Source organism: Collinsella aerofaciens ATCC 25986, assembly GCF_964239575.1.
Taxonomy (GTDB): domain Bacteria; phylum Actinomycetota; class Coriobacteriia; order Coriobacteriales; family Coriobacteriaceae; genus Collinsella; species Collinsella aerofaciens_BQ.
The window spans coordinates 335,655-385,429 of sequence record NZ_CAXSQQ010000001.1 but is presented as its reverse complement, the minus strand read 5'-3'; the positions used below and the strand labels follow the sequence as shown (position 1 = coordinate 385,429).

The following is a 49,775-nucleotide window of genomic DNA, read 5'->3' as shown; positions in this document are numbered from 1 at the left end:
CAACCGTGTTCCAGATTCTAGGACGCCGGGCCGACTCGCTTCGGATGGGGCTCTACACCAACTTTCTCGACACTACCAATGAGTCGGTGGACGGTGGAGTTTTTCGGTGAGCGGCGTATCCTTCCAACGGTTTATCTAGTGTGTCAGTTGAAAGGAAGAGGGCGCTCGTCGTTGTTTGAATGTGAACTGCCGTTTGACCACAAGACGCTGCATCTGGAGCTCGAGGATAAAAACTTCGCCGGTGTGATGGAGGATCATCAAAACGAGTTTAAGACTACAAAATCGCAGGAAGAGCTGGTAGAGGAGTCGCTTGCCAACCCTTATGGCTCGCCTTCGCTCGAGGAGCTTTGCGCTGGCAAGAAGGATATTGTCATCATTAGCTCCGACCATACGCGCCCCGTTCCCTCGCGTGTGACGATGCCTATTCTGCTGCATCACATCCATTCCGCTGCGCCCGAGGCTCGCGTGCGTATTTTGGTTGCTACGGGTATGCATCGTCCGTCGACGCACGAGGAGCTCGTCAACAAGTACGGCGAGGAAATTGTTGCCAACGAGGAAATCGTTATGCACGTCGCGACTGACGACAGCATGATGAAAAAGATCGGCACCCTGCCTTCTGGTGGCGAGTGCATCATCAATAAGATTGCCGTCGATTGCGATCTGCTGCTTGCCGAGGGCTTTATTGAGCCGCACTTCTTTGCCGGTTTCTCTGGCAGCCGCAAGTCCGTCCTTCCCGGTATCGCCAGCTACAAGACCATCATGTACAACCACAACGGCCAGTTTGTGAACGATTCCCACTCGCGTGCCGGCAATCTGTGCCACAACCACGTGAGCGAGGACATGTTCGCCGCTGCCGAGATGGCTCACCTTGCCTTTGTGCTTAACGTGGTGCTCAACGGCAAGCACGAGGTCATCGGCTCCTTTGCCGGCGACATCCACAAGGCGCACGAGGCTGGCTGCGAGTTCGTGAAGAGCCTTGCCGGCGTTGAGCCCGTCGAGTGCGAGATTGCCGTCACCACCAACGGCGGCTACCCGCTCGACCAGAACATCTACCAGGCCGTGAAGGGCATGTGCTCTGCCGAGGCCACGCTTCCCGAGGGCGGTGTGATTATCGACGTCGCCGGTTGTGCCGACGGTCACGGCGGCGAGGGCTTCTATCACAACATCGCCGACAACGATCCGGCAGAGTTTGAGCGCGCCTGCATCGACCGTCCTAAGGACGAGACCCTGCCCGACCAGTGGACGAGCCAGATTTTCGCCCGCATCCTGGCACATCACCCTGTGATCATGGTTACCGACCTGTGCGATCACCAGATGATTAAGGATATGCACATGACGCCGGTCAACACCCTCGAGGAGGCGCTCAAGCTCGCCTTTGAGATGAAGGGTGCCGATGCCAAGGTGGCCGTCATTCCCGATGGCCTGGGCGTTGTCGTCGCGCAGCACTAGTGCGTGGCCTAAACGAATCGTTTTTAACCGACAAGAAAGATAAGGTTTTATGCTTACCAAACTCCTCTGCGAATTCGGCGCAACGGCCCTCATGATCATCTTTGGCGTGGGCGTACACTGCGATACCGTGCTTAAGGGCACCAAGCATCAGGGCTCCGGCCACATGTTTGCCATCACCACCTGGTCTTTTGGCATCTCGGTCGCTCTGTTTATCTTTGGCGGCGCCGTGTGCATGAACCCCGCCATGGTGCTTGCCCAGTGCATCGTAGGCCTGGTGCCGTGGAGCAGCTGCATTCCCTTCATGATTGCCGATATGCTCGGCGGCTTTGCGGGCGCCGTGATCGCGTGGTTGATGTATGCCGATGAGTTCAAGGCTTCCGATGGCGTCGTCGACCCCATTGCCCAGCGCAACATCTTCTCGACCAACCCCACCACCGAGGGTACGAACTACGCCCGTAACTTCTTCTGCGAGGCTATCTGCACCTTTGTGTTCATCAGCGCCATCCTCGCTGCCGCTAACCGCGCCGGCGAGAACGTTCTGATGCTCGCCATCTGCGTCGGCCTGATCGTTTGGGCCGTTGGCATGGGCATGGGCGGCATCACCGGCTTCGCCATGAACCAAGCCCGTGACCTTGGTCCTCGCATGGCCTATCAGGTGCTGCCGATCAAGAACAAGGCTGACAACAACTGGAAGTACGGCCTGCTCGTTCCTGGCATCGCTCCGTTTGTCGGCGCTGCTCTGGCTGCACTGTTTGTGCATGGTTTCTTGGGCATGTTCTAGTCAAAGGACGGCTCTATAAGGTCCGGGCTCGGTAGGGGTTAACTTTCCAACGCGTCCTCGGACATGCAAAAAAGGCTCGCTGCGCACTTCGTGTGGCGAGCTTTTTTGCGTCCTGCGGAATGCGTTGGAAAGTTAACCCCTACCGAGCCCTGGGCACTCTTGGCTGTGTTCGAACAAGCAACCCAACATATATATCTGAATTTGGATGGGAGGGGCTTGTTGCTGTTGGGGGCGTTGGGCTTTTGCAGACACTTTGGGATGCGCAGTGTCTTAAGTCGGAGCGGGATTTTGGAATGGGATTCGCACTTTGGGAAGGGATAGTTACTTAGTTGAAGAGGGGCTTGATGGCTGATAGGTAGTCTTTGGCTACGTCCTCTTTTGGGGCTTCGAAATTGTGCCAGGCCCACCATTGGACCATTCCTACGAAGCTTGAGGCTATGTGGTGTAGTAGGAAGCTTCGGTCCATGGTGGCGGCGGGGCCGTTTGGGTCGGTAGGGACGGTTTCGGCTGCTCGTAACAAGATGGTCTTGCGTAAGCAGTCGGCGAAGACGCGTGAGCCGGCGCCGGCTACCAGTGCCCGTACACCCTGCCGACGATTCCAGAGGTTGTTGAGGATATGCTCGACCTGTACGAGTGGGTCATCGAGGGGCGTACCGTCATCGTCGAGGGCATGGGTGCAGATATCGCGCACGAGCTCAGCGAGCAGGTCATCTTTGCTCTTGAAGAGCCCGTAGAACGTGGCCCGACCTACGTGGGCACGAGCGATGATGTCGCCGACGGTGATCTTGCCGTAGTCTTTCTCGCACAGGAGCTCGGAGAACGCCGTAACGATGGCAGCGCGGCTTTTTGCCTTGCGGGCATCCATGGCTATGCGTCCGCGTGAACGAGCAGGCAGCGGAGCGTACCGGAGCAACCTTCGTAGGGGCGTTTGCCGGCGCCGTAGCCGACGGCTTCGATGCGGTAGCGTGAGGGCAGTTGGTCGGACGTGCGCAGCGCGGTGACGATGGCGGCGCCCGTCGGCGTCACGAGCTCGCCGGCGACCGGTGCAGGCGTGAGGGCGATATTGCCCGTCTGGCACAGGTTGACGACAGCGGGGACGGGAATGGGCATGAGGCCGTGGGCACAGTGGATGGTGCCGTGACCCTCGGAGAGCGACTCGACCACGATGTCCTCAATACCAAGGTCGTCGAGGCAGATGGCGACAGAGCAGACGTCGACGATGGAGTCGACGGCGCCCACCTCGTGAAACAGGACGGTGTCGGGCGTTTTGCCGTGAGCCTTTGCCTCGGCATCGGCGAGTACGGAAAAAATGGCGAGGGCACGACGCTTGGCACCATCGCTTAGCCGTGAGCCATCGATGATGGCGGTGACATCCGCCAAAGAACGGTGGTGATGGTGGTGGGCGTGATGGTGACCCTCATGGTCATGCTCGTGGCAGTGCTCGTGTTCGTGCTCGCCATGGTCATGATGGTGGTGCTCATGCTCGTGCGTGTGCTCGGCAGCTGCTTCGTTGCCGTAGAGCCATGCCATGTCGTGGTCGTGGTTCTCGAGCTCTTCTGCCAGCTGAACGTCGAAATCGCAGGCGTCGATGCCATGCTTGTTTACGCGCGTGACGGCGATCGTAAAGCCGTCGACCGGCAGTGTGGCGAGCTGTTCGCGCAGGTGCTCCTCGCTGGCGCCCAGGTCGAGCAGGGCCGCGACGGTCATATCGCCGCTGATGCCCGAGGTGCCGTCGATGATAAGCGTGTGCTGATGATTGGACATGGAATGCTCCTTAGCGGGCGCGGGGTGTGCCGGCGCTCAGATGATTGATAAGACTTGCCTGGTAGGCGGCGCCAAAGCCGTTGTCGATATTGACGACCGAAACGCCGCTGGCACAGGAGTTGAGCATGGCGAGCAGTGCAGCTACGCCACCAAAACTTGCGCCGTAGCCAACGCTGGTGGGAACGGCGATGACCGGACAGCTCACCAGACCGCCGATAACGCTCGCCAGCGCGCCCTCCATGCCGGCGATGGCGATGACCACCTGCGCCTGGGCAAGTTCCTCGGCATGCGCGAGCAGGCGGTGCAGGCCGGCGACACCTACGTCGTAGAGGCGGTCGACCTCGTTGCCATAGAACTCGGCCGTCAACGCGGCTTCTTCGGCGACGGGTAAGTCGCTCGTGCCGGCGCAGGCGACGACGATGCGTCCGTTGCCGGTAGGGGAGGGCTTGCCGCCCACGAGGGCGAGCTGTGCGTCCGGGACATATCCCAGGTCGATGCCGTTGTCGAGGAGCTCCGAGGTACGGGCTGCTTTTTCGGCATCCAGGCGCGTGACCAGGATGCGCTCCTGGCCGGCATCGCGCAGCGCTTCGATAATGGCGGCAATTTGCTTGGCGGTTTTACCGGCACCGTAGACAACCTCGCCGGCTCCCTGGCGCACTCCGCGCGAAAGATCGAGCTGTGTAAAACCCAGATCGGCGGTTGGCGCCGTTTGGATGCGCGTGAGGGCGACTGCCGGGGTGACTGTTCCGCCGGCAACATCGCTCAGCAATTGCTCAAGATCTTGCTTATCCATATATGTTCCCTTCGACGGCGCAAAGTCTAGCACTCAAAGGGTATGTTTCCGAACACTAAGACAAAATTGTTCGGAAACTATAGGACAGACTGATTCAATTGTTAGACGGATCGGCTAGTCACGCAGGATGATGTCCATGGCGAGCATCAGGTTGCGCTCGTCGATGGCAAACGGGGCGGCTTCGCGCGTCTTGGGCTTGGCGCAAAACGCGATGCCCGTGCCCGCAGCCTGAATCATGGGGATGTCGTTGGCGCCGTCGCCGATCGCGACGGTGTGGGCCATGTCGACACCGCACTCAACTGCCCAATCCAGCAGCTGGATGAGCTTGGATTCCTTGGTCACAATGTTTGCCGCCAGCTTGCCGGTGAGCTTGCCGTCCACGACCTCCAGGCGGTTAGCGAGGCAAAAGTCGATGCCCGCGGCGGCCACGATCTTGTCGGCGACCTCGTGAAAGCCGCCGCTTACCACGCCAACCTTCCAGCCCTTGCTGTGTGCCGAGCGCACAAGCTCCAGCGCGCCGGGGGTAAATGTCACGCGCTCAAAGGTGCGCTCGAATACGCTCTCGTCCAGGTCGGCGAGCAGCCCCACGCGCTCCTCGAGCGCCTGCTTAAAGTCGAGCTCGCCGCGCATGGCGCGTTCGGTGATCTGTGCAACTTGCTCGCCCACGCCGGCCTCCTCGCCCAACAGGTCGATGACTTCCTGGTTGATGAGCGTGGAGTCGATATCCATAACGATGAGGCGTGCGGTCATGACGGGCCTTTCCGAGTGCGGTTGTATTGGGGCACATTGTCGCACGCGGCGCGCCTTGGCGACGGCCAGGCCGCGTCAATTGTTTCGTCTCCGTCAAGTCTTTGGGCAAGAGCTACTTTTTCGCGGCACATCGACGCGGGTGCGATAAGATAGAACGCCATGTCTGGCTGCGCGGTTTACGCAGGCTGGGCAAATCTGTACGACGCCGCCCGGAACGACACGGGGCGGCACAGATCCATAAAGGAGGATCACTGGTATGAGCCAGACCCGTCCCATCGATGAGCATTCCATGCACACCCGTACCTGCGGCGAGCTTCGCTTCGAGAACGTGGGCGAAGAGGTCACCCTCACCGGTTGGGTGAGCCGTCGTCGCGATCACGGCGGCCTTATCTTCTGCGACCTTCGCGACCGCGAGGGCATCACGCAGCTCACCTTCGACCCCGAGCACTCCGACGGCGATGCCTTTAAGATCGCCGAGACCATGCGTCCCGAGTGGCCCATCAAGATCCACGGCGTCGTGCGCGCCCGTGGCGAGGAGACCACCAACACCAAGCTCGCGACCGGCGAGATCGAGGTCCTGACCGACCACGCCGAAGTGCTCAACACGTCCGTCACCCCGCCGTTCCAGATCGAGGACGGCATCGAGACCAGCGAGGACACCCGCCTGCGCTATCGCTATCTGGACCTCCGCCGTCCCGAGATGATGGCCAACCTCAAGCTGCGCTCCGACTTCACCTTTGCCATTCGCGAGGCGCTGCACAACCGTGAGTTCATGGAGGTCGAGACGCCCTCCCTGTTTAAGTCCACGCCCGAGGGCGCTCGAGACTTCATCGTTCCCAGCCGTATCCAGCCGGGTAACTTCTACGCCCTGCCGCAGTCCCCGCAGCTCCTGAAGCAGCTGCTCATGGTCGGTGGCGTCGAGCGCTACTACCAGGTCGCCAAGTGCTTCCGCGACGAGGACCTGCGTGCCGACCGTCAGCCCGAGTTCACCCAGGTCGATATCGAGATGTCCTTCGTGGACCAGAACGACGTTATGAGTGTGCTCGAAGAGGTCCTGGCCGATGCCTTCGGCCGCATGGGCGTCGAGATGCCCACGCCGCTGCGTCGCATGAACTACTGGGAGGCCATGGACACCTATGGCTCCGACAAGCCCGATACCCGCTATGGCATGCACCTGGTCGACCTGACCGACATCTTTGCCAACTCCAAGTTCAAGGTCTTTGCGACTGCCGCGAACGAGGAGGGCTCTGTCGTCAAGGCCATCAACGCCAAGGGCGCCGGCGCCTGGGCACGTGCCAAGATCGATAAGCTCGCCGGCGTGGCCTCCACGTTTGGCGCCAAGGGCCTGGCCTGGATCGCCTTCCGTGAGGACGGCTCCATCAACAGCCCCATCGTCAAGTTCTTCTCGGACGAGGAGATGGCGGCTCTGCGTGAGCGCATGGACGTCGAGCCTGGCGACCTCGTGATGTTCGCCGCCGGCCCGCGCCTGCTCTCTGACGAGATCCTGGGCGGCATGCGTTCCCACATGGCCAATGCGCTCGAGATCAAGCGCGAGGGCCACGACTTCCTGTGGGTCGTCAACTTCCCGCTGTTCCACTGGGATGAGGACCGCAAGGCCTATGCGGCCGAGCATCAGCCCTTCACCCTGCCGACCGAGACCGACATCGCCAAGATAGAGGCCGACCCGTTGGCGGCCGGTTCTTGCACCTACGACTTTGTCATGGACGGCTTTGAGGCCGGCGGCGGCGGTATGCGTATCCACAACGCCGAGATGCAGATGTCCATGCTCAAGCTCCTGGGCTTTACCGAGGAGCGCGCCGAGTCTCAGTTCGGCTTCCTCATGGAGGCCCTCAAGTTTGGTGCGCCCCCGATGGGCGGTTTCGCTCTGGGCCTGGACCGCGTGTGCATGCTGCTCACCGGTTCCGACTCCATCCGCGACGTCATGGCGTTCCCCAAGACGGCCAGCGGCTCCGACCTCATGTCGGGCGCTCCGAGTGCCGTTTCCGGCGCCCAGCTCAAGGACGTCAGCCTGCGCCTGATGTAGGGAAGCGGCTACATATTGCCTGTAACGAGGGAAGGACGCGTGCCTTCCCTCGTTTTTTATGCGCCGAGGTTGAGAGGGCTTGGGATGACCGGGCGTCGCGGAAACTGCGTCTCGGAATTTGCGTCCAGAACGGGTCGCGCTTTCCCAAAGGGGGGTCCTCTGGGAAAGCGCGTCCCAGAATTCGGCAAAATAATGGGGCACAGTTTCCGGTTGAGCTGTCTAACGGAAACTGTGCCCCAGAATGAGCGCTCAAAACGGGGCAGGCTTTCCGCAACAACTGTCTGGCGGAAAGCCTGCCCCAATTTCTTATAGCGAGTCTCTCTGGATCAGCTGCATGTGCATCACGGAGGTGGTGGGCTCGGCACCCTTGATCATGTCGAGCGCAATGTTGGCAGCCATGTGGCCTTCTTCGCGCAGGGGCTGGCGGACGGTCGTGAGCGCGGGGACGCAGCGCGTCGCAATCTCGTGATCGTCGAAGCTGACGACAGAAACGTCCGCCGGAACGGATAGGCCTGCCTCGTTGAGTGCGGTGATGACGCCAGCCGCGATACGGTCCGATCCGCAGAGCACGCCATCGAAAGCGATCTCGCGCGCGAGAATCTGGTGCATGGCCTGATAGCCGTCTCCGCTGTTCCAGCCGGTATAGATAACGTTTGCGTCTGGGAGGTCTTCGCCCAAGACGGCGCGGTAGCCGCGCAGGCGGTCGGCAACAGCGGGGTTGTCTTGCGGTCCCAACACAGCGACGATATCTTTGCGCCCGCGATCCTTCATGGCGAGTGCCGCAAAATGTCCGCCCTCTTCATCGTCAGAGTAGACCGTCGAGAACACATCGCGATAGGGGTGGCCCTCGAGCTGGCCGCACAACACGGTGGGTACGCCCAGCTCGCGCAGCACCTCGAGCAGCTCGCTGCCTTTGTAGGGAGAGACGTCGATCACGGCGTCGAACGAGCGGCGCTCAAAGTGCTCGCGTGCGCGGTTGCGCTCATGCGTAGAAGACGCCTGCAAGATAACGGGCAGATAGGACGACTCCGAAAGTTCCTCGGTAATGCCGCTCAAAAACTCGCTATAGGTGGGGTCGCTGAAGAGTTCACTCAGAGGCTCGGTCACGAGCACGGCGATGATTTCCGTGCGCCCGACAGCGAGCGCTCGGCCACGAGCGTTGGGGACAAAATTGACTTCCTTGGCCGCCGCGCGGACGCGCTTTTTGGTTTCCTCGCTAATGCGGGGCGAATCGTTGAGGGCGCGCGATGCCGTGGAGCGCGACACGCCGGCAGCTGCGGCAACCTCGGCAAGCGTAGGTGCGGTGCGAACTGGTTGGGTCATGGCGTCTCCTGGAAAATGCGGTCGATGTTGTCACTGATACGGGCTAGTGCGGATACAGCTTACTATAGTGCGCCTGAACAGCGTTCATGATATCCGGTGACCGGTGTCGTTTTGCAACCAAGCCGGAATCGAATACGTCTCGTGTGGGTGAGATATCAGCGGGCGTGGAGGTTGCCTACGAGCTTAAGAACGATGTCTTGCGCTGAGTTTCGATACTCAGGGTGACATAAGTGTTGCGATTGTACAACCGGTTGCACCGTTAACCCGGCCAAATCGACCGTTCAGCGGACAACCGGTTGCACAGTTTTTTACATCGCCCGTAAGATAAGGACAACCGGTTGCACAAGAATCACTACGATGACGAAGGAGCATCACCATGGACGCCATTAACGATTGGGAAAACCAAGCGCTCACCCACAGGAACCGCCTGGCACCCCATGCGTACTTTATGGGTTACGAGACCGCCGATCTCGCTGCAACGTACAGCCGCGAGCTGTCGCGCGGGTTTGTCCAGCTGTCCGGCTCGTGGCAGTTCCGCCTCTTTGAGGGCCCCGCTGCCGTCTCCAACGAGGAACTCTCCACGTACAAGCCCGAGTGGGATCACGTGGAGGTTCCGCACCTGTGGCAGGTGGACGGCTATGGCAATCTTGCCTATACCGACGAGGGTTTCCCGTTCCCGGTGGACCAGCCGTTCGTTCCCTCCGACGACCCCACGGGCGTCTACCAGCGCATCGTCAATCTTCCCGCTGTTCCCGCCGGCGCTCGCGAGATCATTCGCTTCGACGGCATCGAGAGCTATGGCGAGCTGTACGTCAACGGCCAGTTTATCGGCATGACCAAGGGCTCGCGCCTGTCTGCCGAGTTCGACGTGACCGACGCGCTCGTCGAGGGCGACAACCTGTTTGCGGTCAAGGTCCTGCAGTACAGCGATGGCAGCTATATCGAGGACCAGGATATGTGGTGGGCCTCGGGCATTTTCCGCGATGTGTACCTTGTGCAGCGTCCCGCCGCGCACCTGGTCGACTTTAGGTTCCGCACGCACCGCGAGGGCGATACCGCTCTGATTACGCTCGATACGGTGGCCGAGGGCGCTACCCGCGTTGTGTATACGCTCAGCGATGGCGAGAACGTGGTGGCTACGGGTGAGTGCGTCGACGGCCATGCCGAGTGCAGCGTGACCGATGCCCACTTCTGGAATCCCGAGGACCCCTTCCTCTACGACCTTACGTTTGAGGTCTACGACGGCGACAAGGTGAGCGAGTACGTCCCGCATCGCCAGGGTCTTGCCGAGGTGACGGTCGAGGGCAATCATATCTACCTCAACGGCACTTACTTTAAGATGCATGGCGTCAACCGCCACGATCACGACGATCACAAGGGCCGCGCCGTGGGCCTCGATCGCATGTGCCGCGACCTGGAGCTCATGAAGCAGCACAACATCAACGCGGTGCGCACGTCCCACTACGCCAACGACCCGCGCTTCTACGAGCTGTGCGACGAGTACGGCATCATGCTGGTCGCCGAGACCGATATGGAGAGCCACGGCTTCGAGAATATCGGCAATATCGCCCTGGTCACCGACGACCCGGCATGGGAGCCGGCCTACGTCGACCGCATTGAGCGCCTGGTGATGCAGGAGCGCAACCACGCCTGCATCATTATGTGGTCGATGGGCAACGAGAGCGGCTATGGCTGCAACATCCGTGCAATGTATGCCAAGGCTCACGAGCTCGATGGTCGTCCGGTCCACTACGAGGAGGACCGCAACGCTGATACCGTCGACGTCATTTCCACGATGTACTCCCGTGTGTCGCAGATGAACGACTTTGGTGAACATCCGTTCCCCAAGCCGCGCATCAACTGCGAGTACGGTCACTCCATGGGCAATGGCCCCGGAGGCCTGTCCGAGTACCAGGAGGTCTTCGATCGCTGGGATTGCATCCAGGGCCAGTTCATTTGGGAATGGTGCGACCACGGCTTGGCTGCTGTGACCGAGGACGGCGTTGCCTACGACATGTATGGCGGCGACAACGGCGACTACCCCAACAACAGCAACTTCTGCATCGACGGCATGGTGTTCCCCTGGCAGCAGCCGAGCCCGGGCCTCACTGAGTATGGTCAGGTCATCTGCCCGGTTCGCATGGCCTACGATGCCGAGGCGGGCGAGCTGACCGTCACCAACAAGCGTTGGTTCACCACTCTCGAGGATGTCTGCCTGTCGGCCGAGACCCTGGTGGACGGCGACGTGGTCTGCCGCAAGACGCTCATGCCCGGCGCGGTTGCCCCCGGCGCGTCCGTCAAGCTTCCGCTGGTGATTCGCGAGGCCGCGGTAGGCGAGACCCTGCTGACCGTGCGCGCCTACACCATGGCCGCTCACGTCTGGTGCGAGCCGATGTTCCAACTGGGCGCAAGCCAGTTTGCCATCGCAAACCATCCGGCGCCGGCCATCGCGGCTCCCACTCGTCCTGAGCTTACGGTCGAGGAGACTGAGCAGGAGATTCGCATTCACTCCCTCAACGGCGAGCTGACCTTCAGCAAGGTAAACGGCACCGTGAGCAAGTGGAAGGCATCCGGCCGTGACGTCATGGCCTCTGGTCCCCAGGTTGGTTTTTGGCATCCGCTCGTCGACAACCACGCCCAGGAGTACGACTCCCTGTGGAAGGACAACTTCATTGATGTAATGCAGACATCCACCCGCAAGGTTTCTTGGAAGCAGGACGGCAATGCGGTCGTCGTTACCGTGAGCCAACGTATTGCTCCTCCCGTCCGCGCGTTCGGCATGCGCGTCGAGCTTGTCTACACCGTGCTTCCGAGCGGTCGCGTCGACCTCAAGGTTTCCGGCGAGCCCTACGGCGATTACTCGGATATCATCCCGCGCATCGGCATCTCCTTTGAGGTTCCCGGTTGTGATCGTGCCGTCGAGTGGTATGGCCACGGCCCGGGCGAGAACTATCCGGACTCGCTGCGCGCCAACCCGGTCGGTCATTACCGCACTACGGTCGACGACATGTTCACGCCCTACGTTATGCCCCAGGACTGCGCCAACCGCGAGGGTACCCGCTGGGTCGCCCTGCGCTCCAGCCACGGTGACGGTCTGGTCGTGACGCGTCCGAGCGGCGCCGCTTCCAATCCGTTCTCGTTCTCCGCATGGCCCTATAGCTGCGAGGCTATCGATAACGCCAAGCATGTCTACGATCTTGTCCCGGGCGACACGGTTACGGTCAACATCAACGACCAGCTGCTCGGCCTTGGCTCGAACTCTTGGGGTTCCGAGGTGCTCGATTCCTATCGCACCCGTTTTGAGAGCTTCAGCTTTGAGGTGTCCCTGCGACCGCTGACGTCTGCCGATCTGGCTCAGGCGCTGGCACCCATTAAGGAGGCATAAGTCATGCATATCTTTAACTCGCGTGCCGATTTCGACGCCCAGATGAAGTCCGTCAAGAAGTGGATGCGTACCGGTCAGGCACTCGACGGCGTTTCTGAACTGCAGCACGATGTGGCGTACTCTATCGGCGACTCGCTGGTGTATTGGTGGGTGAACGCCCACGAGGCGGCTACTGCCGATCTGGTCGGTCACCGTCGCTACCATGCCGTGCTCGCCCCGCTCGACGGCAATCTGACCGTTGAGGTGGCTTCCAAGGCCGATCTTACCTGTACGCGCGCCTACAGCGATATCGATGATCGCGAGCGCTTTGAGGGTACGGGGGAGACCGTGACGATTCCCACCGGCGGCGTTGCCGTCGTCGAAATTGACGAGGCCTACCGTGTCGTGGCCGATGCCGCGGATCCCCGCGTCGTGGTACTGCACGTGACGGTCGAAGGTTATTCCTTCCCCAACAAGTAGTATTCGTCCGCTTGGACGTTTGCTTCGCGCCGTTAAGGGGGATGGCTTTGTTGACTCCCTTTTCCCCATTCCCCTTAGCAGGTGCGCCGTCCGTGTTTGCACTTGCAGCTCGGACGGGTTTAGATGACATTTAATAGATGATTGGGAGGGCTTATGAGCTCTGAAAAACGAGGAACGATTGGTTCGTTCGCTCTGCTGGGCATGACGGTCGCCGCCGTGTTCGGTATCAAGAACATCATCAACAACAACGCGGCCATCGGCTTAGCAGCCGCGCCGTCGTTCTTCTTCGCCACGCTTTTGTACTTTGTCCCCTATACCCTGGTTACCGCCGAGTTCGTCGGCCTTAACAAGGACTCCGAGTCGGGCGTGTACGCATGGGTTAAGACCTCGATGGGTGGTCGCTGGGCGTTCCTGACGGCATTTAGCTACTGGTTCGTTAACCTGTTCTTCTTTGCGTCCGTCCTGCCCAACGTCATCATCTACGCGAGCTACGTGTTCTTTGGTGCCAACGCCGAGCTTTCGCAGCTGTGGATCACCATTATCGAGATCGTTGTCTTTGCTATCGCCACGTGGGTTTCGACCAAGGGCGCTAAGTGGATCGGCTCCATTTCCTCCTTCGGTTCGACCGCGGCTCTCGGCCTGACCGCCGTGTTCATCCTGCTGTCCCTGGCTGCTGCCTTTGGCGGCGTTGAGTTCGCTACGGCTCCTACTCCCGCTAACATGGCTCCCGACATGAGCAACTTCGCAACTGCGTGGGGCTTCTTCGGTACGCTTGCCTGGATCATCCAGGGCGTTGGCGGCGCTGAGTCTGTCGGCGTGTTCCTTAACGACCTTAAGGGTGGCGTCAAGGCCTTCGTGCGCACCGTCGTTATCGCCGGTCTGACCATCGGCCTTCTGTATGCAGGCGCTTCGCTGCTGGTTAACCTGTTCATCCCCGAGGGCGGCGTTGCCATCTCCACCGGTATCTTCGACGTATTCGGCGCTGTCTTTGCCCACTTTGGCATTCCCATGGAAGTGTCTACGCGCGCCATCGGCTTGATCCTTCTCGCCGCCACGCTGGGCTCCCTCATGATGTGGACCTCTGCTCCCATCAAGGTTTTCTTCACCGAGATCCCCAAGGGTGTCTTTGGTAGCAAGATCGTCGAGCTCAACGAGCACGGCATTCCCGCCCGCGCTGCCTGGCTGCAGTTCGCCATCGTCGTCCCCATCCTGATCATCCCGGCCCTGGGCTCCGGTAACCTCGACGACCTGCTCATGATCGTCACCAACATGACGGCTGCCACCGCTCTGCTCCCGCCGCTGCTGATCCTGCTTGCCTACTTTATGTTGCGCAAGAACTTCGACGCTGCTCCCCGTGGCTTCCGCATGGGTTCGCGCACCTTTGGCCTGGTCATTGCTGCATTCCTGCTTGTGGTCTTCTGCTTCGTGCTTATCTGCGGCACCATTCCGCTCGATCAGCCGCTGTGGCTGACGCTGGTCTACAACGTCGGCGGCGTGGTTGTCTTCCTGGGCCTTGCCGTGATGTGGTACAACCGCTACATCAACCGCCTGCGCGAAACCGATCCCGAGGCTGCTGAGAACGAGCTTCGCCCCTCCGTCCTCGACATGATGGAGTAGCGGCTAGGATTAATCTACGGCTGTGGAATAAATCGATTCCCTTTCCTAAGGAGGGGCCTTACGAGGCCCCTCCTTTTGTGTTTTGGAGCATGGTTTTGGACCCTGTGGGCAAAAAATGCCAAATATGAGTACTGTTGCAAAAGAGGTGTCATATTTTTCGGCCTGTTCTGAGCGAAAATGGGCTCAAAATCAATTTACCTAACCCCCTATAGACGCGATTCGATGGCTTCCAAAACATTAAAATCGGCCAAATCGGCCAAATCGGCCAATTTGCTCTCAATTCTGCTGCTACTAAATTTGTGACAGTACTCATATTTGCCACTTTTTGTCCACGGGGTGTCCGAAAGGGTCCTCGACAAGCATCTAACGCTACAATAACTACCACATGGCTGGGTTTGCCAGCCGAATGTACGATGTCGTGGGAGGGGACATGGTCGAGTTTACAAAGACGATTAAAGATCCGTTGGGATTACATGCCCGCCCGGTTGCGCTGCTCTATGACATCATTGCCAAGCATCGTTGCGACGTGTCAGTCAGTATCGGCGATCGCCACACGAATGGCCGCGATGTCATGGGACTCATGGCTCTCTACGGCGAGTGCGGCGAGGACATCATCTTCCGCGTTTCGGGCGTAGACGAGGCTTCCTGCGTTACGTCGATCAGAAATCTCTCACTCTAAGCATGATAGGGCGTGGTAAAGGATGGTCCTTTGCCGTGCCCTTTTGTTTCGTATAGGAAACTTTTTCGAAATCTGAATGGGGACCCTTTCCAAAAAGTTAACCACGTGTTAGTTTACTAAAGCGAACATAGGCGTGGTTAACTTTTACCGCGTCGATGTTGAGGACGAACTGACGTTAGGAGCCACTCATGTCTTGCGGACCGCAGATGCCGGCAATGCCGCTTTCGATGGTAAAAGCGGGCGAAACCGTGCGCGTGTCTCGCGTAAAGGGCAATGAGGATATGAAGCACCACCTCAAGGACCTCGGCTTTGTCGAGGGCAACGAAATCCACGTGGTGAGCTCGAGTGGCGCCAATATCATCGTCACGGTGCTGGGCGCACGCTTTGGCATCGATTCCAAGGTTGCCATGCACATCATGACCGTCGGTTAGTCGACGGTATTTCTGTACGCACTGAAAGGGGGACAAGTAAATGAAGACGTTGGGTGACGTTAAGGTGGGCGAGAGCTCCACCATCGTCAAGCTTCACGGTGAGGGTGCGCTTCGCCGCCACCTTATGGACCTGGGGCTCATCAAGGGCACTTCGTTCAAGGTCGTGAAGGTTGCACCGCTCGGTGATCCGGTCGAGATCAACGTGCGCGGCTACGAGCTTTCCATCCGCAAGGAGGAGGCCGCCGTCGTCGAGGTTCAGTAAGGACTCGCGGCGCATATTTCTGCAGATAAAGTTAGGTTTTTCTAACTTAATGCAGCATCTTTGAAGCACATTATCCAGCCTGCGCGGAGAAAGCAGCGCGGGCACACAAGGAAGAAGGATTGAATGGCGGATTCTCAGATCCATGTCGCGCTGGCGGGTAACCCCAACTGCGGCAAGACCACGCTTTTCAACCTGATCACCGGCGCCAACGGCTACGTTGGCAACTGGCCCGGCGTCACGGTTGAGAAAAAGGAGGCCAAGCTCCTAAGCGACAAGAACGTTACCATCACGGACCTCCCTGGCATCTACTCGCTTTCCCCCTACAGCCCCGAGGAGCAGTGCTCGCGCGATTACCTCATGAGCGGCGAGCCCGATGTTGTCGTCCAAGTCGTCGATGCCACCAACCTCGAGCGTAACCTGTACCTAGCGCTTCAGGTTATCGAGACCGGCCTGCCCGTGGTCGTTGCCCTCAACATGGCCGACCTGGTCGAGAAGAACGGCGATAAGATCGACACGGACAAGCTCTCCAAGAAGCTCGGTTGCCCGGTCATGATGATCTCGGCTCTTAAGAACAAGGGCATCACGGAGCTGTTCGAGCAGGTCAAGAAGTCCGCTGCTTCCAAGGGCCAGGTGCCGGAGCACAAGTTCGATTCCTCCATCGAGGACGTTCTGTCCCACATCGAGAACAACCTTCCGGCGAGCGTTCCCGCCAACAAGCGCCGCTACTACGCCGTCAAGCTGTTCGAGCGCGATGCGGACGCCTGCAAGCTCATCAACCTCAGCAAGGAGAAGGCCGCTCGCGTAGAGCAGCTGGTCGCCCAGTGCGAGCAGGATTGCGACGACGACGCCGAGTCCATCATCACCGGCGAGCGCTACGGCGTCATCGCCCACATCATCGACGAGTGCATGACCAAGGCTCCTGCCAAGATGAGCACCTCCGAGAAGATCGACCGCGTGGTTACCAACCGTATCCTGGGTCTGCCGATCTTTGTGGTCATCATGTTCTGCGTGTACTACATCGCCGTCTCCACCCTGGGCGGCACGGTGACCGACTTCACCAACGACCAGCTCTTTGGTACCGATGGCTGGTACGTGCTCGGTCAGGGTCGCGACGCCTATGACGCAGCTGTTGAGGCTGCGGGCGACGATGCCGACTCGGTTGACCCGGCGCAGTACGGCCCCTATGTCCCGGGTATCACCACCGTGGTGCACGATGCCCTCGTGGCGGGCGGCACTGAGGACGGCGGTCTGGTCGATTCGCTGGTCTGCGACGGCATCGTCGGCGGTCTGGGTGCCATCTTCGGCTTTGTGCCGCAGATGTTCTTGCTCTTTGTGATGCTGTCCTTCCTGGAGGACTGCGGCTACATGGCCCGCGTCGCCTTCATCATGGACCGCGTGTTCCGCCGCTTTGGCCTGTCCGGTAAGTCCTTCATCCCCATGCTCGTGTCCTCGGGCTGCGGCGTCCCCGGCGTCATGGCTACCAAGACCATCGAGAACGAGAAGGACCGCCGCATGACGGTCATGACCACCACGTTCATCCCCTGTGGCGCTAAGCTGCCGATCATCGCCCTGCTCATGGGCTCCATCATCGGTGACTCTTCCACCACCGCCGCGTGGATCAGCCCGCTGTTCTACTTCCTGGGCGTCTTTGCCGTCATCGCTTCGGGCCTCATGCTCAAGAAGACCAAGCTCTTCGCCGGCCGCCCGACCCCGTTTGTCATGGAGCTCCCGGCTTATCACTTCCCGGCGATCCGCTCTTGGGCGCTGCACGTGTGGGAGCGCTGCTGGGCCTTTATCAAGAAGGCCGGCACGGTCATCTTCGCGTCCACCGTCGTGGTTTGGTTCCTGTCCAACTTTGGTAGCTACAACGGTTCCTTTGGCTTCCTGCCTGCGATGGACGGCATCCCCGAGGAGTTCATGGACTACTCTGTGCTTGCCATGCTCGGCAACCTGGTCGCTTGGATCTTCGCCCCGCTCGGCTTTAGCACCTGGCAGGCCACCGCGCTGACCGTCTCGGGTCTCGTCGCCAAGGAGAACGTCGTCGCCACCGCCGGCTCGCTGCTGTCCGTTGCCGACGCCGCCGAGACCGACCCGAGCCTGTGGACCGCGTTTGCCGGCATGTTCCCGACTATGGGCGCTTGCGTTGCCTTTGGCGCTTTCAACCTGCTGTGCGCCCCGTGCTTTGCCGCCATGGGCACTATCCGCAACCAGATGGACTCCGGCAAGTGGACCGCGATTGCCATCGGCTACGAGTGCGCCTTCGCTTGGGTAATCGGCCTGTTCATCAACCAGTTCTACAACCTGCTTGTTCTGGGTCAGTTTGGCTTCTGGACGGTTGTGGCTATCGTGCTGCTGGTCGCGATGCTCTTCCAGATTTTCCGTCCCATGCCCAAGCATGCATGGACGGACGAGGACGAGACCAACACTGCTTCCGCCGCAGTTTCCGCCTAAGTCCGAATAAGGATTAACCCCTTTCCACGAGCCCGGGTGTCCCAGCGACCCCGGGCTTTTTGTGCATGGGAGACAGATTACTTTGCCCCAGAAGTTAAGATGTGGCGTTTCCGCAGATAAAACCGACCAAAATAAACCTGTCCCTTTTTGGTAGGTGGAGAATGGGGTAAAGTAAGTGGTGGTTAACTAGAGGAGGCTTGCTATGGCACCTATCGATATTGTTGTACTGGCTGTTATCGGCGTTGCGTTTGTCGCCGTGTGCGTGCGCATCTACCGCAAGGGCACCTGCGCCGACTGCGCTCAGGGTGGCGTTTGCACGGGGCATTGCTCCAACAAAAAGACGTGCGCTGCACTTAAGGGCGTAGACAAAATCGCCGAAGACTTGGGTCGCGGTATCAAATAAGGTCCGGACATCCAAGCGCTCCGCGGGCATCCGTTCGCGGGGCGCTTTGTGCATTTGAGGGAGAGCACGGCGAGTCGAAGAGTATTTTTGGGGTATCGTTAACTGGACTATTAATTGGCAACTTATCTATAACGGAGTAACCGCATGAGCGCTCGCGTAACCATGAAGGACATAGCCGCCGAGCTTGGCGTTTCCATCAATACCGTGCACAAGGCTCTGACGGGAAAGGCCGGCGTGAGCGAATCCGTGCGCGCCAAGGTGAACGCTAAGGCCGAGGCCATGGGCTATCACCGCAACACAAGTGCCTCAAGCCTGCGCCGCAAGGATATCAATCTGGTGTTTTGCCTGCCCCGCGCATCGCGCGAGGGAGCGTACTTTTTCCGTTACCTGTGGGAAGGCTGCAATCGCTTTGAACAGGAGGTCATCGACCGGGGCATTACGGTTGAGCGCGTTGAATTTGGCGTGGGCGGCTACGCTGATGCACTCGAGCAAATCGACGAGCGTCTGCAGGTGGGCGAGAAGATTGATGGCTTGCTCGCCTATGCGCCGGGCGACGATCGTGCGACTGAGCTTTTGGGGCAGATCGCCGAGGCGGGCGTGACGATTGAGCTTGTCGACGGCGACCGTCCGCATTTGAATCGTTTGGGTGCGAGCTTGGCCGATTATTCGACGGCAGGCAGCCTTATGGCCGAGCAGGCGGCAAACCTGGTCCATGCTTCTGGGGCCGACGCCCGCGTGCTCCTTTTGACAGGCGACCCATATACCGATTCGCACTATCTAACCGCCCGCGCCTTCCACAATTACCTGCGCGAACGTGATATTCCATGGCAGGTTGAGGATCTTGCAGGTGCCCATGCGCAAGTCAAACAACTCGAGCATGAGCTCGAAAAGCGCTTGAGTGCGCCGGACGCCCCCGAACTTATCTGTAGCGTTTTTGCCGTTGGTTCCGAAGTGGTTGCCGACGCGCTCGTCTCGACCGGCAAGGCCGGTCGGGTCATGGTGATCGGCAACGACCTGTTTCCCGAAAGCGCCCTGGCCTTGCGCCGCGGTATCTTTACCAATATTGTCTATAAGGACCCGACGAGCCTGGCGTATCGCGGCGCCAAGACACTGGGCGATTATTTGCTGTGGGGAAGGACCCCGACGGAGCCCGTCCAGAAGGGCGCCGTCGAGATGGTATTTGCCAGCAATGTCGACCGCTACTGCGAACTTGCGGGTATTTAGCCGATTGAGCAGGTACCCCCTCTTGCGACGTGCATTTTTGGGAGTATTCAGCATTGGCATGCCCTGAATGAGGTGCAGAACGACTGTTTTAAGTGCCCCCGATGGCGTAATTTGCCATCGGGGGCACTTTTTATGCCGATCGGGCGCTATCTGCGTTCCAAATAGGACGCTGAGGATGGCGCACGGCGCGCTCCAATGCTGAATACTCCCAAAAATGTACGTCGGGACATGACCCACCTGAGCAAAAGCGCTCAAGTTCGGTGTTCGGGGACGCCAACCGGTCCGCAATGCATGCAAGTCACAGCTCCGGCAACCGTTGAACGGGCAAAACCTACCGTTCACCCCATGGTTGTTAGGTGAACGTTCACCTTTTGAGTCGTAATGGATTAGTATGGTGAACGTTCACCTAGAGGATGACGAGCGTATTGTGCGCCCGCTCCGCAAACAAAGGGGTTGTTTGATGAAAAACTTCATGGACGATCAGGATTTCCTGCTGAGCACCAAGACCGGCGAGGAGCTGTTCCACAACTTTGCCGAGGGCATGCCCATCGTCGACTACCACTGCCACATTTCTCCCAAGGAGATTTGGGAGGACAAGCGTTTCGAGAACATCACCGAGGTTTGGCTGGGCGGCGACCACTACAAGTGGCGCCTGATGCGTGCCAACGGCGTCGACGAGCGCTTTATCACTGGCGACGCCCCTGCTCGCGAGAAGTTCCAAAAGTGGGCCGAGACCCTGGGTCGCTGCGTCGGCAACCCCGTCTTTGAGTGGAGCCACCTGGAGCTTAAGCGCTACTTTGGCTACGAGGGCGTCCTCAACGGCAAGACTGCCCAGGAGGTTTGGGACCTTGCCAACGCCAAGCTCGCCGAGGCCAGTTTCACCTGCCGCAACCTGATCAAGCAGTCCAACGTCCGCATGATCTGCACTACTGACGACCCCGCCGACAGCTTTGAGTGGCACAAGAAGATTGCCGCCGACAGCTTTGACGTTCAGGTCGTTCCCGCCATGCGCCCCGATGCCGCTTTGCGCATCGAGCGCGGCCAGGAGTTTGCCGACTACTGCAAGCACCTCTCCGAGGTTGCCGGCGTTGAGGTCAGCGACTTTGAGGGCATGAAGGCTGCCATTTCCAAGCGCTACGACGTTGCTCACGAGCTGGGCTGCCGCGCATCCGACCACGCACTCGACTACGTTATGTACGTCCCGGCTACCGCCGACGAGATCGAGGCTATCTTTGCCAAGGGTCTGGCTGCCGAGCCGCTTACCGAGGAAGAGGTCCTCAAGTACAAGACTGCCTTTATGCAGTTTGTCGCTGGCGAGTATGTCCGTCTGGGCTGGGCCATGCAGCTGCACTTTGGCTGCAAGCGCGACAACAATCGCGCCATGTTTGCCAAGCTCGGTCCCGATACCGGCTACGACTGCATCTCCAACTACACGCCGTCCGACCAGCTCGCCGATTTCCTCAACTCCATTCAGGAGACTTGCGGCCTGCCCAAGACCATCCTGTACAGTCTGAACCCCATCGACAACACCATGATCGATACCGTGATGGGCTGTTTCCAGGAGGCTCCGACTGCCGGTAAGATCCAGAACGGTTCCGCCTGGTGGTTCAACGACAACGAGGTCGGTATGCGCGAGCAGCTCACGGCTCTGGCCAACGAGGGCGTCCTGGGCAACTTTGTCGGCATGCTCACCGACTCCCGCTCCTTCCTGTCCTATCCGCGCCACGAGTATTTCCGTCGCGTGCTGTGCAGCGTGATCGGCGAGTGGGTTGAGCAGGGCAAGTATCCGGCCGACATGGAGCTGCTGGGCGAGGTTGTACGCGACATCAGCTACAACAATGCGGTCCGCTACTTTGGCTTTGACCTGGACACCGTCGAGGCCTAAGCCCGCATCAAATCACATCGAACTCGGGAGCGCCGTTGCCACACGCGGCGCCCCTGTTTTGCTTGCACGCTAACAGCTATCTAAGGAGAGACACAGATGGAGAACATCAGCTACGATGCGCTCGAGAAGATCGGCTACAAGGGCTATTTGCTGCCCAAGGATGCTCCCGAGAAGGTTCTGCAGTTTGGCGAGGGCAATTTCCTGCGCGCCTTCGTCGACCGTTTCTTTGACATGGGCAACGAGGCCACCGGCTGGAACGGCAAGGTCGTCATGGTGCAGCCCATCAGCGGTGCCTTTGGCTTTGCCGACGGTATCAATGCCCAGGACGACCTGTACACCGTGCTGGTGCGCGGCAAGGAGAACGGCAACACGGTTGACGAGTCCCGCGTGATCAGCGCCTGCAGCCGCTGCCTTAACCCGTATCGTGAGGACGACTATCGCGCCATGATGGAGGTCGCCGTCTCCGACGACCTAGAGATCATCGTCTCCAACACCACCGAGGCCGGTATCGCCTATGACCCGTCCTGCAAGGTCGACGACATGCCACCTGCGAGCTTCCCCGCCAAGCTTGCCCAGGTGCTCCACACCCGCTGGGCTGCCGGTAAGCCGGGCGTCATCGTCCTCGCCTGCGAGCTCATCGATCACAACGGCGAGGAGTTGCTGCGCATCATGAACCAGTATGTGAGCGACTGGGGCTGGGAGGACGAGTTTGCGCAGTGGATGGCTAACGACTGCACCGTCTGCACCACGCTCGTCGACACCATCGTCCCCGGCCGCATCCGCGATCCTAAGGAGGCCGCGGCGGTTGCCGAGCGTCTGGGCTACGAGGATCCCTTCCTGGCCGTGCGCGAGCCCTTCCAGATGTGGGGCATCCAGGGCGACGAGTCGCTTGCCGAGAAGCTTCCCTTTGTGAAGGCTGGTCTTCCGGGTGTCTTTGTGACTCCCGACGTCACCCCGTACAAAAAGCGCAAGGTCCGCATCCTCAACGGTGCCCATACCGCCTTCGTTCCGGGTTCCTGGGTTGCCGGCTTTGATATCGTGCGCGACTGCATGCATGACGAGACCATTCGCGGCTTCATGAACACCATGCTCTACGACGAGGTCATTCCGACGCTTGCCGCCGACTTGGATGTCGAGGACTGCAAGGCCTTTGCCGCCGCCGTCGAAAACCGCTTCGACAACCCGTTTATTGATCATGTGCTGCTCTCCATCTGCCTCAACTCCACGGCTAAGTGGCGCGCTCGCGACCTGCCCACGCTCAAGGACTACGTTGCCGAGACCGGCAACCTGCCCAAGTGCCTGGCGACGAGCCTCGCTACGCTCATCTCCTTCTACACGCAGGAGCTCGTGTCCCGCGAGGGCGACGGCCTGCACCTGCGTCGCTCCGACGGCACCGAGTACACCGCTCAGGACGACGCCTTCGTACTCGATTTCTACGCCGCCCACGCCGGTGCCGACGATGCCCAGCTGGTGCACGACGTGCTCACCAACGAGCAGATGTGGGGCGAGGACCTTACGCAGATCGCCGGTCTTGAGGAGTTTGTCGTCAGTGCGCTCGCCGTCGTGCGCACCGAGGGTGCCAAGCAGGCCTTCGCCAACGCTCAGGCGTAAATTTCCGCGCAGACGCGGGCGTGGGACGGCGTGCCCGCGTCTCGACTTCTGCTCAACCTGTAGGGTTAGGACCATTTGCAATGAACACTATCCAGATCAATCCGGCCGACAACGTGATCGTCGCGCTGTCGCCGCTTGCCAAGGGCACCGCCGTCGCGGTTCCCGGGGTGGGCGAGGTCGTGGCCGCGGAGGATATTCCGCAGGGCCATAAGATGGCGGTGCGCTCGATTGCCGCCGGCGAGGACGTCATTAAGTACGGCCTTCCTATCGGACACGTGACGGGCGATGTCCAGCCCGGTCAGTGGCTCCACACGCACAATGTGAAGACCAACCTTTCGGGCGAGGTCGAGTACACCTACAACCCCACGCATCCGGTCGTTGAGTCGGTTGAGCCCGAGACCTTTATGGGGTTCCGCCGCGCCGACGGTCGTGCCGCGACGCGCAACGAGCTGTGGATCATCCCCACGGTCGGCTGTGTCAACGAAGTCGCCCGTGCCATGTGCGAGCAGGCCCAGGATCTGGTCGATGGCTCGCTGGAGGGCGTCTACTACTTCCCGCATCCGTTCGGTTGCTCGCAGACCGGCGCCGACCATGTCCAGACGCGTCGTCTGCTGGTGGCGCTCTCGCGTCACCCTAATGCGGCCGGCGTGCTGTTCCTGTCGCTCGGTTGCGAGAACTGCACACACCAGCAGGTGCTCGACGAGCTCGGTGACTTCGATCACGAGCGCGTTCGCTTTCTCACCTGCCAGGATGTAGCCGACGAGCAAATCGAGGGCCACAAGATTCTGGCCGAGCTGGCAGACCTGGCAAAGCAGTCCAAGCGCGAGCCCATTCCGGCCTCCGAGCTGGTCATTGGTCTTAAGTGTGGCGGCTCCGACGGTCTTTCGGGCATTACCGCCAACCCCACGATCGGTCGCGTGAGCGATATGGTCGTCGCCCGTGGCGGCACGTCGGTGCTCACCGAAGTGCCCGAGATGTTTGGCGCGGAGAGCATCCTGCTCGACCGATGTGAGGACGAGCAGGTCTTTAACGCTGCCTCTGACATGCTTAACGGTTTTAAGGATTACTTTATTAGCCATGGTGAGGTGGTCTACGAGAACCCGAGTCCCGGTAACAAGGACGGTGGCATCACCACGCTCGAGGACAAGAGTTGCGGCTGCGTGCAGAAGGGCGGCTCCGCACCCATTGTCGACGTGCTGCCGTATGCCGGTCAGGTCACCAAGCATGGCCTGAACATGCTGTGCGGCCCGGGCAACGACATGGTATCCACCACGGCGTTGACGGCTGCTGGCTGTCACGTGATTCTGTTCTCGACTGGACGCGGCACGCCGTTTGGTGCACCGGCGCCCACCCTCAAGGTGTTCACCAATCAGCGTCTGTGCGACCACAAGGCCAACTGGATGGACTTTAACGCCGGCGTGATTGCCACAGGCGAACGCACACTCGACGAGGCTGCCCGCGACCTGTATCAGCTGGTACTGGATACAGCGAGCGGTAAGCTAACGAGTGCCGAGCGCCGCGGCTGCCACGAGATCAGTATCTGGAAGGACGGCGTCTGCCTGTAGTGGCAAACAAGTCCGTATAGGGCGCTATTGACCATGGCTCCGTCGGGAGTGTTCCCGGCGGGGCCATTTTGTTCTGTCTGTTATGGCGCGTCTTTATAGGGGCACGAGGGGCGAAATAATAAACGTTCACCTAATTGCTCAAAAAGCATAACCCAGTTAATGCCCCTGTAATCGAGATTGTTTCGAGTTATATATCCGTTCAGCGATAAAAAACGACCGTTCAAGGATATTATTCAAGTGAACGTTCACCTATCATAAGTAATCGCGCATAATCTAGCTAAACGTTCACCTTACCAGTGGACGACATACAGACAGACGTCGGTATGGACTCCAGTGTCTTGTTACAAGACAATCGAGAAAAGAGAGGGAGCTCGATGACTAATAAGATCGGAAAAAAGCGTAAGATCACATTCTGGACGCGCTTGGGCTTTGGTATGGGCGGTATGCTCAATTCCGGTGCCCTGACCTTTACGCACAGCTACATGGTGCTGTTCCTGTCCACGGAGTGTGGCCTGTCCGCAGGCGAGGCTGCACTGATCAGCTCGTTTGCCATCTATGTCAACGCCATTCTTTGCCCGCTGATGGGTTTTGTGGCCGATAACTTCTATGCCACCAAGATTGGCCGCATCTTTGGTCGTCGTCGTTTCTGGATCTTGCTGGCCATCCCGATGATGATCGCCGAGCCGCTCATCTTCGTGGCTACGCCGTTTGGCTTCCCGTACTACTTTGTGCTGTACCTGATCTACAACGTCGCGTACACGTTCTGCACCGCCAACCTGTCGCCGCTTACCATCGAGATGACCGACGACTTTAAGGAGCGTACGTACCTCACCGGCTACAAGCATCTCTTAGGTAACGCCGCCGGCTTCCTGATGGCTGCACTCGTCGGCTTTGGCTTTGGCACCTTCGGCGAGACCAACCCGTTCAGCTACTTCATCATTGCTACGGTCAACGCTTCGGTCATGGCAATCTCGCTGCTCTGCGTATACCTGTCCACGTGGGAGCACACCCCCGAGGAGGTCGCTCAGGAGAAGATCGAGAGCGTCGGCGAGGGCATCAAGAAGTTCTTTATCGACGTTATCTCCACCTTCCGCAACAAGTCCTTCCGCAAGGTCCTGTATGCACAGGTCTCCACGAAGCTCGCTGCTGCCTGCTGGTCTGCGTGCCTGTCCTTCTTCATCGTCTACTGCCTGCAGATTCCTAAGTCCTACGAGTCCGTGATGGAGATGCCTGGCAAGGTCGTCGCTATCGTCTGCACCGCCATCTGGGTCGCCCTCATGGCCAAGAAGGGCTTCCACAAGTCTTGGTACCTGGCAAATGTCGGTTGCGCTGCGTGCATCATCGCCTTCAACTACTTCGCCTTTGGTCAGATCAACGGCACCTCCACGGTCGCCATCGCCATGATCGCCTACCCCATCATCTTCGCCATCTGGAAGTTCTTCTACGTCGGCTTCCAGTACCTGCCCGATGTTCTGCTCAACTACATCCCCGATGTCGATGAGCTCATCACCCTGCGTCGTCGCGAGGGTATCTACAGCTCCGCTCAGCAGCTCTGCCAGCAGATCGCCCAGGCTATCGTCGTCAACGTATGGGCTATCGTCCTTGCTGCCTCCGGCTTCATTCAGACCGCCGGCAATAGCGACGCCGTGACCCAGCCCGCTACCGTACCTCTGTATATCTGCGGCTACATGATCATCGGCTGCGCCGGCTTCTTCCTGCTTGCAGCCGTCCTTGCCCGCGGCATCAAGATCGACAAGGAGCAGTGCGACGTCCTTTGCGACGAGATTCACCGAGTCAAGGAGGGTGGCAAGATGGCCGACGTCAAGCCCGAGGTCAAGGCGCTTTGCGAGGAGCTCTCCGGCTTTAAGTACGAGGACTGCTTTGCCCACAACAACGTTGGCTTCCAGGACGGTAGCGTAACTCCCGCCGAGTAAGGCCGACATATCGTCCAAATCACAGGGCCGTGCCACCGGAATTCCGCCGGCAGGCACGGCCCTTTTTCAACAGCGTACAATTTGCCTTTAGAGCATCTTTTTGAGGGAGAAACCCATGGAGACGAACGTTATCTGGCGCAACGCCCGCGCGGCCGTGATCGAGCTTGACGACGGCGGTTACTTTACCTGCGCCGATACGTGGGAGATCTTTGTCAACGACGAGCCCGCCGGTACCACGAATACGGTCGAGACCTATGTCGACGGCCTGACCCCCGGCAAGCGCAACCTGGTTCGTTTTGTTTGTGGCGAGCGTGAGCTGAGCGTAGGTGTCACCACGCCGGCTGAGCCCTTTACCATCAACGTTCGCGACTGTGGCGCCAAGGGCGATGCCGAGCATGATGACACCACCAACATCCAGGCTGCCATCATGGCCTGTCCCAAGGACGGGCGCGTGCTGATTCCCGCCGGTAGCTATCGTATCAAGTCCCTCTTCCTTAAGAGCAATATCAACATCGAGCTCGCCGACGGGGCAGTGCTGCTGGCCCGCCACGATCGTGCCGCGCTTGCCTACATTCCGGGTACGGTCACGGGCAACGAGGGTGCCGGTTATGCCGGTACCGATATGCTGCCCCTGGGCCGCTGGGAGGGGGAGAGCTTCTCGACATACTGTTCTACCTTTACGGGTCTGGGCGTGCACGACGTGTGCATCTATGGTCGCGGCGCGATTGACGGTCAGACCGATTTTGCCGAGGACAACTGGTGGAACAAGGACTTTAAGAACATCTTCCGTCCCGAGGAGGGCCGCGAGGTCGCCCGTCCGCGCATGATCTTCCTGTCCGAGTGCCAAAACGTGAGCCTTGCCGGCTTTACCGTGCGCAACAGCCCGGCGTGGAATATCCATCCCGTCCTGTGCGAGCATGTCGACGCGCTTTGCCTGTCGATCGAGGGTCCCAAGAACTCCCACAACACTGACGGTTTCGATCCCGAGAGCTGCGGCTTTGTCCGCATCCTTGGCTGTCAGTTCTCGGTGGGCGATGACTGCATCGCCATCAAGAGCGGCAAGCTGGGCATTGAGCCCGAGCTTCGTCCCGCTACGCACGACGTGCTGATCTCTCACTGCTACATGCACGATGGTCACGGCGCCGTGGTCCTGGGTTCAGAGGCCGCCGGCGGCATCAAGGACCTTACCGTGAGCAAGTGCCTCTTTGAGCGCACCGACCGCGGCCTGCGCGTCAAGACCCGCCGCGGGCGCGGCAAGGATGCCGTCAACGAGGGCATTACCTTTGAGCACATTCGCATGGACGAGGTGCTCACGCCCTTCGTGGTCAACTCCTTCTACTTCTGTGACAAGGACGGCAAGACCGATTACGTGCAGTCTCGCGAGGCGCTGCCTGTCGACGACCGCACGCCCGGCTTTGGTGCCACGACGTTTTGCGATATCGAGGCCACCAACTGCCATGCTGCCGCGGCCTATATCACGGGTCTGCCCGAGAGCAAAGTAACGCGTCTGACGTTCCAGGATGTCCACGTGACCTTCGCGCCGGATGCCGAGCCCTTTGTTCCGGCCATGGCCTGTGGCGTTGAGCCCATGGTGCGTCAGGGCATCATCGCGCAAAACGTCAAGGTACTCGACCTGCAAAATGTGGTGATCGAGGGCCAGGACGGCGAGGAACTGCAGCTCCAGAACGTCGACAAGGTTATCCGTGCGTAGGCGTTTGCTCCTAAACAATTACATTCGGTATGTCGCGGCGCGCGATGGGCAGGGCCTTCCCGACCCATTGCGCGAACTTTTTATATGCCGAAACTGCAACGTAGACGGTCTACGACGAAAGGACGCGGTGACTGATGATGAGTGAGAGACGATTTTTTGAGGTTTCGCTCGAGCGTGCGGGGACATATCACAGTATCTCTAAGGTCTTGGAGGCAATTGACGAATCCTGTCCGAATGACGGACGGCCGGTGACAATCCATATCGAGCCGGGTGAGTACCGCGAACGGGTCGAGATTCGTCGCTCGCATGTGACGATTGAGGGAGAGACGGCCGACAGCGTGCGTATCGTGGGCAGCCTGGGTGCCAAGATGCCTTCGGAGGACGGCTCGGGCGTCGACGGCACGCTCGGCACGTTTAGGACCTATACCGTTTTGGTCGATGCCGACGACGTACGGCTCGAGAACCTCACGATCGAAAACGATGCGGGCGATGGGCGCGAGGTCGGTCAGGCGATTGCCCTGTATGCTGATGGCGACCGTCTGGTTGTCGATGCCTGCTGCATTAAGGGACACCAAGACACGCTGTTTTTGGGTCCGCTGCCGCCGTATGAGGCCAAACCGGGCGGGTTTATAGGACCCAAACAGTATGCGCCGCGCCGGGTGGGGCGCCAGTATTTTCGACGTTGCCGGATCGAGGGCGATGTCGACTTTATCTTTGGCGGCGCGCGTGCCTACTTTGAGGGGTGCGAGATTCGCTCGCTCAACCGCGATATGGACGTGAACGGCTACGTGACGGCGGCGTCGACGCCCGAAGGCGAGCCGCACGGCTTTGTGTTCCACGGCTGTTCGTTTACAGCTCCGGATGGCGTGGCGCCGGATTCGGTCTACCTGGGTCGTCCTTGGCGCGAATGGGCGCAAACTGTGCTGATCGATTGCTGGCTGGGGCGACATGTCAAGCGCGAAGGCTGGTGGGATTGGAATAAGCCGGCGGCACACAACTGCGTGCAGTATGCTGGCGCGATTCTGCATGGGCCGGCGGGTGATACTACCGGCTGGGTGCCGTGGGCGAATGAACTCGATGTGATGGCTGCCGCCGGGTACGCTCGCGAGCAGGTGCTTGCCGGTGGGGATGGCTGGGATCCCGAGGGCGGCGACGGTGATGCGGTTGAGACGGCTGAACTGTCTGCCAACGGCCGCACCGTGCACATCGAGACGTACTGCGAAGACGAACCTGCGCTGCGTGCCCGGCTGAAGCGCGAGGGGCGTTCGGCTGCTTTTACGGGCAAGACTCCTGCAGATTTTGAGGCATGGAAGATTGCGACCAGGACTCGTCTGTACGATGTTTTGGGCCTTTCGCTTATGGACCGCGTCCCGATTGAGATTCGTGAGCTCAGCCGCGTGCGGGTTGCCGGCGGCATCGTGCGCACCCATGCGATGTTGCAGGTCGAGCGCGATGTTTGGATGCCGTTCTACCTGTTGGAACCGTCTCATCCTAAGCTTGATGAGCGGGGACTCAAACGCTGTTATATCTGCCCGCATGGCCATCAGGGAGCGGGCGCTGCTAGCGTAGCCGGTGTTGCGGGCGTGCCGGCGGTCGATGATGCCGTGCGTAAGTTCAATTACGACTACGGTCTGCGTTTAGCGCGCATGGGCTACGTGGCCGTCTGCCCCGACGCTCGCGGCTGGGGATACCGTCGTGACTGGAAGGGCCAGGGCGATGACGAGAACAACTACTTGCGAGGGACGTGCCTAAACCAGGCACGTATGGCCGAGCCACTGGGTCTTACGGTTGCGGGCCTCAACGTCTGGGACAACATGCGCTTGATCGATTACTTGGAGGCGCGCGGCGACATTGCCATGGATGACTTGGGTTGCTTTGGTTTTTCGGGTGGCGGCTACATGACGTTGTACCTGGCCGCACTCGACCCGCGTGTGCGCAAGGCGTTTGTCTCGGGCTATCTGTACGGTGTCGGTGATTCACTGCTGCACCTCAATGGCAATTGCAGCTGCAACTACACACCCGGACTTTGGCGCTTACTCGACATGGGCGATATTGCCTCGCTCATCGCGCCGCGCCCGCTGTTGGTGCAGAGCTGCGAAGAGGATCATCTGAACGGTGCGCGCGGGCTGAAAAATGTTGACGAGCAGCTCGAGATCGTGCGCGATGCCTACAAGTTGCTGGGTCGCAGAGATGGCCTGCGGCACGAGGTATGTCCGGGTGAACACCATCTGGGCGTGACATATCTTGCCGAGGATATCGAATGGCTCGATTCGCACGTTGCGGAATGCGCCCCCGTGCATAGCCCCTCGGCATGCTGCGAATAAACGGTACGTTCCTGTATGACCGCCGATGGGCGGATGAGGAGAAGATTATGGAAACGAAGAGCTTGAGTGAATCGACCATTTGCTGCTTTGGCGACTCAACGACCTGGGGCGACAACGGCTGCGGTGGGGGAGGCAACGACATCTCGTGGACCTCGCATTTGGGCGCGTTGCTGGGAGGTGCAGTCGTCGAGAACTTTGGCATCAAGGGTTCGCGTATTGCCATCAAGGCCGACCGTACCGATTCATTTGTCGAGCGCTTGGACGGCATCGACGATGCGGCCGATGTCTATGTTGTCTTTGGCGGCGTTAACGACTTTAGCCGCAACGTGCCGCTTGGAGAGCTGGGCAGCACGGACGTGCATGAGTTCTACGGTGCGGTCGACTATCTGATCCGAACCATCACGGCGCGCTCGCCTCGGGCAAAGCTCGTGTTTATGACGCCGTGCAAGACGAGCGGCAAGCACGAGAAGGATATCCCGGCAAGCGACGAGGCGAACCATTTGGGGTTGACGCAGGTCGCCTACGTGCGAGCGATGCTCGAGGTCTGTGACCGCTACTCCGTGCCGGTGATTGACCTGTATGCGCAAAGCGGTATCAGCCCGTTTTTGCCGGAGCACCGCGAGCTCTATATGCCGGACGGTCTGCACTACAGCCCTGCCGGCTATGAGCGCCTGGCGCATCGCATCGCCGCGGGTCTCACCGCCGTTTGCCGCTAAAAGTCTGCCGTTCGCGAGGAATATAGGGTTAACGTTCACCCTATATTCCTCGTTCGCGTTACACTAGGGGTAACGTTCACCTATCGTTTATGTCAGAGGGGACAGCAATGGGTTGCAATCAAATCCTGGACCGTTATATCGAGCAGTTGATCGAAACCTCTACGCCGCAGGCGCCGGCTTGGAATATCGAAAAGATTCGCGCCGGCAAGGAGAACACCTGGAACTATATTGACGGCTGCATGATCAAGGCGCTCATTGAACTGTATGAGATCACGGGTGAGCAGCGCTACCTGACTTTCGCCGACGACTACATCGATTTTTTTGTCCAGGACGACGGTACCATCAAGCATTACAACCCGCAGGAGTACAACCTCGATAACGTCAATGCGGGCAAGACCCTCTACAAGCTCTATGACCTGGTGGGCAAGCCCAAGTATCGCGCCGCCATGGATACCATCTACCGCCAGCTCGAGACCCAGCCGCGCACCAAAGAGGGCGTGTTTTGGCACAAGGCCGTCTACCCCAACCAGATCTGGCTCGACGGCATGTATATGGCGCAGCCGTTCTACATGCAGTATGAGCTGAGCTTCCACAACCGTCGTGCCTGCTCGGACAGCTTCCATATGTTCCAGGTTGTGCATGACCTGATGCGCAACCCCCTCAACGGTCTGTACTATCACGCTTACGACGCGAGCCGCAAACAGTTCTGGTGCGACCCGGTCACCGGCCTTTCGGCTAACTTCTGGCTGCGCGCCGAGGGCTGGTTTGCCATGGCGCTCATCGACACCTGGGAGCTTATGCCGCCTTCGATGTCGGCCGAGAAGGACGAGATCCGCAAGATGTTCCACGATCTGATCGACGCCATGCTGCCGTATCAGGACGAGAAGACCGGCATGTGGCACCAGGTCATCAACCTGCCCAATATCGCCCCCAACTACCTGGAGGAGTCGGGCAGCGCCATCTTTGCCAACGCCATCATGAAGGGCGTGCGTCTGGGCGTGCTGGGCGAGCGTTACTACCAGTACGGCCGTCGCGCCTTCGACGGCATCTGCGAGACCTGCCTGTCCGAGTATGGCGGGCAGCTGGCGCTCGACAACATCTGCCTGGTTGCGGGCCTGGGCAACACCGCGCACCGCGAGGGCACGTTTGATTACTACATGAGCGAGCCCGTGGTCAAAAATGATGCAAAGGGTGTGGCGCCGCTGGTGCTTGCCTATATCGAGACCATGCATCACGACAAGCTGGCCGGTAAGCGCGATCCGCTCGCCCCCTCGGGCGTGTGCTCCATCGAGGACCCGTTTGGCGGATACACCCCGGGCATCAACGCTCATAAGGGATGTGAATAACGTGGGGGCTATTACTCCGGGCGTACGTTTGCACGACCTTCCGCAGGGAACCGTCGAGGAACGCATTCGCATGGCGGGAGAGCTGGGCTTTTCGTGCATTCAGCTGCCGAGCAAGGTGCTCTACGCATCGATGGGAATCGATCGAGGCGGCCTGACCCGCGAGCTTGCCGACCATTTGCGTGCGGTGCTCGACGAGGCGGGCGTTTCGGTCGCCGTGCTCGGCTGCTATAAGAATCTGGCGACGCCCGATCGCCAACAGCTCATGGATATCTTTGCCGAGTACGAGGCATGCTTGAACTTTGCCCAGATGCTCGGCGGATGCCCGGTTGGCACCGAGACCGGTCGCCCCAATGCGCAGAACCGCGTCGCGGACGACCGCATGACCGACGAGGCACTCGATACGTTTGCAGACGGGCTTGCACGCGTCTGCGATCGGGCCGAGGTCGTGGGTGGGCAAATACTGATCGAGCCCGGTTGGAACGAGACGGTTAATACGCCAGATCGCTGCCGTGAGGTGCTGGAGCGCGTCTCGAGCCCGTCGCTCGGCGTGATCTATGACCCAGTGTCGCTGCTGCACCCCAGTGTCGTTGACGAAGCGCAGGAAATCACAGCGCGCATGCTCTACTTATGCGGCAGCAAGATTCGCGTGCTGCACGCCAAGGATTTTGAGGTCGTCGACAACGAGGACAAAGCCGGTTGGTGCGACGGTACGGGTTCGCGCCTGGTGTGTCACGGCGTGGGCGAGACGGGGCGCTATGACTTTGAGCCCGTGGTGGCCTGGGCGGCTGCCGCCTGCCCTGGGATTCCCTGTGTGGTCGAGAACAGCGTGCCGTCGACGGCGGCTGACTGCCTAGCGACACTCGAGCACATGTCCGCTCGCTGCGGGGCTCCGCATTGCGAGTTGTAGCATCGGCTTTTGCCGTGGCGGTCGATTAAATTTGCCTGACTGGGGCAGCGGTGAAGGATCTTTATCGTCGCCCCATTGGATTGAATCAAAAAGGGGAGTTGCGTGGCTATCCACATTGTCGAAGAGGCGAATCGTTGCCTAGGTTGTAAAAGGGCGTTCTGTCAGATTAAGGGCTGCCCGGTTCAGACGCCTATTCCGCAGGTCATCGACCTGTTCAAACAGCGTCGTCTAGAAGAAGCGGGCGAGCTGCTGTTCCAGAACAATCCCATGAGCGCGGTCTGCTCTATGGTGTGCAACCATTCGGGCCAGTGCGAGGGTGCTTGCATTCAGGGCCGCAAGGGCACACCCGTGCATTTCTCGAGCATCGAGAACTATATCTCGACAGCGTATTTGGATCGTAAGGAGTGGAAGCCCGCGCCGTCGTGCGGCAAACAGGTTGCCGTGGTCGGTTCCGGTCCCGCCGGTATTACCGTGGCCATTAAGATGGCCCAGCTGGGCTGTGCCGTCACGGTATTTGAACAGCGCCCCGAGATCGGCGGTGTGCTGGAGTACGGTATCCCCGAGTTCCGCCTGCCCCGTGCGCTCGTACAAAAGTACCGTCACGTGATGTGCTCGCTTGGCGTGCGCGTGCGCCCCTCGACCACCATCGGCGGCGCACTGCACATCGATGACCTGCTACGTGACGGCTACGACGCGGTCTTTGTCGGTACCGGTACCTGGCGAGCTCGCAAACTGGGTATTCCCGGCGAGTCGCGCGGCAACGTGCTGTTTGGTATCGATTACCTGGTTGATCCTTCGAGTGTGGCGATCGGACAGAATGTGGCGGTCATCGGTGCCGGTAACGTGGCCATGGATGTGGCCCGCACGGCGCTGCGCTCGGGTGCTCGCAAGGTCACCGTGTATGCTCGATCGCGCCATATCTCGGCCATCGATGACGAGGTGGAGCTGACCGAGCTTGACGGTGCCGAGATTGTGTGCGGCAAGGCGATCTGCGCCATCGACGATAGCGGTCCGGTGTTCGAGACGGCTATCTTTGACGAGGACAACAACGTGGTGGGCTATGAGGAAGAGCTCGACCATGTGTCCGCCGACACAGTTGTGATCGCGGCTTCGCAGGTGCCCAAGGACAAGCTTGTGCTTACGACGGGCGGTCTGGAGACCGATCATCGCGGCCTTCTTTCGGTCGACGAGTACGGTATGACCACCGTGCCTGGCGTCTTTGCCGCCGGCGACGTGGTTAACGGCCCGCTCACCGTGGTTCATGCCGTGGCAGGCGCCAAGCTCGCCGTCGAAGGCATGACCAGCTACCTGGGCCTCTAACTCCATCCCGCCCATCAGTTGCGGTGAAATACGGACTGTTTTGGCTGTCAAAAGCCTCGATTGCTCCGTATCTCACCGCAACTTTTTGTGGGGTAGGCTAGAGACGCTGCATGCGGTACCCGACACCCATGTGTGTCTGAATCATCTTGGGGTGAGAGGGGTCTGCCTCGATCTTCTTGCGCAGGGTGCGCATGAACACGCGCAGGCTCGCCAGATCGCTGTCCCAGCTCGTGCCCCATATCTCGTGGGTGATGAAAGTGTGGGTGAGCACCTTGTCGACGTTTTTCGCCAGAAGGACGAGCAATTTGTACTCAGTTGGGGTGAGCGAGAGCTCGCGTCCGTCTTTTGTCGCGTATCCCGCGGCGTAGTCGATATGCAGCGGACCGTTGTCAAACGTGCTCGCTTCTGTCGACTCGCTCGACGCCATCGAGGAGCGCCTCAAATTCGCACGGACGCGCGCGAGCAACTCATCCACAGAAAAGGGCTTGGTGAGGTAGTCGTCTGCCCCTGCGTCAAGTGCTGCAATCTTGTCGGAATCTTCGGTGCGCGCCGAAATGACGATAATGGGGACTGCCGACCAGCTTCGGATCTTCGTGATGACCTCGATACCGTCAATGTCGGGAAGGCCGAGGTCGAGCATGATGAGGCTGGGGCCGTGCGACACCGCATCCATGATGGCGGCCTGGCCGTTGCAAACCTTGCTCACGACATAGCCGTGGAGGTCAAGCGCGGTCGAAACGAGGTTTTGAACGGTCGGGTCATCTTCGACCAGGAGGATACGTGGCTTAGCGGCATTATTCATGAATCTCAATCTCCTCGGCGGGCAGGGTAAAACGGAAGACAGCCCCATGGGGGTGGTTGTCGCGAACTTCGATGACGCCGCCATGCGCCTCCACGATGGAGCGGCAGAGCGACAGGCCAAGGCCGATGCTTCGACGCGAATCCACGGGCCGCGTATTGCTTGAGGTGAAGAAGCGCTCAAAGATATGAGGCTTGTCGCAGTCTGCCACACCCGGCCCATCGTCTGCGACGTCCACCACGACGAACGCGCCCTCGCGACGTGCGCTGATGGTGACAGTCGAGTCCTCGGGCGTGTATTTGAAGGCGTTCATGATGAGATTCGTAAGCACCTGCATGATGAGATGGACGTCGATGCGTACCAGCAGGATGTCGTCAGTGTGCTCGATGGTGACGGCACGTCCATGCGATGCTTGGGCGACATGGCTGAGGGCGACCTCGATGACCTCGTCGATGAGCTCGGATGTTAAGTTGAGGCGAAAGGTGCCGTCCTCGACGCGTGTGATGGCGAGGAGGTTCTCCACGGTATCGATAAGCCAGAGGGAGTCGTCGTAGATGGCATCGGCAAGATCGCAGCGTTGTTCGAGGCTGAGCTTCTCGTCGCTCTTCCGAAGGATTGCCGCAGATCCGGATATAGCCGTGAGGGGTGTCCTCAAATCGTGGCCGATGGAGCGCAAAAGGTTGGCGCGCAGCTGCTCGTTTTTCGCCAAGACCGCAGCCTCTTCGCGCTCTTGCGCCGCCCGGTCGCTTTCGAGCGCCAAGGCGCATTCACCTACGATAGATAGGACGATCGAATGCTCGAAGGCTTCGATCTCGCGCCCCTCCAGGGCGATGCCGATGACACCGAATACCTTGTCGCCGGTGCGAACCGCGAGGTAGAGACAGCGCGCCTCAGGCAGGGTCCGCGTGCTTGCGCCCGCGCGCTTGTTGTTGGTGTAGGTCCAGGTTGCAACGGCGCGCTCGTAGTCGGTGAGCAGCGACGCGGATCGGTTTTCGGTGCCAGCGGACTCATAGAGCGCCTTGCCGAGCGTGCCGTGTTCGGCGGGGTAGAAGACCACGTCGAGTTTTAGCAGTTTGACGAGTTGGTTCATGGCGACGCGGGCGCACTCCTCCGCGCTATGGGCTTGCTGCAAGAGCTGGTTCGTTTCGAGGAGTACGCGCGTTTTGAATGCGTTCTCGGCGGATGTACGGGCGTTGTCGGCGATGCGCGCAGTTAACTCGCCGGCGACCATAGCGGTGGCGAACATGATGCCGAACGTGACCAGATAGCTTCGGTCGTAGCTGGCGAGCGAAAACAGAGGCGTGACGAAGCAGAAGTTGTAAAGCACTACAGAGAGCACGCTCGATACGATCGTGCAGATACGCCCCGTCGTGGTGACGGCGGTCAGCAGGGCCGTGAAGATATAGAGGGATATGATGCTGGAATCGGCAAATCCCAGATGGCGGAAAGCCGTGCCGATCGCCGTGGCGGCAAGAGAGAGGGCCAGCGTGCGAAGCACGTTTCGGCTGCTGGGCGGCTGCAGGGCGAGCGCATGGCGGCGTCCTTTGGGGCGGGAGGGCGGAGTCGACTGTTCTGGAATGATGTAAATGTCGAGGTTCGGGGCGAATGTTATGAGCTGTTCTACGAGAGATTTGCGGCCGAAGAGGGCCTGACGGACGCTGCTGCGCTCGCCCGTGCGCCCCATGACGATCTTCGAAATACCCGACAGGCGCGCGAACTCGGAGATCTGAAACGCGATGTCGTCGCCATAGACGGTTTCCATATGTGCTCCGAGCTGCTCGGCTAGGGCGATATTGGCTGCAAGCTTGGCGCGCTCATCATCGCTCATGGCTTGCGTGCGCGGGCTCTCTACGAACAGGGCGACGAGCTCGCTGCGAAACGCTTTCGCCATGCGTGCGGCGGCACGGACGATGCGGGGATTGGTCGGCGCCGGGGAGACACAGACTAAGATACGCTCCCTGGTGTAGTAGTCACGGTTTCCCAGCACGCGTGCGGCGTCTGTGAGGTGACCAGTGCGATCGGCGCAGCGGCGCAGCGCGATTTCTCGGAGTGCGGTGAGGTTCTCGACGGTAAAAAAATGCTGTTGCGCTCGGTCGGCTTGTGCGGGACGGTAGACGAGGCCGGCGCGAAGGCGCTCAAGTAGGTCTTCGGGCTCTATGTCGACGAGCTCGACCTGGTCGGCATCATCGAAGATACGGTCGGGGATTCGTTCGCTCACGACAACGCCGGTGATGGATGCAACCATGTCGTTTAGGCTCTCGATATGCTGAACGTTCACGGTCGTATAGACGTCGATGCCCGCATGTAGAAGCTCCTCGACGTCTTGATAGCGTTTGTCGTGGCGAGACCCCGGCGCATTCGTATGGGCGAGCTCGTCGACAAGGATGAGCTGAGGGGCGCGTTCGATAGCCGCATCTAGATCGAACTCGCTGAGCGCAATGCCGTTGTGCTCGATGAGTTTACAGGGCACGTTCTCAAGCCCTTGTGCAAGATGGGCAGTTGCCGGACGTTCGTGCGGCTCGATGTATCCCGCGACGACGTCGACACCTCGCCGCTTGGCGGCGTGGGCGGCTTGAAGCATCGCATAGGTTTTGCCTGTGCCAGCAGCGTAGCCAAAGAAAATTTTGAGGTGTCCCCGGCTGGTTCGAGTGTCATCGGCGACCTCGTCTTTCTCAATTGCCTTGAGGATGAGGTCTGGATTGACGCGAGTGTCCGATGCGTCGCGCTGCATAGCGTAGCCTTTCTGAAGCGTTGTCCATGCGTGCATACGCGGTGAAGACACCACTGTATGCTCGCGAGGTCGAGTATAGGCGCACTGCAGCTGCAATAGTGCTTTCTACCTGCATCTTTACGGCATCTTAAGGACGTGAGCCCCGGCCCTCACGCCTCTTTAATCCCTAGAAGCGTTTACTGTCCCCAGACGCTTGCGAGGGCAGGCGTCCGAGACATCGGACCGCGTGTGAAAGGGGCGGTAAATGGACATCCTCATTCCCATCATCGGAGTCGTCTGCATTGGACTTCTTATCTATTACATCTACATTCTGATGAGGAGTGATTCGTAAACTATGGACGCTGCGATTCAGTACATCTTGTACTTTGCCGTACTCGTCGTCCTGGCCGTTCCGCTCGGTCGGTTCATGGCCCATATCATGGATGGTGAGCATACGTTCCTGTCGCCTGTGATTGCTCCTGTGGAGCGTGGCGTCTATCGTCTGCTTCGCATCGACGCGGCAGAACAGATGGGGTGTAGGCGCTATCTGGCGAGCGTGCTGGTCTTTTCGGGGATCGGCCTCGTGACTCTTGTGGCACTCCAGGCGCTTCAGTCCTTCTTGCCAGGCAATCCCCAGCACCTGCCGGGTGTGTCATGGGACCTGTCGTTCAATACGGCTGCTTCCTTCATAACCAACACCAACTGGCAGTCCTACTCCGGTGAGACCACCCTGTCCTACCTTGTGCAGTTCATGGGCCTCACTGTGCAGAACTTCGTTTCCGCTGGCACCGGTATCGCGGTCATGTTCGCGCTGACCCGCGGCTTCCGTCAGGTCAAGGAGCAGGGTCTGGGTTCCTTCTGGGTCGACCTCACCCGCACCGTCCTGTATGTGCTCATCCCGCTGAACCTCGTGTTCGGCATCTGCCTGGCTGCCGGTGGCGTCATCTCCAACTTCCAGCCGGCTCAGAAGGCTGAGCTCGTAGAACCCGTCGCTGTTCAGCCTAATGCAGACGGCGGCTGGAGCGTCATCGACGGCGCCCAGATCGAGGGCGACACGGTCAAGGTCGACGGCAAGGTTGTCGAGGGCGCGCGCGTGGTCACCGAGCAGTTCCTGCCCCAGGGTCCCGCGGCTTCTCAGGTCGCCATCAAGCAGTCCGGCACCAACGGCGGCGGCTTCTTCGGCGTGAACTCCGCCCATCCGTATGAGAACCCCAGTGCCTTCACCAACATCATCGAGATGACCAGCCTGCTGCTGATCCCGGCCGCCTGTTGCTTCGCCTTCGGTGTCGGCGTCAAGAACACCAAGCAGGGCAAGGCCATCTTTGCCGCCATGTTCATCCTGCTGGTGATCTTCACCGGCATCATCGCCGTCAACGAGCATGCGGGCACCCCGCAGCTGGCCGATGGCGGAGCGGTCAATATCGAGATGACCGACGGCCAGGCCGGCGGCAACATGGAGGGCAAGGAGAGCCGCTTTGGCATCGCCTCCTCTTCTACCTGGTCCGCTTTCACGACGGCTGCTTCCAACGGCTCGGTCAACTCCATGCACGACTCCTACACCCCGCTGGGCGGTTTTGTCCAGATGCTCCAGATTGCTCTGGGCGAGGTCGTCTTCGGCGGCGTGGGCTGCGGCCTGTACGGCATGATCGGCTTCGCCATCCTTACAGTGTTCATCGCCGGCCTCATGGTCGGACGCACGCCTGAGTTCCTGGGCAAGAAGATCGAGCCGGGCGAGATGCGCTGGGCAGTTGTCCTGTGCTTGGCAACTCCGTTTGCCATTCTGGTGTGCTCGGCCATCGCCTGCATGGTGCCCGGTCTTGCCGACCAGCTCAACAATGGTGGCGCGCACGGCTTCTCCGAGGCGCTGTATGCCTTCACCTCATGCGGCGGCAACAACGGCTCGGCGTTTGCAGGCATGAACTGCAACATTCCCTGGATCAACGTCATGCTCGGCCTCGAGATGCTGTTCGCCCGCTTCATGCCCATCATCGGTACGCTGGCTATCGCCGGCTCGCTGGCCAAGAAGGGCAAGGTCGCCGAGAGCGCCGGTACCCTGTCTACCACCAACGGCATGTTCGTATTCCTGCTCGTGTTCATCGTTCTGCTGATCGGTGCCCTGAGCTTCTTCCCGGCCCTGGCGCTTGGCCCCGTTGCCGAGTTCTTCCAGATGATTGCGTAAAGGAGGGCGCAGATTTATGACTATGCAAAAAGACATGATGGGCCGCGCGGTCCGCGACTCGTTTGCCAAGCTGGATCCTCGCGTCCAGATTCAAAACCCGGTCATGTTCCTGGTGTGGCTTTCCGCCGTCATGACCTCCGTCCTGGCCGTCGCTTCCATTTTCGGTGTGCAGGACGCGGGTGTGCCCACCTACTATGTGGTCGCCATCGCGGTCATCCTGTGGCTTACCGACCTGTTCTCGAACTTCGCCGAGGCGCTTGCCGAGGGCCGCGGTAAGGCCCAGGCCGATTCCCTGCGTGCGGCCAAGAAGGATGTCGAGGCCCATCGCATCGAGTCCGTTGAGGACAAGGAGCACTTCACCGTCGTTCCCGGCACCGAGCTCACGCGCGGCGACCTGGTGATCGTGCGCGCCGGCGAGCAGATTCCCGGCGACGGCGACGTCATCGAGGGCGCTGCTTCCGTTGACGAGTCCGCCATCACTGGCGAGTCCGCCCCCGTGGTCCGCGAGGCCGGCGGCGACCGCTCTGCCGTTACCGGCGGTACCACGGTGCTGTCCGACTGGATCATCGTCAAGATCTCCAGTGAGCCCGGCCAGAGCTTCCTGGACAAGATGATCGCGATGGTCGAGGGTGCCGCGCGCAAGAAGACCCCTAACGAGATCGCTCTGGAGATCTTCCTGGTGGCCCTCTCCATCGTCTTTATCCTGGTCACGCTGGCCCTGTATTGTTACTCCTGCTTCTCGGTCGGTCTTAACGACATGGACAACCCCACGGCCGTGACCACGCTCGTGGCGCTGCTCGTGTGCCTGGCTCCCACTACCATCGGCGCCCTTCTGTCCGCCATCGGCATCGCCGGCATGAGCCGTCTGAACGAGGCCAACGTGCTGGCCATGTCCGGCCGCGCCATCGAGGCCGCCGGCGACGTCGACATCCTCATGCTCGACAAGACCGGCACCATCACCCTGGGTAACCGCCAAGCCGCCGAGTTCATCCCGGTCGACGGCGTCGATCCCGCGGAGCTGGCCGATGCCGCCCAGCTTTCCTCGCTGGCCGACGAGACCCCCGAGGGCCGCTCCATCGTCGTCCTCGCCAAGGAGCAGTTCGGTCTGCGCGGCCGCACACTCGAGGATAAGGGTATGGAGTTTATCCCGTTCACCGCGGCAACGCGTATGTCCGGCGTGAACTACGAGGGCAATGAGATCCGCAAAGGCGCTGCCGATTCCGTGCGCACCTATGTGGAGGCAGCCGGCGGCGTGTTCTCCCAGGAGTGCGACGAGGCCGTCGAGCGCATCGCCAAGGCCGGCGGCACCCCGCTGGTCGTGACCAAGAACTGCCGCGTGCTGGGCGTTGTGTACCTCAAGGACATCATCAAGTCCGGCGTTAAGGAGAAGTTCGCCGACCTGCGCAAGATGGGCATCAAGACCATCATGGTGACGGGCGACAACCCGCTCACCGCCGCGGCAATCGCCGCCGAGGCCGGCGTTGACGACTTCCTGGCCGAGGCCACCCCTGAAGGCAAGCTTGAGAAGATCCGCGAGTTCCAGCGTGAGGGCCACCTGGTCGCCATGACCGGCGACGGCACCAACGACGCGCCCGCTCTGGCCCAGGCCGACGTCGCCGTGGCCATGAACACGGGCACCCAGGCTGCCAAGGAGGCCGGCAACATGGTCGACCTCGACTCCAGCCCCACCAAGCTCATCGAGGTCGTGCGTATCGGCAAGCAGCTGCTCATGACCCGCGGTTCGCTCACGACCTTTTCGGTGGCCAACGACATGGCGAAGTACTTCGCTATCATCCCGGCCCTGTTCTCACCGATCTACCCGGGCCTTGGCGCGCTCAACATCCTCGGTCTGGCAAGCCCGCTGTCCGCGGTTCTTTCGGCCATCATCTATAACGCGCTCGTTATCGTCGCGCTGATCCCGGCCGCGCTGAAGGGCGTTAAGTACCGCGAGGTACCGTCCGGACAGCTGCTGATCCACAACCTGCTCGTGTGGGGTCTGGGCGGCATCGTTGCCCCGTTCGTATTCATCAAGCTCATCGACATGCTGCTCGCGTTCTGCGGCATTATGTAAGTGGAGGTTTGTATGTTCAAAGGTGTTGCATCGCGCGCACTGGGCGTGTTCGCGCTGTTTACCGTTGTCTGCGGCCTGGGCTATACGCTCGTCGTGACCGGCATCGCCCAGGTTGCGTTCCCGTATCAGGCGAACGGTTCGCTCATTACGGTCGACGGCAAGGTTGTGGGTTCCGAGCTCATCGGCCAGAACTTCGAGGATGAGGACCACATGTGGGGCCGCATCCAGAACGTGTCAATTTTCGAAGGCGAAGATGGCGAGCTCATGGCGTATGGTGCCCCATCCAACCTGTCCCCGGCGAGTGAGGAGTATCGGCAGCTTGTGGATGCGCGCGTGAAGAAGATCCGCGCCGCCAACCCCGATGCCGATATGGACGCTGTGCCCGTCGACCTGGTGACGTGTTCCGGCTCAGGGCTCGACCCCGAGATCTCTCCCGATGCCGCCGAGTACCAGGTCCCGCGCCTTGCCAAGGCCACGGGCAAAAGTGAGGACGAGGTGCGCGACATCATTGCCGCGTGCACCAAGGGCCGTTTCCTCGGCGTGTTCGGCGAGCCCACGGTCAACGTGCTCAAGGTGAACCTTATGCTGGACGGCGCGCTGTAGGTGAGGGAGTGGCGGATGAGGGCATGACTGGCTATCTGAGCCCTCAAGTCCACCCCGCCCATCAGTTGCGGTGAAATACGGACTGTCTTGGCTGTCAAAGGCCTTATCTACTCCGTATTCCACCGCAACTTTTTGTGGGTCGATACGTAGGCAGGGGAGTGCGTGCGGTCGGGTACCGTGCGGTTGCTGGTACGATAGATAAGTCAGCAACTGCCGCCGAGCGGCTCAAATGAAAGGAACCCTGTATGGAGTCCTCTGCCTATCCAATGCTCTTTAGCCCGATCAAGGTCGGTACGACCGAGGTCAAGAACCGCGTCTTTATGCCGCCGGTGTCCACCAACCTGGCCGATCATGGCTATGTGACCGACGACTTGGTCGATCATTACCGTGCCCGCGCCAAGGGCGGCGTGGGCCTCATCATCACCGAGGTCGTGACGGTCGAGCCTACCTATACCTATCTGCCGGGTGACATGTGCTGCTACGACGACACGTTTATCCCTGGCTGGGAAAAGCTCGCCGCGGCCGTCCACGAGTATGGCTGCAAGATCATGCCGCAGCTCTTCCACCCCGCCTACATGGCCTTTAACATTCCGGGTACGCCGCGCCTGATCGCTCCGTCCTTTGTGGGCCCGTCCTATGCCCGCGAGGCGCCGCGCCCCATTACGGTCGATGAGATTCACGAGCTCACGCATCAGTTTGGCGACGCTGCCGTGCGTATGCAGAAGGCCGGTGTCGATGGCGTCGAGGTCCATGCGGCGCACGCCCACGGCATGCTCGGCGGTTTCTTGACCCCGCTCTATAACAAGCGTACCGATGAGTACGGCGGCTCGCTCGACGCCCGCATGCGCTTCTTACTCGAGGTCATCGCTGAGATTCGCGAGCGCTGCGGCAAGGACTTTATCATCGACGTCCGTATCTCGGGCGACGAGTACACCGATGGCGGCCTGACCCTCAACGACATGATCTACGTCTCGCGTCGCCTGGAGAAGGCCGGCGTCGACATGATTCATGTGTCGGGCGGCACCACCATCAAGCGCGGCTCCGCGATTCCCGCCGCCGGTACGCAGCAGGCCTCGCATGCCGCCTGCTCGCGCGAGATCAAGAAGCACGTCAACATTCCCGTCGCCACCGTCGGACGTATCAACGAGGCCTGGATCGCCGAGGAGCTGATCGAGGACGGCGCTGCCGACATCTGTATGATGGGCCGCGCCAATCTGTGCGATGCCGAGTTCTGCAATAAGGCCGCTGCCGGCAACGCCGACGACATCCGCCCCTGCATCGGCTGCCTGCGCTGCCTGAACGGCATTATGTTTGGCAAGCGCATCTCCTGCACTGTCAACCCGGACGTGGAGCGCGACGAGGCTGGCTACGAGCCTGCCGCCGAGGTCAAGAACGTGCTGGTTGTGGGTGCCGGTCCTGCGGGTATGGAGGCGGCCTACATTGCCGCCAAGCGCGGCCACAACGTGGTGCTCGTGGACAAGCAGGACGAACCGGGCGGCGAGATGCGCATCGCGGCCGTTCCGCCGGCAAAGCAGGAGCTCACCCGCGTGATCAAGTATCAGTACCGTCGCCTGGCCGAGGCCGGCGTGGAGTGCGTATTTGGCACCGAGCTTACTGCCGAGGACATTCAGCGTGACTACGCGGGTTACGAAGTTGTCCTGGCTTATGGCGCCGAGCCCATCGCTCCGGCCTTTATGCAGGGCTTTAAGCAGGTTATGACAGCTGACGACCTGCTGGGTGGCAAGGCTTTCCCGGGCAAGAAGATTGTCATCGTCGGCGGCGGCACCGTCGGTTGCGAGACGGCCGACTACCTGGCCCCGCTGGTCAACGACCTGTCGCCGGCCAACCGCGATGTCACCGTCATCGAGATGACCAAGACGCTCGCCGCCAACGAGGGCGGTGCCGGTCGCGCGGTGCTCATCACGCGCATGCTCTCCAAGGGCGTTCACGTGCTGACCGAGGCCAAGGTGACCGAGATTACCGAGGATGCCATCAGCTATGAGAAGGACGGCGAGGTCCACACCATCGCCGATGCCGATACGCTGGTACTTGCCATGGGCTATCGTCCCAATACCAAGTTGGCCGACGACCTTGCTGCCGCTGGCGTTGCTGTCCACGTGCTGGGCGACGCCCAGGAGTGTGGCAACATCCGCGATGCCATCGGCGATGGCTACAAGGTTGCCTGCGAGCTCTAGTTAATCCCTTGGTGCATGGGGCCTGTCCCCGCGGCGTCAGTCGGTAGATAGCAAAAAGCGGCGGTCGTCCCGTACGTGGGACGACCGCCGCTTGCGTTAGCTGCAATGAGTCGTGCGATTAGAGCCCCAGGAGCTCCTTGACCTTGGCGATGATGGCCTCGTCGGTGGCGTTGGCAAAGAAGTACTCCTGGAAGTGCTCGCCGGCAAGTGCGCCCTTCACCAGGTCCTGATCGATCTCGCCCAGGACGTCGACGAGCGGACGCATGGTCACAGCGCGCACGCCGTCGAGGATCTTCTTGTTGCGCTGCTCGGGCTCAACGCGCTCGGCAGGATAGCCGTTGCCCGAACCAAAGCCAAAGAGCTTCTCGAAGGTGTACTCAAGATTGAGCTCCTGGCCCCAGCCGTTCTTGAGGGCGAAGGGCATGGCAACGGCGTTGCCATCGTTGACCTGGGCAAAGGTGTAGGCGTCGAGCGGGTCGGCAACGTGGCCGCACAGCACGCCGGGGAAGGAGTTACAGGCGAGCATGGCGCCCTCGCCGGTGCCGCAGCCGGTCACGACGTAGTCGGCAGCGCCGGAGTTCAGCAGCACGGCGGCAAGGATGCCGTTCTGCACGTAGGTGAGGGGCTTGGAATCGGCGTCGGCATACATGCCATAGTTAAAGACGGTGTGCCCCATGGGCTCGACAACCTTCTTAAGGGCAGCCTCGATCATAGGGTTCTTGGAGTTCTGAGAGTTCTCATTGATCAGAGCGATCTTCATTGCGAATTACCTTTCTATTTCTAACTTGCGGTGGAATACGGACTGTTTTGCCTGATAGAAGCCAAAACCAATCCTTATCTCACCGCAACTCAAATGAAAAACGAGTGGATGAAACCTGATATGGGCAGTTGCGGCGACGCTTATTGAGGCTGCTTTCCAATGTATGCGAGGATGCCGCCGTCGACGTAGAGGATGTGGCCGTTGACGAAGTTCGATGCATCGGAAGCCAAGAACACGGCGGGGCCCTTCAGATCCTCGGGCGTGCCCCAACGGGCGGCCGGCGTCTTGGCAATGATGAACTGGTCAAACGGGTGGCGGCTGCCGTCGGGCTGCGTCTCGCGCAGGGGTGCGGTTTGCGGCGTGGCGATGTAGCCGGGTCCAATGCCGTTGCACTGGATATTGGCCTCGCCAAACTCCGAGCAGATGTTCTTGGTGAGCATCTTGAGTCCGCCCTTGGCGGCGGCATAGCCGGCGATGGTCTCGCGACCTAGCTCGCTCATCATCGAGCAGATGTTGATGATCTTGCCGTGGCCCTTGGCGATCATGCCGGGCAGGCAGGCCTTGGACACGATAAACGGTGCGTTGAGGTCAATATCGACGACGCGGCGGAAGTCCTCGGCGCTCATGTCGAGCATCGGGGTGCGCTGGATAACGCCGGCGTTGTTGACCAGGATGTCGGGCGTGGTGCCAAAGTCGGCCTCGATCTTGGCGATGAGCTCGGCAACGACGGCCTCGTCGGTGACGTCTGCCACGTAACCATGAGCCTCAAAGCCCAGCTCGCGGTAGTGCTTCTCGGCCTCGGCTACCTTGTCGGCGTGACGTGCGTTAAAGGCGATCTTGGCGCCAGCCTCTCCGAGCGCCTCGGCGATAGCCATGCCAATGCCATAGGTGGCGCCGGTTACCAGTGCGACCTTGCCGTCCAGACGGAAACTGTCCATAAGATCAGACATAGCGATCCTTTCAAAAGAAACGTTCATCTATATAAGTCTTGCTTTTCATACAAGGTCAGTATAGGAGAAGAGGATGATTTAAAAATCAGATTCTCCTAAAATCAGGTGAACGTTCACTTTTAAAAGGTAAACGGTGATTTCGCCCTTGCCGCGCGGACGTTTATTCGCTCTGTTCCTGCGTGCCCTCTGCGATCATGTTACGGTTATACACCAGGTGCAGATACATCGCGTCGTGCGCGGCGGTGGGATTGCGCGAGGCGATGGCGTCGGCCACATCGCGGTGCGTGCGGATAGTTTCCTCGACGAGCTTTTTGCCAGTCACGTCGATAAAGAGGGGGACGGATGCCTTGAGCACGCCCATCAGGCGGGGAACGACGAGGTTTCCGGAGCTCTCGGCAATGGCATTGTGGAACGCGGTGTCGGCGGCGGAGTAATCCTCACCGGCCTCGGCCAGGCGCTCGGATTCGTCGCAGAGCTCTTTGATACAGACGACCTGGTCGTTGGTTGCGTGCTCGGCCTCCATGCGTGCCATCTGCGGCGGCGCCACGGCGCTCTCGCACGTCAACGATGCCGGTTTTTGGATGTGCTCCTCGTTCCTGGAGATTGACGAGAAGACCACCCTCAAGTCCTGGACCGTTATGGAGACGCTCATCGGCCTTTCGGGTCTTGCCTGCGCCTTGGTGATTTCGTTCTTCGCCTAGTTCGCGTAGCTAAGCATCTTTCACCGAGTGCATCGCTCGGTACCCATTTACACCTGATTCATTAACCAACGATTGGTACAACCGTTCAAACCAAAAGAGGAGAGCATCATGGACGAGAAGACCAAAGCGCAGATTCAACAGGAGGCGGCCGACCTGGTTGCCAAGCTGCAGCCGCGATCTGGCAAGTTCCGCACCATTAGCCCCGAGATGGACCCACTGCGTCTGGGCTCCGGCTGGACCATTGAGGATCTGGACAAGCCGCAGGTCATCATCGAGTCGACGTTTGGCGACTCGCACCCGGGTTCTGCCGGCCTGTTCGAGCTGGTCGAGGAGGTGCGCGCTGGCGTTGCCGAGGCTGGTGGCCACGGTGCCCGTTACTTCTGCACCGACATTTGCGACGGTGAGGCCCAGGGCCACGACGGCATCAACTACTCGCTGCCCAGCCGCGACATGATCGCCAACATGATCGAGATTCATGCCAAGGCCACTCCATTCGACGCCGGCGTCTTTGTCGCCAGCTGCGATAAGGGTCTGCCTGCGAACCTCATGGCCATGGGCCGCATCAACATCCCCTCCATCGTCGTTACCGGCGGTGTCATGGATGCCGGTCCCGACCTGCTGACCCTGGAGCAGCTCGGCGCCATCTCGGCCCGCTATGAGCGCGGCGAGATTTCCCGCGAGGAGCTCGAGTTTGCCAAGCACAACGCATGCCCCAGCTGCGGCGCCTGCTCCTTTATGGGTACCGCCTCGACCATGCAGGTTACCGCCGAGGCCCTGGGCCTTATGCTCCCCGGCACGGCTCTGCTGCCCGCAACCAGCTCCGATCTGCGTGAGTTTGCGCGCGAGGCTGGCCGTCAGTCCGTGTGGCTCTCCGAGCACAACCTGTGCCCCCGCGACATCGTGACCAAGGAGTCCTTCGAGAATCTCATCATGGTCCACGGCGCCATCTCCGGTTCCACCAACTCGCTGCTGCACATTCCCGCGATCGCCCGCGAGTTTGGCATCGAGATGTCCGCCGACGATTTCGATCGCCTGCACCGTGGCGCCCACTATCTGCTCAACGTTCGCCCCGCAGGCGAGTGGCCGGCGCAGTTCTTCTACTATGCGGGCGGCGTGCCGCGCATCATGGAGGAGATCAAGTCGATGCTCCACCTCGACGTTATGACCGTCACCGGCAAGACTCTCGGCGAAAACCTCGAGGACCTTAAGAACAATGGCTACTACGAGAAGTGTGGCCGCTACTTGGAGAAGTGGAACCTTAGGCGCGAGGACATCATTCGCCCGTTTGACCAGGCTTTTGGTACCGACGGCTCCATCGCCATCCTTCACGGCAATCTTGCTCCCGAGGGCGCGGTCGTCAAGCACACCGTCGTTCCGCGCGAGATGTTCCAGGCTACGCTCAAAGCCCGTCCGTTCGACTGCGAGGAGGACGCCATTCACGCCGTCCTGACGCACGAGGTCAAGCCCGGCGATGCCGTTATCATTCGCTATGAGGGACCCAAGGGTTCCGGTATGCCCGAGATGTTCTACACCACCGAAGCTATCGCCAGCGACCCCGAGCTGGGCGCGAGCATTGCCCTGATCACTGACGGCCGCTTCTCCGGCGCCTCCAAGGGCCCGGCTATCGGTCACGTTTCGCCCGAGGCCGCTGTGGGCGGTCCGATTGCCCTGAT

At 60.2% G+C, this 49,775-nt stretch carries 38 protein-coding genes (1 of these 38 only partly in view); 28 read left to right on the top strand and 10 right to left on the bottom strand.

The features are described from left to right. Positions 1-171: 171 nt before the first annotated feature. Together larA and larD are read left to right on the top strand one after the other, a co-directional pair. A complete protein-coding gene (gene larA, locus ACESUZ_RS01860; RefSeq protein WP_373198139.1) occupies positions 172-1,449 on the top strand; it encodes a nickel-dependent lactate racemase in 1,278 nt (425 codons plus the stop codon). 49 nt (positions 1,450-1,498) lie between these two features. Beyond that, a complete protein-coding gene (gene larD, locus ACESUZ_RS01855) occupies positions 1,499-2,230 on the top strand; it encodes a D/L-lactic acid transporter LarD (protein WP_373198138.1) in 732 nt (243 codons plus the stop codon). A gap of 325 nt (positions 2,231-2,555) precedes the next feature. Here larD and ACESUZ_RS01850 read toward each other — a convergent pair whose 3' ends face one another. The 4 genes from ACESUZ_RS01850 to serB form a co-directional block, all read right to left on the bottom strand. Beyond that, complete coding sequence (locus ACESUZ_RS01850) at positions 2,556-3,095, bottom strand: TetR/AcrR family transcriptional regulator (protein WP_373198137.1); 540 nt, start codon at positions 3,093-3,095, stop codon at positions 2,556-2,558. Between the two features lie 2 nt (positions 3,096-3,097). Beyond that, complete coding sequence (gene larC / locus ACESUZ_RS01845; RefSeq protein WP_373198136.1) at positions 3,098-3,994, bottom strand: nickel pincer cofactor biosynthesis protein LarC; 897 nt, start codon at positions 3,992-3,994, stop codon at positions 3,098-3,100. 10 nt (positions 3,995-4,004) lie between these two features. Beyond that, entirely contained in the window at positions 4,005-4,787 is a 783-nt protein-coding gene (gene larB / locus ACESUZ_RS01840) for a nickel pincer cofactor biosynthesis protein LarB (RefSeq protein ID WP_373198135.1), read from the bottom strand. Positions 4,788-4,901: 114 nt separating this feature from the next. Beyond that, positions 4,902-5,537 (bottom strand): phosphoserine phosphatase SerB, encoded by a 636-nt coding sequence (serB, locus tag ACESUZ_RS01835; RefSeq protein WP_368142402.1) that lies wholly within the window; start codon positions 5,535-5,537, stop codon positions 4,902-4,904. 256 nt (positions 5,538-5,793) lie between these two features. Between serB and aspS the strand changes: the two genes are divergently transcribed. After that, the gene (aspS, locus tag ACESUZ_RS01830; RefSeq protein WP_373198134.1) at positions 5,794-7,581 is read left to right on the top strand and encodes an aspartate--tRNA ligase; all 1,788 of its coding nucleotides are present in this window, start codon (positions 5,794-5,796) and stop codon (positions 7,579-7,581) included. A gap of 306 nt (positions 7,582-7,887) precedes the next feature. On the opposite strand, the gene ACESUZ_RS01825 is transcribed toward aspS, so the two are convergent. Beyond that, on the bottom strand, positions 7,888-8,904 hold the full coding sequence (locus tag ACESUZ_RS01825; protein ID WP_373198133.1) for a LacI family DNA-binding transcriptional regulator: 1,017 nt from the start codon (positions 8,902-8,904) through the stop codon (positions 7,888-7,890). Between the two features lie 376 nt (positions 8,905-9,280). Here ACESUZ_RS01825 and ACESUZ_RS01820 point away from each other — a divergent pair, with 376 nt between their 5' ends. The 19 genes from ACESUZ_RS01820 (at position 9,281) to ACESUZ_RS01730 (ending at position 35,134) form a co-directional block, all read left to right on the top strand. Then, complete coding sequence (locus tag ACESUZ_RS01820) at positions 9,281-12,289, top strand: glycoside hydrolase family 2 TIM barrel-domain containing protein (protein WP_373198132.1); 3,009 nt, start codon at positions 9,281-9,283, stop codon at positions 12,287-12,289. 3 nt (positions 12,290-12,292) lie between these two features. Beyond that, positions 12,293-12,748 carry a NanQ anomerase/TabA/YiaL family protein gene (locus tag ACESUZ_RS01815; RefSeq protein ID WP_117563669.1) on the top strand — a complete coding sequence of 152 codons (456 nt, stop codon included), beginning with the start codon at positions 12,293-12,295 and terminating at the stop codon, positions 12,746-12,748. Between the two features lie 153 nt (positions 12,749-12,901). Beyond that, a complete protein-coding gene (locus ACESUZ_RS01810; protein ID WP_196031474.1) occupies positions 12,902-14,365 on the top strand; it encodes an amino acid permease in 1,464 nt (487 codons plus the stop codon). Between the two features lie 430 nt (positions 14,366-14,795). Further along, positions 14,796-15,044 (top strand): HPr family phosphocarrier protein, encoded by a 249-nt coding sequence (locus tag ACESUZ_RS01805; protein ID WP_196026107.1) that lies wholly within the window; start codon positions 14,796-14,798, stop codon positions 15,042-15,044. A gap of 188 nt (positions 15,045-15,232) precedes the next feature. Then, positions 15,233-15,475: a FeoA family protein gene (locus tag ACESUZ_RS01800; RefSeq protein ID WP_022094360.1), complete on the top strand. Its 243-nt coding sequence runs from the start codon at positions 15,233-15,235 to the stop codon at positions 15,473-15,475. A gap of 40 nt (positions 15,476-15,515) precedes the next feature. Then, entirely contained in the window at positions 15,516-15,737 is a 222-nt protein-coding gene (locus tag ACESUZ_RS01795) for a FeoA family protein (protein ID WP_006234774.1), read from the top strand. A 123-nt stretch (positions 15,738-15,860) separates the two neighbouring features. Continuing rightward, a complete protein-coding gene (gene feoB, locus ACESUZ_RS01790) occupies positions 15,861-18,188 on the top strand; it encodes a ferrous iron transporter B (RefSeq protein ID WP_373198131.1) in 2,328 nt (775 codons plus the stop codon). A gap of 202 nt (positions 18,189-18,390) precedes the next feature. Beyond that, on the top strand, positions 18,391-18,591 hold the full coding sequence (locus tag ACESUZ_RS01785; RefSeq protein WP_006234772.1) for a hypothetical protein: 201 nt from the start codon (positions 18,391-18,393) through the stop codon (positions 18,589-18,591). Positions 18,592-18,735: 144 nt separating this feature from the next. After that, on the top strand, positions 18,736-19,815 hold the full coding sequence (locus tag ACESUZ_RS01780) for a substrate-binding domain-containing protein (RefSeq protein WP_196022528.1): 1,080 nt from the start codon (positions 18,736-18,738) through the stop codon (positions 19,813-19,815). Positions 19,816-20,275: 460 nt separating this feature from the next. Beyond that, on the top strand, positions 20,276-21,700 hold the full coding sequence (gene uxaC / locus ACESUZ_RS01775; protein ID WP_373198130.1) for a glucuronate isomerase: 1,425 nt from the start codon (positions 20,276-20,278) through the stop codon (positions 21,698-21,700). A 96-nt stretch (positions 21,701-21,796) separates the two neighbouring features. Continuing rightward, positions 21,797-23,311, top strand: coding sequence for a tagaturonate reductase (locus tag ACESUZ_RS01770; protein WP_373198129.1), 1,515 nt, complete (start codon positions 21,797-21,799; stop codon positions 23,309-23,311). 80 nt (positions 23,312-23,391) lie between these two features. Next, a complete protein-coding gene (locus ACESUZ_RS01765) occupies positions 23,392-24,876 on the top strand; it encodes a UxaA family hydrolase (RefSeq protein WP_373198128.1) in 1,485 nt (494 codons plus the stop codon). 374 nt (positions 24,877-25,250) lie between these two features. Beyond that, on the top strand, positions 25,251-26,810 hold the full coding sequence (locus ACESUZ_RS01760) for an MFS transporter (RefSeq protein ID WP_373198127.1): 1,560 nt from the start codon (positions 25,251-25,253) through the stop codon (positions 26,808-26,810). Between the two features lie 115 nt (positions 26,811-26,925). After that, on the top strand, positions 26,926-28,521 hold the full coding sequence (locus tag ACESUZ_RS01755) for a glycoside hydrolase family 28 protein (RefSeq protein WP_373198126.1): 1,596 nt from the start codon (positions 26,926-26,928) through the stop codon (positions 28,519-28,521). A 134-nt stretch (positions 28,522-28,655) separates the two neighbouring features. Continuing rightward, the gene (locus tag ACESUZ_RS01750) at positions 28,656-30,845 is read left to right on the top strand and encodes a pectinesterase family protein (RefSeq protein ID WP_373198125.1); all 2,190 of its coding nucleotides are present in this window, start codon (positions 28,656-28,658) and stop codon (positions 30,843-30,845) included. Between the two features lie 47 nt (positions 30,846-30,892). Continuing rightward, positions 30,893-31,561, top strand: a complete 669-nt coding sequence (locus ACESUZ_RS01745; protein WP_373198124.1) for an SGNH/GDSL hydrolase family protein — start codon at positions 30,893-30,895, stop codon at positions 31,559-31,561. A gap of 107 nt (positions 31,562-31,668) precedes the next feature. Next, on the top strand, positions 31,669-32,907 hold the full coding sequence (locus ACESUZ_RS01740) for a glycoside hydrolase family 88/105 protein (RefSeq protein ID WP_347478098.1): 1,239 nt from the start codon (positions 31,669-31,671) through the stop codon (positions 32,905-32,907). A 1-nt stretch (position 32,908) separates the two neighbouring features. Further along, the gene (locus tag ACESUZ_RS01735; RefSeq protein ID WP_373198123.1) at positions 32,909-33,814 is read left to right on the top strand and encodes a sugar phosphate isomerase/epimerase family protein; all 906 of its coding nucleotides are present in this window, start codon (positions 32,909-32,911) and stop codon (positions 33,812-33,814) included. 102 nt (positions 33,815-33,916) lie between these two features. After that, a complete protein-coding gene (locus ACESUZ_RS01730) occupies positions 33,917-35,134 on the top strand; it encodes an FAD-dependent oxidoreductase (protein WP_373198122.1) in 1,218 nt (405 codons plus the stop codon). A 97-nt stretch (positions 35,135-35,231) separates the two neighbouring features. Here ACESUZ_RS01730 and ACESUZ_RS01725 read toward each other — a convergent pair whose 3' ends face one another. Further along, a complete protein-coding gene (locus ACESUZ_RS01725) occupies positions 35,232-35,936 on the bottom strand; it encodes a response regulator transcription factor (protein ID WP_250786872.1) in 705 nt (234 codons plus the stop codon). Beyond that, entirely contained in the window at positions 35,929-38,700 is a 2,772-nt protein-coding gene (locus ACESUZ_RS01720; RefSeq protein WP_373198121.1) for an ATP-binding protein, read from the bottom strand. Before ACESUZ_RS01720 ends, ACESUZ_RS01725 begins: the two co-directional genes overlap by 8 nt. Positions 38,701-38,998: 298 nt before the next feature. Between ACESUZ_RS01720 and kdpA the strand changes: the two genes are divergently transcribed. From kdpA to ACESUZ_RS01700, 4 genes are all read left to right on the top strand, one after another. Beyond that, the gene (kdpA, locus tag ACESUZ_RS01715; RefSeq protein ID WP_373198120.1) at positions 38,999-40,822 is read left to right on the top strand and encodes a potassium-transporting ATPase subunit KdpA; all 1,824 of its coding nucleotides are present in this window, start codon (positions 38,999-39,001) and stop codon (positions 40,820-40,822) included. Positions 40,823-40,838: 16 nt separating this feature from the next. After that, positions 40,839-42,893: a potassium-transporting ATPase subunit KdpB gene (gene kdpB / locus ACESUZ_RS01710; protein ID WP_373198119.1), complete on the top strand. Its 2,055-nt coding sequence runs from the start codon at positions 40,839-40,841 to the stop codon at positions 42,891-42,893. A gap of 12 nt (positions 42,894-42,905) precedes the next feature. Next, on the top strand, positions 42,906-43,496 hold the full coding sequence (gene kdpC, locus ACESUZ_RS01705; protein WP_161115485.1) for a potassium-transporting ATPase subunit KdpC: 591 nt from the start codon (positions 42,906-42,908) through the stop codon (positions 43,494-43,496). A gap of 245 nt (positions 43,497-43,741) precedes the next feature. Beyond that, complete coding sequence (locus tag ACESUZ_RS01700; protein WP_373198118.1) at positions 43,742-45,691, top strand: FAD-dependent oxidoreductase; 1,950 nt, start codon at positions 43,742-43,744, stop codon at positions 45,689-45,691. A gap of 118 nt (positions 45,692-45,809) precedes the next feature. Here ACESUZ_RS01700 and ACESUZ_RS01695 read toward each other — a convergent pair whose 3' ends face one another. From ACESUZ_RS01695 to ACESUZ_RS01685, 3 genes are all read right to left on the bottom strand, one after another. Then, entirely contained in the window at positions 45,810-46,451 is a 642-nt protein-coding gene (locus ACESUZ_RS01695) for an RpiB/LacA/LacB family sugar-phosphate isomerase (protein ID WP_117563655.1), read from the bottom strand. Between the two features lie 140 nt (positions 46,452-46,591). Beyond that, on the bottom strand, positions 46,592-47,401 hold the full coding sequence (locus ACESUZ_RS01690) for a gluconate 5-dehydrogenase (protein WP_138114095.1): 810 nt from the start codon (positions 47,399-47,401) through the stop codon (positions 46,592-46,594). 160 nt (positions 47,402-47,561) lie between these two features. Continuing rightward, entirely contained in the window at positions 47,562-47,933 is a 372-nt protein-coding gene (locus ACESUZ_RS01685) for a FadR/GntR family transcriptional regulator (protein WP_368163167.1), read from the bottom strand. Between ACESUZ_RS01685 and ACESUZ_RS01680 the strand changes: the two genes are divergently transcribed. Both ACESUZ_RS01680 and ilvD read left to right on the top strand, forming a co-directional pair. Beyond that, positions 47,923-48,102, top strand: a complete 180-nt coding sequence (locus tag ACESUZ_RS01680; protein WP_205217223.1) for a GntT/GntP/DsdX family permease — start codon at positions 47,923-47,925, stop codon at positions 48,100-48,102. The two genes, ACESUZ_RS01685 and ACESUZ_RS01680, sit on opposite strands and share 11 nt — an antisense overlap. A 108-nt stretch (positions 48,103-48,210) precedes the next feature. Continuing rightward, positions 48,211-49,775, top strand: partial view of a dihydroxy-acid dehydratase gene (gene ilvD / locus ACESUZ_RS01675; RefSeq protein WP_373198117.1) — the 5' portion only. The gene runs 214 nt beyond the window's last position; the window shows 1,565 of its 1,779 coding nt (coding positions 1-1,565); its start codon is at positions 48,211-48,213; the stop codon falls past the right edge of the window.

Bases quoted from the DNA above. Each gene is read 5' to 3' on its own strand.
- larD (WP_373198138.1), top strand. From the start codon at position 1,499: ATGCTTACCAAACTCCTCTGCGAATTCGGCGCAACGGCCCTCATGATC.
- ACESUZ_RS01850 (WP_373198137.1), bottom strand. From the start codon at position 3,095: ATGGATGCCCGCAAGGCAAAAAGCCGCGCTGCCATCGTTACGGCGTTC.
- larC (WP_373198136.1), bottom strand. From the start codon at position 3,994: ATGTCCAATCATCAGCACACGCTTATCATCGACGGCACCTCGGGCATC.
- larB (WP_373198135.1), bottom strand. From the start codon at position 4,787: ATGGATAAGCAAGATCTTGAGCAATTGCTGAGCGATGTTGCCGGCGGA.
- serB (WP_368142402.1), bottom strand. From the start codon at position 5,537: ATGACCGCACGCCTCATCGTTATGGATATCGACTCCACGCTCATCAAC.
- aspS (WP_373198134.1), top strand. From the start codon at position 5,794: ATGAGCCAGACCCGTCCCATCGATGAGCATTCCATGCACACCCGTACC.
- ACESUZ_RS01825 (WP_373198133.1), bottom strand. From the start codon at position 8,904: ATGACCCAACCAGTTCGCACCGCACCTACGCTTGCCGAGGTTGCCGCA.
- ACESUZ_RS01820 (WP_373198132.1), top strand. From the start codon at position 9,281: ATGGACGCCATTAACGATTGGGAAAACCAAGCGCTCACCCACAGGAAC.
- ACESUZ_RS01815 (WP_117563669.1), top strand. From the start codon at position 12,293: ATGCATATCTTTAACTCGCGTGCCGATTTCGACGCCCAGATGAAGTCC.
- ACESUZ_RS01810 (WP_196031474.1), top strand. From the start codon at position 12,902: ATGAGCTCTGAAAAACGAGGAACGATTGGTTCGTTCGCTCTGCTGGGC.
- ACESUZ_RS01805 (WP_196026107.1), top strand. From the start codon at position 14,796: ATGGTCGAGTTTACAAAGACGATTAAAGATCCGTTGGGATTACATGCC.
- ACESUZ_RS01800 (WP_022094360.1), top strand. From the start codon at position 15,233: ATGTCTTGCGGACCGCAGATGCCGGCAATGCCGCTTTCGATGGTAAAA.
- ACESUZ_RS01795 (WP_006234774.1), top strand. From the start codon at position 15,516: ATGAAGACGTTGGGTGACGTTAAGGTGGGCGAGAGCTCCACCATCGTC.
- feoB (WP_373198131.1), top strand. From the start codon at position 15,861: ATGGCGGATTCTCAGATCCATGTCGCGCTGGCGGGTAACCCCAACTGC.
- ACESUZ_RS01785 (WP_006234772.1), top strand. From the start codon at position 18,391: ATGGCACCTATCGATATTGTTGTACTGGCTGTTATCGGCGTTGCGTTT.
- ACESUZ_RS01780 (WP_196022528.1), top strand. From the start codon at position 18,736: ATGAGCGCTCGCGTAACCATGAAGGACATAGCCGCCGAGCTTGGCGTT.
- uxaC (WP_373198130.1), top strand. From the start codon at position 20,276: ATGAAAAACTTCATGGACGATCAGGATTTCCTGCTGAGCACCAAGACC.
- ACESUZ_RS01770 (WP_373198129.1), top strand. From the start codon at position 21,797: ATGGAGAACATCAGCTACGATGCGCTCGAGAAGATCGGCTACAAGGGC.
- ACESUZ_RS01765 (WP_373198128.1), top strand. From the start codon at position 23,392: ATGAACACTATCCAGATCAATCCGGCCGACAACGTGATCGTCGCGCTG.
- ACESUZ_RS01760 (WP_373198127.1), top strand. From the start codon at position 25,251: ATGACTAATAAGATCGGAAAAAAGCGTAAGATCACATTCTGGACGCGC.
- ACESUZ_RS01755 (WP_373198126.1), top strand. From the start codon at position 26,926: ATGGAGACGAACGTTATCTGGCGCAACGCCCGCGCGGCCGTGATCGAG.
- ACESUZ_RS01750 (WP_373198125.1), top strand. From the start codon at position 28,656: ATGATGAGTGAGAGACGATTTTTTGAGGTTTCGCTCGAGCGTGCGGGG.
- ACESUZ_RS01745 (WP_373198124.1), top strand. From the start codon at position 30,893: ATGGAAACGAAGAGCTTGAGTGAATCGACCATTTGCTGCTTTGGCGAC.
- ACESUZ_RS01740 (WP_347478098.1), top strand. From the start codon at position 31,669: ATGGGTTGCAATCAAATCCTGGACCGTTATATCGAGCAGTTGATCGAA.
- ACESUZ_RS01725 (WP_250786872.1), bottom strand. From the start codon at position 35,936: ATGAATAATGCCGCTAAGCCACGTATCCTCCTGGTCGAAGATGACCCG.
- ACESUZ_RS01720 (WP_373198121.1), bottom strand. From the start codon at position 38,700: ATGCACGCATGGACAACGCTTCAGAAAGGCTACGCTATGCAGCGCGAC.
- kdpA (WP_373198120.1), top strand. From the start codon at position 38,999: ATGGACGCTGCGATTCAGTACATCTTGTACTTTGCCGTACTCGTCGTC.
- kdpB (WP_373198119.1), top strand. From the start codon at position 40,839: ATGACTATGCAAAAAGACATGATGGGCCGCGCGGTCCGCGACTCGTTT.
- kdpC (WP_161115485.1), top strand. From the start codon at position 42,906: ATGTTCAAAGGTGTTGCATCGCGCGCACTGGGCGTGTTCGCGCTGTTT.
- ACESUZ_RS01700 (WP_373198118.1), top strand. From the start codon at position 43,742: ATGGAGTCCTCTGCCTATCCAATGCTCTTTAGCCCGATCAAGGTCGGT.
- ACESUZ_RS01695 (WP_117563655.1), bottom strand. From the start codon at position 46,451: ATGAAGATCGCTCTGATCAATGAGAACTCTCAGAACTCCAAGAACCCT.
- ACESUZ_RS01690 (WP_138114095.1), bottom strand. From the start codon at position 47,401: ATGTCTGATCTTATGGACAGTTTCCGTCTGGACGGCAAGGTCGCACTG.
- ACESUZ_RS01680 (WP_205217223.1), top strand. From the start codon at position 47,923: ATGCGTGCCATCTGCGGCGGCGCCACGGCGCTCTCGCACGTCAACGAT.
- ACESUZ_RS01685 (WP_368163167.1), bottom strand. From the start codon at position 47,933: ATGGCACGCATGGAGGCCGAGCACGCAACCAACGACCAGGTCGTCTGT.